This window comes from Ruminococcoides sp. (assembly GCF_057037865.1).
In genome coordinates this window covers 3,514-61,184 of record NZ_DBLZMS010000010.1, presented here as the reverse complement: position 1 = coordinate 61,184, position 57,671 = coordinate 3,514, and the positions used below count along the sequence as shown (strand labels likewise).

The window sequence follows — 57,671 nt, the reverse complement described above, 5'->3', positions numbered from 1 at the left end:
AAAAATCACCGTTGCCGAGGTAAAGGACAGCAACAAGCTTTATGATGAACTCAAGGCAAACGGTCAGCTTCTTGTTGAGGAGGCAATCGTTCAGAGCGATGACCTCAACGAAATCAATCCGTGCGTTGTAAATTCATGGCGAGTTGTTACGCTCTATAAGGACGGCAAGGCGCATATAATAAATAATGCTCTCCGTATCAATCAGGATGAGTCGAATGTTATCGGCTGTACAAATGACCTCTACCTCAGCCTTGATGCAGACGGCAGAATCGACAGTAATGTAATTGACGACTACGGCAATGTTTATGACAAACACCCGATGACAGGCAAAAAGTTCTCCGAGGTTAAGATTGCAGGCGTTCGAGAGGCTCTTGACATGGTTGTTGAGGCAGCGGAAAAGATTCCGCAGGTGAGATATATCGGATGGGATATCGCCTTTTCAAAGAATGGTCCCGTTATGGTTGAGGGCAACGAGTACCCGGGCTACGGACTTTTGCAGTTCTATAAACTAAAAGGCAAACGCACAGGCCACCTGAAAGAAATCGCCGATGTCCTTGGTGACGAGATGAATAACATTAAGCTTTGATTATTCAGCAAAAACTTTATAATAAAAACAAAAAACAGCACCGAAGTAATATCGGTGCTGTTGTGCGTTGTATTATAGGTTTTGCTGTGATAAAATGTTTAAAAAATAATCCAACGAAAGGGAGAACGTGAGATGAATTTATACCCAAAGAAAGAATCGTTGAAAGATGTTTTATCCGGTGAAAGAAAATATGTTGTTCCTGCATATCAAAGACCATATGAATGGGGTAAAGATGAGATAATCAATATGCTCGACAGTATACGAGAACACATAGATACAAACTGTGAAGAAAATCTGCTGTTTGGAACGCTTCAATTCAATGCCGATAAAATTATCATTGAAAATAATTTTTCAAAAGTATACGACGGTGAAATTAGTTGTGAAATAATTGACGGCCATCAGAGAATTACTACATTTTACATTTTGAGAAAATTTCTTGGAATAGAAAAACTTCCGAATATTTCAAACGAAATTAATCGCAAGTCGCTCGAAGAAAACTTGGAAAGTGCAAAATATGTTGAAAACAGAAAGTGTATTGAAAATTATTTTAAGAATGATGCGGTTTTGAAAGATAAATTTAAGAATTTTATAGATAATAAAATCATCTTCGTGTCAATATATGTTTCAAAAGTAAGCTCAATTGCAACAACGCTTAAAATATTTAATTCGATAAATACAACGGGATTGAGCCTTGATGTAAAGGATATTTTTAAAATCAACTTTTGTGATTACCTTTGCAAAGATAGCACCCTTGAAAGATCGGATGTTCTTAAAAAAATCAATCAGGCATATGAAAATATCACAAAATTTGACGGAGTATACAGTCTTGATGAAAATGCACTTCTTGATGTTTTTCGATTTCATATTATGAAAATTAATAATAATTTTACCCAAGAAAGACTCAGAGCAAGCAATAATATGTTTTTCATTGAAAAGGACGGTTTGTTCAACGGAAACAATAAATTAAAGTTATCAAAAAAAGAACAGCTTGATGTCTTTTGTGAAATTGCAGAGTGTATGAGCAAAACGCAAAAGTATTTAGAAAAACACGATAAAGGAAAAATCAATTTGGTAAAACATTGTGCCAAAGAATTGCTTAAAAACAGTGGATACGGCAAGCTGACAAATCTGTATTACTATTTTGTTTATGAACAGGATTGCAACGAAAAAATCATAACAGATGAAATTATTTCAAATACAGAAAATGCGGTTACCGCTATATGGAAGTACTGTTCAATCTTTGCGTCATCGTATTCCAGACAGATTTATGAGGTGTACAGGGAAATTGCCGATGTGTTAAACAGAGGAGAAACAAACAATATTGAAGAAATATTGCAGAAGAAACTCGGCGAACATACCAACAATGCAGATTTTAAAGATTTTAAAGCGATTTTTAAAAATGCGGTTTTTACAAACAGAATGAAACATCTTTTCGTTATGCTGAGTTATATAGATGATTGTGAAAATGAAGTTGACGCTATCTCGGTTAAAAATGATATGTTCTACAGACAAAAATGGAACCTTGATATAGAGCATATTATTTCACACAGATATTCAAATCCTGCATTGAATGAAGAAGATAAAATTGAAAATTCAATCGGCAATTTAATGTATCTTGACCGAAGCCTTAATCGAAAACTCGGTAAAATGACAGCGGGTTTTAACTTTGTTCAAGACGATTATAACAATAAAATTAAAAACTATAGTGAAAAAGTAACTTTGCAATGTGTGAGAGCATTTCTTGGAAATTATCAGAAGTACAACTCTCCGAATGATGCAATAGAAAAAAGAAGAGATGATAAAGTAAAGTTTTTAAAAAAACTTTATGACGGTTATGTTCAAAAAGTCTTGTCTGAATCTGATGATGACAATGCGTTGCTTATCAATAGTTAAGAAAATGCAAGAGGGTAATTAACATTCTCTTGCATTTTTGTTAATAGGAATTCAATTTTTCCTAATTTTATTAAACCTCAAAAATCCTCAATGGGATTTTCGTATGCGGATTTGATTTTTGCTATTCTGCCTTTGAGGAGGCAATTGTCAATGTCGATTTGATAGTTGTGGTAATCCCACGGGGCACGCTCCCCTCTGTGAGCGTAGATGAAGTCTCTTTTGCTGGTTTTGTCGATTTTTTTGATGAGGTCAAGCAAATCTTCTGCCGACATATCGTCAATAATTCCTCTGCCTGCTCCGTCAGAAACCTTTGGATAGGCTCGTCCGCTGCCTTTTGGCATTTCTTCATCAGAAAGCAAGGTTATTTCAAACTCCTGTTCCTCGCCAAAATCATAAATCATATGAATTTTATCGCCAATTTCAAGCTTTAAATTGCCGAGTTTCGTTTCTGACATAAGCTTTGGTTTTGCCTGAAATTCTTCATCGCCCAACTCGTAATTTGTACCTTTGTATGTCATCATGAACAGATGATAAGCACAGGTGCTGAATGACGAAAGCACGGCATAGCCCAACACAGCCATTGTCGAATTTGAGGAAATCTGAATATCTCGCCATATTTTGTTCTCGCATCCTATATAGACAATTTTGAATGTATAAACTCTTGCCATAATATGTACCGCCTTGTGCTAATTTGTTCAAATCCAATTATCCACAAAATCTCGGAGCATCCATTCGGGGGCTGACTCAATAATATCATATAGTGCAGATTGAGCCTCCGATTTTGTCATTTTTGAAATCCTATGATTTAGAATATCGCAGACAACCTCTCTGAAATCTTCGTCAAATTCATCATCTTCATCAAAATAATCATTGTCATAATCATCGTCAAACTCGGGTTCATCATAGCTTTTGAGACTTTTGTAATATTCCTCGGCTTTTTCTGGAAATGCAGAAAAATATATTGCAATTTTGTGCTTGCAGACCTTTTTGTTACCTTCCGCAAACGGACAATTACAAAATGATTTTTTTATATGAATAATATCAATGTGAACATCGTAAGGCTTTTTCGCAGATCCCGATACTTTGCCCTCATATTCATTTTCACTTGTCTGTTTAAAGGAAATCACATTCCCTCTTTTATAATAATCGTATCCACGCTCAATAGACGCATATCTCGCATTCTCAAGTAATCCCATTATGCACCCCTCATTGTTAATTCAAAGTATCTTCCCCCTCGTTATAGAGAGCCTCATTGATTTCTACAACGCTTTTGTTGTTATTCATATTTATGATTATAATGCTGTCACGCTTGATTTTTGGATAGAGAGGTGAGAGCCCTGCAATTTTAAGGACGCTGTTGGTTTCATTTACCGACAGACCCATTCCTATTGAAAGGCAAATTAGTTTATCTCTTTTCGGGGCAGTTTTCAAGCCTGAAAAAATCTGATAGGCATAGCCGTCGCTGAGTTCGGCTTTACGAATGACCTCCGCTTTTGTAAGATTCCTTTCGTTCAAAAGGTCGGTAAGGTATTCCGAGAGATTTTTGCTTATCATTGAATCCCTGTTTGCGTTTTCGTATTCTTCAAATGTGTTGAAATTTTCAAGTTCTTTTAAAAGTTGAGTTGTGGTTTTGCGTATCATAATCAAAAACTCCCTGAATTAAAGTTTTGTAAGTTTCCAAAACTATTTTAACATGATATAATAAGCACGGCAAGTACGATTAGACTTATAATTTTGCAAAGTGCTTATTATGTCAATTTATATTCCCCTCAAATTTTGCCCTGCAAAATTTTCGATGGGTGATTATATCATAACTCATTTCATGATTTATGATATAATAAGCAAGACAAGTATAATTAGACCTATAATTTTGCAAAGTGCTTATTATGTCAATTTATAAGCACAGCAAGTATTATTATACTAATATTTTTGTTATGTGCCTGTAAATATTGTGAGGAAATGTTATGGGAAATAATTGGATTGATACGGTGATTAATGAACAATATCAGTTTGTGCGATTGCTTAAACGAACAGATAAAACGGAAATCTGTGTTTTCAGGCATAAGGAACTCGGCAAACAGATTGTAAAACGCACATTAAAAGGTTCGGGAGAGGTTTACTTTGCACTTAGAACGCTTTCACACCCAAATATTGCAAATGTTTACGATGTTGTCAAAACCGAAATGGGAGTCACCGTTCTTGAAGAATATGTTGACGGTCAGACCGTGGCAGATTATCTGCAAACGGGATTGTATTCTCCGTCAGGCGTGAGAAAAGTTATTTCGTCTCTTTGTGACGCACTTGATTTGTTACATTCGCACCAAATTATACACAAGGATATTAAGCCTGAAAATGTGATGATTGACAGCAACGGTAATGTAAAGCTGATTGATTTTGATGCGGCAAGGCTGTACAAGCCCTATCAGTCGAAAGACACACAGGCTATTGGCACAATGGGATATGCCGCCCCCGAACAGTACGGAATAAATCAAACCGATGAACGGACTGACATTTACGCAATAGGTGTTTTGATGAATGTTATGCTCACAGGTCAGCCACCTGAAATTCGCCTTTATAACGGCAGGCTGAAAAGGGTGATTGTAAAATGCACCCAGACAATTCCCGACAACCGCTATCAAAATGTGAAAGAACTGAAAAGAAATCTTTAAAACAGAATAAAACTGTGCTGACAGCACAGGACAAAAATACCGTCTTTGATTATACTTTAATTAGAGTTTAATCAATGACGGTAATTATTTTGTGGATTTTTAACAAATTGTTTACAACTTGTCAATGTTATCGGCAAGAACTCTTACCGTGTTTAGAAATGTGGTTACTTTGGTTTTGTCGGTGTCTTTAAGCACGCTGTTAATTTCGTTAAGCATATGTTTGTTTTCGACCGAATCAAATACAAGCCAGTCAATGCTTGTGTCAAGTGCCTGAGAAATACGGAAAAGAACATCAACGGAAAGTATTCTTGTTCCACGCTCAATGTGACCGATGTGTGCCGCAGAAAGTTCGCACAATTCGCCGAGCTGTTCCTGCGTAAAACCCTTTTCAATCCGCTTATTTTTTATCCTTTTGCCGAGTGCCGTATAATCAATGTTTTTGTTCATAAGTAAAACCTCAGAATCCTATATATAGTTTATTTTAAACTTTTTGAACAAAAAAATAAATTTACTGTAAGCATTTATTATTGACTTGTAGCATTATTTGTGCTAAACTTATTTTACAACAGATGAAATTTTTATGAACTTTGACAGACATCATCTTTGCCGTCTGTAATAAATAAAATTTTAATTTAGGAGAGATGCTTTGTGGCAGTATGGGGAATGGGATCATTTTTTAATGGTGCTGATAATCAGTTTGATAATTTTATCAAGGAAAATTTTGTTTGTATGCTCTGGGATGAAAATGATGTACCAGAATTTTATGCAATGATGAAAGAAATCCAACTTGGTGATATTATTTATCTCAAGTCATTTAAACGAGGCTCAGATGAGATGCATGTAAATGCAGTAGGAATTGTGACAGAAACATTTAAAAACAAAAATTATCATAGCGGATATGAAACCTGCAATAATCAAATCGGAGTTGAATGGATTAATACAAACTCAAACGAAGTTATTAAGGTGAATAACATATATAAACAAAGGAAAACAACCCTTTGTAAAGAATATGATAAAAGAGTAGTTAAGGAAATGGTTAAGTTAATTCAAAACAAGAAGAAATAAATTGAAGTAATTTTTTCATACAAAAGGAATGATCGTTGTGGATAATAACTCAAAATGTCCGTTATGCGGTGGAAAAATAGTTTTTGATCCTGCTTCACAAAAGAACTTATGTAAAACATGCAATAGCTATTTTATTATTAATGAGTATAATAATTTTGATGATTTTCAAAAAGACAAAACTAAATCTAAATGTCCGAATTGTGGTGCACAGCTTATATTTCATGAGAACACATATTCAGCAGAATGTAAATATTGCAATAGCAAATTCAGTATTTTGACTCTAAATCCCGGAAAGGCAACACCTGAAAAAATAATACCTTTTACTGTGCCATTGGAAGAGTTTAAAAAATCAGTAATAAAATATCTTACAGAGGGTGAATATATTCCGGCAGATATTTTTGACCAGGTTGAATTTATAAGTACAAAGGGAGTATATATCCCTTTGTACTATTTCGATACAAGTTATGCCGTAAAATATGTTGCTGAGATAGGTTATAATCGAACAGAAACTTATTTGGACTACGGATTTGGAAGTGAGCGTAACAAATTGGTAAAAAAAACGAGGTTTGTTACCGATTGGAGTCCGTATAGCGATACTTTGGAGGGTTCTTGTTCTACTTATGCTATCGGTACATCAATGTTCGACAAATTCAATGTAATAACAGAAAAAAATAAAAAATACACAAATAAAGTTGATGAAATAATTAGTTTTTGCGAGGAAAGCGTTGATAATTTAAAACCTTATAACGAAAAATACCTTGCAGGTTTTGAAGTGATTCCATACGAATTGTCTCCTGACGAAGCGTATGAACAAACAGCAAAACCGAAAATTAAACAGTTAATTGAGAACCGTGTAACAAGTATTGTACCCGGAGATCAATACAGAAATATGCAGTGGAACGGTAAAGAGAAAAAAGAAAAAATAATTCCATTTTTAAAGCCATTTTGGATAACAAAGTTTTCTTATAAAAACGAAGGTTACATATTTATTATGGATGGAACTGATAAGGATAAAGTAACAGGAACAAAACCGTTTGATAAAGATTCTCGAAAGGCAGTGAGCAAACACTATTTGCCGGTTAAACTTTCTTTGTGCCTTATTCCTCTTATGATTTGGTTTCTTATTGCCTTTCCGGAAAACTTTGTGATAATTCTCTCTCTGTTTTTTGCCATTTTTTCTTTTTCAATGGCTTATGCAACAAACAAGAAAAATAAAATTACAAAGCAAGGTTTATCAGAAAAACTTGCTTCTGCAAATAAATATCTTGAAAATCCTGATTTGCTTTTTTCTAAAAATCTAAGCACAAAGAAGAGGATTTATCTTATGGAAGTGTAGATGATAACTGGAAAGACAAAAACGTTGACTAAAGTTGTTCGACAGTTAAAAATTCAGAAACAGCCGAAACAGTCAGCCTGAATGAACCAAAAGACGGGCAAAAAAAAAGCTGAAAAAGCAATGGAAAATTGCAGGCATAGTATTTGGAGCTTTTGTACTTGTGTTTGCAGGAATACTTGCGTTGGTTTTGTTCCCTTTAAATAACAGCAGTCATTCCGATATCAAAACCAACACAAAATTGGAAAGTAGTTTGACTGAACCCACAACGGTTGAAAAAAGCATTTTACCGCTAAACAAAAGCGATGTTGAAGCAGAAATTTGCACTCTTTCGGGCAACTACGGATTTGGAGATTCGGTAAAATACTTTGCACTTTCATATTAAGCATAACAAAATTAAATGGAAACAAGAAAATCTAATTTTAGCTAAAAAGTTTAAAAGATAATTAAGGTATTATTGACTTGTAACATTATTTGTGCTAAATTTATTTTACAGCAGATGAAATTTTTATGAACTTTAACAAACAGCATCTTTGCCGTCTGTAATAAATAAAATTTTTAGGAGAAAAAACTATGTCAGTTTATGGAATGGGTTCATTATTCGGTGCAACAGAAGAACAACTGGGCAATTTTGTCAGTGAAGGCTTTGCGTGTATCGGTTGGAAGAAAAAGGAAAAGCCTGAGTTGTATGAGATTTTAAACAGTATAAAAATCGGTGATATAATTTATATCAAGGCTCTTCCGTTCAATTCTAAATCCATGAAAATCAAAGCGGTCGGAATTGTGACGGCTGAACCTAAAAACACAAACACACATCACGGTTACGAAGAATGTGAAAATGAAATCGGTGTAAAATGGCTTAATTCAGACATAAACAAGTTGATTGATGTTGATGACGGTAATCTGAACGCAAGAAAAGGAAGTGTTTTCGTTGAAACAAATTCAGAGTATATAAAAAAGATTATCAGCCTTATTTGATGAGTAGTTTATGAATGATTAAGGAGGGGATTTTATGCCGTATTGTGAAAAATGCGGTTCACAGATAAGTGAAAATGCGAGTTTTTGCCATTCATGCGGTGCAAGAGTGATTGGTGAGGTCGAGATTAACGATGCCTGTGTATCTGACGAAAACACATATCAGGAAGATGAAATACCAAGCCGTAAAATCGGAGAGGTTTATAAATACAATGTTGCGGCAATCGGCGGAATATTGACTGCATGCACAACTTTGTATATATCTATTGATGTTATTATTAAGCAAATTAATGCCTCGCAACATAAATATTGGTATCCCAGAGAGGGAACATACACTACTCCGGGTTACAATCCGGGTACGATTACATTTAATGTAATATTATCAATCATTGCGGTGATTATACTTGTTATTTCGATAAAAAAGCTCCGCACTAAATGTAGATATGTCGAATGTCCTTATTGCCAAAAAACAACAGTGATTCCATGTGACGCACAGAGTTGCGATTGTGATGTCTGCGGTCAGAAAATATTGATAACCAACGGTAAACCTGAGCGTTTTCATTATAAAGAAAAGGAGTGAAATTTATGAAAAAATCGCTTGTTGCATTAACTGTGATTTTATTGATATCAACAGTATTAAGCGGATGTTCGAAACAACCGAGTTCTGAATCTTCAGCCACACAAACTAATTTTGATTCAACTACGGTTGAAGAGACGACAGTTGAAGAAACTACAGAAGAAAATAATGAATATGAGGATGATGTTGTAGATATATTAAATTCGACAAGTTTTATGGACTCAATTGATCCATCATATGTTCAAAACGGATTATGTTCAGATATAACTTTTGGGCAATTAGTGGCTTCAATGTTTGAAAATCCTCAACTTGATATCACTCCGACAAAAACACGAGACACGGGAACTTTGTTGGGGTATCAGGTAACCATTTCCGGAAATTATAGAAATACTCCTGATGGATATTATAATAACAGCGGTAACGCATACATAGTTATAAATTTGACAAATGACACTTGTACTCTTACAGGTGACCATGATTATAAATCAGCTGCTGAATACTATGCTTTTGAAGTTACAGGATTTTATTAAAATTAGCATTGTAAATATAACATAACTGAATAACAGCAACTTTGATAAAATAGGTGATTATTCAAGTGATAAGGAGGATTAAAAATGAGGCGTTGCCCAAAATGTGGATTCCCACTTAATGAAAAAGATAAATACTGCGAGAATTGCGGAGAAGATTGCTCGGCTGTTGAAGATTACGAAACAGCCGAAACAGTCAGCCTGAATGAACCAAAAGACGAGCAAAAAGAAAAGCTGAAAAAGCAATGGAAAATTGCAGGCATAGTGTTCGGTGCTTTTGTACTTGTGTTTGCAGGAATACTTGCGTTGGTTTTGTTCCCTTTAAATAACAGCAGTCATTCCGATACCAAAACCAAATCGGAAAGCAGTTTGACCGAACCGACAACTGTTGAAGAGGGCATTGTACCGCTAAACGAAAGCGTTGTTGAAGAATCATCAAATGATACGGGTGCAAGAGTTAAATATGATTTCTACGGCTTTTGGAAAAAGTATAAAAGTATTTGTGTATCACGGTTGTCATCATCAGAAAGCGACAGCAATAAATATGATAATGTTGAACAGGCGGTCGATATATTATCCGATGTATCAAATTACGATATTGATAACGTTAATCAGGAACGAACCAATACAGCTACGAAACTTTATACTCCGAAAGATTTATCAAGGATGAACATTGTGATAGGTACCGAGCAATACAGCGGAAAAATTATGAATGTATCAGCAATATTGTCGGATACTTCATTAAAGACTAACGCTACACTTTGCATTGCAATTATGTGTAATGTTTCGTTAGAAGATGCGGCCAATTTACTTAATGAATCACTCAATAAAGTTGCAAATGATCAAAATACATTGTCTGTATATAACAACATATGTTTTAGTTATAAAACACCTGGAGATATATTAACGCTTTACTTATTAGCCGCTTCTGATAAATTTATTAATGAGATGTCTGAAAAATCCAATATAGTTTATTTGGATACAAATTATTCTGCAGCCGAACCCACAACTGCAAAATCCGACAAGTCAGACAGTTCGTATGATGATTATAATGATTACGATGATTATTATGACAAAGATTACATATTGCCTGACAGTGGCACACGAAAGCTTACAAATTCCGATTTGGCAGGACTTGATGCAGATGAGCTTGAACTCGCACGAAATGAAATTTATGCTCGAGCAGGACGAAGATTCAATACGGACTACATACAAGATTATTTTGACGATAAATTGTGGTATGTGGGAACGATTGAACCCGAAGATTTCACCGAGGATATGCTCAATGATGTTGAAAAGTATAATGTTAATTTCATTAGAAATTATGAGGAAAAATATGTTGAGTAGCATATAAAATGAAATTTGCAACGCAGTGTGTATTGCATTGCGTTGCTTTTTGCTTTAAAATGTAGAAGAGGTGAGACTAAATGGATAATAAGAATAAAACGAGATTTTGCGAAAAATGCGGAAATCAGATTAAAAACGGCGACAGGTTTTGCGAACATTGCGGTGCAGAGATAAAGCCTTTGCCGATGACCTCGGTTAATGAAAAATCGACTGATATAAAGTTGGATAAAAAGTCAAAGAAAAAATTAGTCGTCATAATTTCTGTTGTATCGGCAATTGCGATTGTGTTGGCTGTATGCGCAATTGTTTTATTGCCGAAAATGTTAGGCAATAATAATGCCGAGCAAACTGTTAAAGCAACCACCCAACAGGTTACAACGGAAATTCCGACAACCGCAGAACCTACAACTGTTGAACCGACTACAAATGTTCCAACAACGGCAAAGTCTACTACAATTGAGCCTACAACAGCCAAGCCAACCGAGCCCGAAACATCGAAAGATTATGGCGAAAGTAACTCAAATGGTGGCGGAAGATGCTATTTTAACGGCTTTTCAATTGAAGTCCCCGAGGATTATACATATGAGATTGATGGTGATAAGGTTACTTTTTATGAATCGTATAATCACGAACATCCTGAAACAGGCTCGGACGGATTTTTATTCGCTATTGACTGGACATATGACGGAACGGTCAGCATAGATTCACGCAGACTCGGAAGTAAGGACGGTAAGTATTTTATGTACATTCATCCAACAGGCTTCGGAATGTTGGAGGACGAATACGCAAATCAGCGAATGGTTGATGCCAGAGCTGAAACGGATGATGTACTTTCATCGTTCAGAGTTGAATAACCGAAAACAACGCAGTGCGTATTGCATTGCGTTGCTTTTTGTTTTAAAATATATAAAAGAGGTGAGGCGTTATGGGTAAGGATACGAAGTTTTGCAGGAATTGCGGTAAGGAACTTCCGATTGAATCAACATTTTGTCCGTACTGTATGACAAAGCTGATTGATGTTACAACAGGCGGAGAAATTAAGGTAAAAAAGAAAAAGCCGATTATTATTTCCGTTTCAGCGGCAATAGTTTTGCTCGTTGTAATTGCGGTGATTATAATTTTGAACAGCACGATTTTTGGCGGCAAATCGGATAATGTTACCACACATGCAACAACTGTTCCGACAGCTGCGGTCACGACAACGGCTGAAAATAAAACCTCGGATTATTCAAAATATGTCGGAATATGGTGCGATAAAGACAGCGATATTTCAACCGCAACTCAAAACGGCGGCAATATTCTTGAGATAATTTCCGTCAAAGACGATGTTGTGAGATTTACTTTTACAAAGACTTCGTCTGCACCGCAAAACCGAATTGCGAGAATAAGCAATGTGACAACAAAGGTGATTGACGGAATAGGAACTTTTTCGTTTGATGATGACGGCTGGCAGAACAGCGGTACGGGTAAAATCAAGTTTTCCGACGGCGAAATCTATATTGAAAACACGGTCACAAATCAGAACAGCGAATCAATGTGGGATATAGGCGGAAAGTTTTATCTTAAAAAGTCCGAAAGTTCAATGCTTGATGTTGAGAGCAATAATTTTTTGAACGCTGATTTTGACGATGTAAAAAATGCCTTTGGCGAAGAAATTTCAGATCCGTTTTTAGCGTCGGATAAGTGGTATATTTATTACTACAGCGGTATGAATGTTATGGTCACCGCCGAAACAAATAAAATTTACAGCATTACGGTTGATTACTCATCAGGCAACCTTGCCAATTCAAACATCGGTTTTGGCGAAATCAACGGCAACAGCACCTATGACGATGTCTATGCCGAACTCGGCGAGCCAATGTACAATAACATAACCCACGGCGATGTTACCTATAAGCGGAAAGACGGATATGTAACTTTCACCTTTGACGATAATATGGACCTCACAAACTTTGTGTACTGCATTGAAGATACGCATTAAAAAATAATAAGTAATAAAAAAATCAGCCTGAGCGTCAAGTAACAATGCTCAGGCCGGTGTGTTATGGAGATAATAAAAATTTCAGAAGTATCAGAAATAAAAATAAGCACTAACCATTATGGTTAGTGCTTATTGAATGGTTGCGGGAGCCGGATTTGAACCGACGACCTTCGGGTTATGAGCCCGACGAGCTACCGAGCTGCTCTATCCCGCGATATACAACTCTGCTGTTTTTTACAGCTTTATTATTATAGCATTATGTAAAGGTTGTGTCAATAGTTTTTTGTATATTTTTTTATTTTATGCTTTGCCCGGCTTTTTTGACTGAATTTATTTACATTTTATTCTTAGTTTTTTAAGGGTATGTACACAATTGTATGGCGGAACAGATGTGACTAAAAGATTTAAATGCCTGTTGAAACAAAAGTGAGATTGTGCAAAATAATGATTTATATGTGTTTTGCACGGTGAATTTGATATATTGATTGCGGATTGCTTTTGTGATACAATTACCGTGTGAATTTGCGGAATTTTTAAATTGCGACAAATACAGATGAGAGGAAATTATGGGAAAGAACAAAACACGCAGTAAATCTGCACTTAAACAAAACAGTGTCACAGCTGAAAACAAAAGGCTTGGCGATGACAGAAACATTAATTTTACTTTTAAAATTTTGTCGGCAATCGGCATTATTATCATAGTTTCGGGGCATTGCTACAACGGCGGTGTGTCGCTGATGTATGATTGGTTTCCAAAGTATTCGTACAATCTTGCCTTGTTCGTTTTCATTTCGGGATATTTTTACAAGGAAAAGCACGAGGAACATATTTTCAAATATATATGGGGACGGACAAAACGCTTGTTGATTCCTGCTTATCTATGGAACATTGTTTACGGAATAATCGCATTCGCACTTACTCAGGTCGGCTATACGATTGCTCAGGGCAAATTTGATCTGTACAACCTTTTTGTTATGCCGTTTATTGACGGCGAAAGTTTTGCCTACAACCTCGGTTCGTGGTTTGTATATCCGCTGTTCTGCGTTTATGTTTTTAACATACTGTTCCGTAAACTGCTCAAAAAGGTTCACAGGGGCAACGAGTATGTCATTCTTGCCGTGTATCTTGCAATCGGAATTTTCGGTGTGCAATACTGCATTTGGAATCCTGCCCCAAAGGGTGCGTTGCTGTTGTTGTTCAGGTCAATGTTTTTTCTGCCGTGTTTTGAGTTTGGCAGATTTTATCACGAAAAGCTTGAAAAACACGATAATCTCAACAGCGTTGCATATTTTGCAATCGTTCTCGGAGTTCAGCTTCTTCTCCTCACATTCTGTGAAAATCTTGAATACACCCCATCAAAGTGTGTGAAGTTTGACAACGGCTGCGTCATTCCTTATGTAACCGCAATCACGGGCATTGCGTTCTGGCTGAGGGTTGCAAAGCTGATTACTCCGATTATCAAGAACAAAAAGCTTGTCAGGATGATTTCGGACAATACCTACAGCATAATGATTCACCACATTTTTGCCTTTATGATTGTAAAATGGGCATTTTGGGGATTGAGCGTAATTACACCGCTGTTCAAAGATTTCGATATTTTAAAACTCAAGTCAACAATCTGGTACATTTATCGTCCGAACGGATTAAATTTTTACTGCATAATCTACCTTGCCGCAGGAATATTCATTCCGATTCTTATAGGAACGGTTACGCACAGGATATTTGAATTTATGAAAGAGCATACCTTGAAGAGTATGCAAAAAAAGCAGTCGGACAAGTAAAGTAAACAAAATTGAAAAAGTCGTAAAATAATGCTTTTTTTACAGGCTTTAAAATGAATAAAAAATAAGCTGTATGTGCATTGTTACAAAATAACACGGCTTGTATTGTGCAATATTTGCCTTTAAAGCTGTGCGACTGAACAACTTGCACTAAAAGGTAAAATAATATTTATTCATTTCGCCGTAGCAAAAAACATTAATTTGTGTTACAATATTTCATTATAGTATTTAGCGGAGCAGATATGCCGATATACAGAATAGCTGATTTGAATGTTGAAGTTAATCCAAAATTTAAAATATGCAGGAAACGGCTTGAAAGCTATGCCGTTAAGTCGAATGAATCGGGAAAGACCGACATTGAGATATCGGTTTCGGATGACGAAATCCGTGAGCATCTCAGGCTTTCTGACAACCTCAGCGAACAAGGTGCGGAGGATGTTCTGATACTCTCAAAATTCTGCAACGCCGTGCTTGACGGATTTGACGGATTCTTTTTTCATTCGTCCTGTCTTGAGCTTGACGGCGAGGGCTATGTTTTTTCGGCAGTCAGCGGAACGGGCAAGTCTACCCACACGGCTCTGTGGCGAAGGCATTTTGGCAACAGGGTGACGATGATTAACGATGACAAGCCGGTTATACGAAAATGTGACGGAAAATTTTATGCTTACGGAACTCCGTGGATGGGGAAAGCTGACATAGGAACAAATACAAAAGCACCTGTTAAGGCTGTGTATATTCTTCAGAGAGCAGAAGAGAACACGGCAGTCAGGGTGTTACCGTCACAGGTTATGAAACAGTTGCTTGAGGCAACGGTTATTGATGTTGAGCGGAGCAGAATGGAAAAGCTGCTTGAATTGCTTGATGAGTTCTTTAAGGAAACACCGTTGTTTTTGCTCGGTTGTAATATGGATGAAAGTGCTGTTATGACGGCTTACAATGCCGCAAACGGCGGATAAGGCTATGGAAATTTCAGAAAGCGGAGGAATATAAGATGGAATTTGTTCAGGTCGTTTCGGTTGAAAATATGAGAAAAAGCGACGCAAGGACGATTGCGGAGCATACTCCTTCGGCGGAGCTTATGTACAGAGCCGCACAGGGGATTTTTAATTCGGCAAAGTTTGTGGGCAGGGTTGCCATAGTTTGCGGTAAGGGCAACAACGGCGGCGACGGTTATGCGCTCGCCTGTGTTTTATGCAAAAACGGCTTTACACCGACAATTTTCAGAGCAAGCGACGGCTTTTCAAAGGATGGCCTTTACTATTATAAAACCGCAATGTCGCTCGGTGCCGAGGAGATGCCGATGTCACAGGCGGCGGCTTTCACGGGATTTGACATTGTAGTTGACTGTCTGCTCGGAACAGGCTTTTCGGGTGAATTAAAGGGTGAAATGCTTGAAGCGGTTGAGCAGATTAATATGACAAATGCCTATGTTATAAGTGCAGACATCAACAGCGGAATCAACGGTGACACGGGTGTGTGCAGTACGGCGGTAAACTCGGATCTTACCGTTTCAATCGGTTCGTTCAAGACAGGCTTGTTCCTCAATGACGCACCGTATTACATCGGTTCAGTCACAAACTGCGATATCGGAATCAGCCTTATTGAAGATGAATACAAGCTGATTGACTATTCTCTTTTGCATATGTTTGAGGGCTACGGCTCGCTTGTTATGACTGCGGAAGAATTTTTTGAAAAGTACGGCTACGAGCCTTCAAGGTGCAATGTTGCACGCTGTGTTGAGGAAATCAGCAAAAAAGAACGCAGAACAGTTGTAGTAAAAACAGACCATTCTGCGGTAATTGCGGATCTTAAATATATTTATTTTTGCGCTGACTATGTTATTAACAATTGATTGATTTTAATTGAGTTAAGGGTGAAACCATGAAGTACAAGAAGGTGTTGTTACCGCCCGAGCCGTATTACAGCGGCAGGGTTACAAGATATCCGGACAGAAAAGTTGCCTTTGAATCGGGACTCAGGTGGCATGGTTCATATGAAATTTCCTATATAAAAAAAGGTAAGGTAAGGCTTAACAAGCTTGACTGTGAAATTATTCTCAATGCGGGCGATGTCTATGTTCTTAACAGTCAGGAGGTTCATTCCTATGAGGACATCGGTGAGGATACTCAGGCTGTTATGCTCAATATCATTCCAAAGGCAATTGCACCGTATGTTGACGATCCGCATATTGTGCCGAGTTTCAAACAACCCGAGGGCGAAGCTCTTGAGTTTATCAGAAAAGCAATGGACATATTCCACGGATATGAAGAGTACGAGAGCAAGCTTATCAGCATGAAGGTAAGAGCGGTGATGTACAGCGTTGCGTACTATCTCATCCGTGATTGCATTGACAACGATATACAATATGTTCACGGTTCTCAGGCTGATGATTTTGACTGCGCCAAAAGTGCTATCAGATATATGCACGATAATTACAAACACGAAATCACGCTCAATGAAATTGCCAATTATGTAGGCATGACGCCTGCTCATTTTTCAAAATATTTTAAGGATAAAACAGAGGAAACATTTTCAAAGTATCTTCGCCGTGTTCGTCTTGAACACGCTATTGATGATTTGAGAAACAAAAAAATCACCGTCAGACAGGCGGCGATTGAAAACGGTTTTCCAAATGTAAATTCGTTTATCCTGTTCTGCAAGTCCGAATACGGCAGAACTCCTGCGGAACTTAGGAATTACAGTGAGAAGAACTGACGGCGAGCCACCGTTCTCGGTTCGTGAAAACAGTCGCTTCAAGGCGAGAGCTTTTTAAATTGAAAATTGAAAATGGAAAATTGAAAATTGCGGTCGGCGGTGTGCCACCGCAATCTATTCGAGAAGATACTCGGATAAAAGAATTGCATCAGATGCCCGAATACGGCATTGATGCAATTTTTGCTTTTTATGAAAATAAATGTATACTTGTAGGGGAGAACCGATGTTATACAACCGTCACAACACCTATTTCAACTTGATTATTGATTCTGGGGATGAATACGGTGTTGCTCAGACCTGCGCAGACAATCATTTTTGTGCCGTCAAGGTCAAATTCGCCTTTGTCATATTTCGGAAAAAGTCCCTGATTCGGAGCGATTACTCCGCCGATGAACGGCAATTGAATCTGTCCTCCGTGGGTGTGACCGCAGACGATTAAGTCTATGTCGGTTTTCTTTGCGTCCTCGGCAATGTATTCGGGCTGGTGGTGCAGAAGAATTGTGAAATTGTTCTTTGCTTTTTCGGCAAATTCTTCCCACAGCGTTCTTGACGGAACATCGTCATCGGGAGTGTAGAACTCATAATAAGGGTAGTCGCTCATTCCGCCGATAAGCACACTCTTGCCGTTTTTGGTGAATTTTATGTATTCATTATCGAGCAATACAGTGCCTGTTGAATTTGTTTCGCTTTTAAAATCCGTTCCGAATTTGGCGGCATTGTCACGCTCATGGTTGCCGAGACAGCAGTATGTGGGTGCAATTTTTGAAAGCTTTTCAAGCACATCTTTCATCTTCGTTGTGTCGGGATCGCCACGGTTGACCATATCTCCGCAAACTGCAATAAAATCGGGATTTTGTTCCTTTACAAGCTCTGCAAGGTCTGCGTTCTTTTCTCCGTATTCCTTGTTGTGCAAATCCGTGATGACAACAAATTTCAGCTTTGCATCGTTCTTAGTATTGTTTACACAGTAATTTGTGATTGCAATTGTGTTGTCACAGTAAACGCCCCATATTACGAGAGTCACAAACAGCACAAGTATTATTGCTCCGAGGATTATCGAAAATTTTTTCATTCAATTCACCGCTCATATTAAGTATGGTATTATTTTAGGCTCGTTTTGTGCGGTTGTCAACAAATGTGTGTCGAACAAGTCTGATTATTACTGTTCCTTGTGCTTTGATTGTCGGATTTTAAGTTGATTTAGGAATTGCTTTGTTTGACATTCCTTTTGCACTGTTGTATAATAAATCATAATTGTATTTATATGTTACTCGGGAAATTTACACAAAGTTAAACAGAAGAGGTATGGGTTATGAAGAAGATTAATTTGCGTAAGATGTTTCTGGCTCTCGCAGATGTGTTTATTATCGTTGTCAGCGGTATTCTTGCAAATTATATTCTCTCACTTGTCGGTTACATAGGTACTGCTTCAAGCAAAGGCTTGTTGAGCTATATTGTTATTGATCTTGTCATGTGTCTGTTTACGCTTTATATAAGCGGAACATATTCAAAATTGTGGCGATACTTTAACGCAAAGGACTATATTGTGTGCGGAATTGCCATCTTTTCGGGGTTTACGCTCGGCTTTGTAATCTCGTTGTTTTTGCAGATTCCGCAGAGAAAGATTTTTTGTATAGTACATTTCGCAATAGCCCTTGTCGGAATTCTTGCATTCCGTTTTGTTTTCAGAAGGGCTTTTCTTGACCTTACCGAGGCAGGAAGGGCAGAGGGCGGAGAGCGCACCCTTATTGTGGGCGCAGGCAATGCCGGCAGAATGATTGTTCGTGAAATTCACAATGCGAAAGAGCAGGGTGATGTTAATAATCCTTCAAAAAGCATCATTCCGGTATGCTTTGTCGATGATGATTTGAAAAAGCTGAATCAGAAAATCGAAGGAATCCCCGTTGTCGGAACCTGTCCCGAAATTGTTAAAATATGTGATGAATACCGCATAGACAATATTATTGTTGCAGTTCCGTCATGTGAGGAAGATGAGAAGAGGAAGATTCTTGACTACTGTTCCGCAACAGAGTGCAAAATCAAGATTATCCCTTATCTCGGTGAGCTTTTGTTTGATGACGGGCATACACAGCTTATTTCACAGGCAAAGGAAATCAAGATTGAGGATCTTCTCGGCAGAAAACCCATTGAGTTTGACCGAAAGGAGATTCATGACCTTATCAACGGAAAGGTTTGTCTTGTTACAGGCGGCGGCGGTTCAATCGGCAGTGAGCTTGTAAGACAGATTGCAAAGAATGATCCGAAACAAATCATCATTGTTGATATCTACGAAAACAACGCATATGACATTCAGCAGGAGCTTGTGCTTGAATACGGCACAAAGCTTAACCTTGTAACGCTTATTTCATCGGTTCGTGATTACGACAAAATGGAGCTTATCTTCAAGACATATCGCCCCGAACTCGTATTCCACGCTGCCGCTCACAAGCATGTTCCGCTTATGGAAACCGTTCCCGAGGAGGCTGTAAAGAACAACATCTTCGGCACATTCAATGTTGCAACCCTTGCAGAAAAGTACAAGGCAAAGAAGTTTGTTATGATTTCAACCGACAAGGCTGTTAATCCGACAAATGTTATGGGCGCAACAAAGCGTGCGTGCGAGATGATTATTCAGTACAAGGCGCAGCACAGCACCAATACCGAATTTGTAACAACAAGATTCGGTAATGTTCTCGGCTCAAACGGCTCGGTTATTCCGCTGTTTCGCCGTGAGATTGAAAACGGTGCTCCCGTTACTGTAACACATCCCGATATTATCAGATATTTTATGACTATTCCCGAGGCTGTTTCGCTTGTTCTTGAGGCAGGTGCAATGGCAAAGGGCGGTGAGATTTTTGTTCTTGATATGGGTGCTCCCGTCAAGATTACAACCCTTGCCGAGAACCTTATCAGAATGTACGGTAAGGTTCCGTACAAAGATGTTCCGATTATTTTCACGGGACTTCGTCCGGGTGAAAAGCTTTTTGAGGAGCTTCTTATGGACGAAGAAGGTCTTAAGTCAACACAGAACAAGAAAATTTTCATAGGAAATCAAATTAAAATAGACGAAACAGATATGCTGTCAAAGCTTGAGGTTCTCAAAAAAACCGCAGAAAACAATGACAGTGAAAAGACAGTTGAACTTTTGGCAGAACTTGTACCTACTTTTTGCCACAAGGTCAATGATTAACCGAAAAGGAGAAATTTTATGTGCGGTATTGTAGGTTATGTAGGACCTAAGGATTGCAGTGAGGTGCTTGTTAATGCTCTCACAAAGCTTGAATACAGAGGCTATGACTCGGCAGGTATTGCGGTTTTTGATAACGGAGAAATCAAGACCGTAAAGACCAAGGGTAAGCTTCAGGACTTAAAGGATAAGCTTGCAGAGGTCGGCACTCCGAAAGGTCATGTCGGCATAGGTCACACCCGTTGGGCAACCCACGGCGAGCCTTCGGATGTAAACTCACATCCACACAGCGGTACAAGGGTTACAATCGTTCACAACGGTATTATTGAAAACTATATGGAGCTTAAAGACTTCCTCATCTCAAAGGGAAGAACTTTTTTAAGCGACACAGATACAGAGGTTGTTGCTCAGCTCCTCGACTATAAATACAACGGAAATCCTCTTGAAACAATTGACAGTGTAATGGCTGAGCTTAAGGGTTCGTTCGCACTCGGAATTATGTTCAAGGATTTCCCCGACAGAGTTTTTGCGGTTCGCCGTGAAAGTCCTCTTATCGTAGGTGTTGCAGAGGGTGAGTGCTTTATTGCGTCCGATGTTCCCGCAATTCTTCAGTACACAAGGGATTATTATCTTCTTGCCCATGATGAAATCGTAACACTTTCATCTGACGGTGTTTCGTTCGTTGACGAACACCTTGATCCGATTGAAAAGGAGCTTCAGACAGCCGACTGGGATATGGAGGCTGCCGAAAAGGGCGGTTATCCGCACTTTATGATTAAGGAAATCAACGAACAGCCCGAGGCTATCAGAACAACGATTATGCCGAGAATCAAAGAGGGACTTCCGTTTCTTGAGGAATGCGGCATAACAACGGAAACAATCAAGAATTTCAAAAATATCACAATCGTTGCCTGCGGTACTGCTATGCATGCAGGTATGGTCGGCAAGTATGTTATTGAGGATATCGCAAGAGTTCCCGTAAATGTTGACATTGCGTCTGAGTTCCGTTACAGAAATCCGATTGTAGGCGAGGGCGACCTTGTAATCATCATTTCACAGTCGGGCGAAACAGCTGACAGCCTTGCCGCAATGCGTCTTGCAAAGCAGAAGGGTGCAAAAACTCTTGCAATCGTAAACGCAAAGGGCAGTTCAATTGCCCGTGAGGCGGATATGCTCATCTACACACTCGCAGGTCCCGAAATTTCCGTTCCGTCAACAAAGGCATACATCACACAGCTTTCCGTTATGTATCTCTTTGCCTTTGAGCTTGCTCTTGCAAAGGAAACAATCAGCACAGCCGAGTGCAAGCGACTTGTTTCGGCTCTTACAAAAATGCCCGAGGCAGTTCAGTATGTAATCGACAACTGCGAGGATACCTGCAAGTTCGTTGCCACAAAGCTGGTTGCAACCGACAGCTTGCTTTACATAGGCAGAGGTCTTGATTATGCCCTTTCAATGGAGGGTTCGCTCAAGCTCAAAGAGGTTTCGTACATTCACTCAGAAAGCTACGCCGCAGGCGAGTTAAAGCACGGCACAATTTCGCTTATTGACGAGGATGTTCCCGTTATCGCCGTTGCAACTCAGACAGGTATTATCCCCAAGACAATCAGCAATGTTGTTGAGGTTAAGTCAAGAGGAGCGAAGGTTATTCTTGTTTGTACAGATGCCTGTGCAAGAGAACTCAAGGACGGTGTTGCGGATTATGTTATCGAAATTCCGCATACAGACGAGCTTCTTATGCCGATTACAGCGGTTGTTCCGCTCCAGATTCTTGCTTATTACACATCAATCAACAGAGGTATTGATCCCGATAAGCCAAAGAACCTTGCTAAGTCGGTTACTGTAGAATAAACGGCAGTCTTGTTTTTAATTGAAAATTGAAAATTGAAAATTGAAAATTGAAAATGTAAAATTATGGTCGGGAAGGCAGTTTGCAAGATGCAAATCATTGTCGCCCGACCATTTTTTATTTATATGAAAGTATATGCTTAATTGTAAGAGCGTCCAATGAACGCTCCTACATAACTTACTCTTGTTTTCAAATTTCAGCGGTAAAAACCTTGTATTTTTTTGACAGATTATGTATAATTAATTAGATATACATTCTAAAAAGCAGTATTGATGAATCTAATTTAGTTTCGGGGGAATATACGGACATGATGAAAACTGTTTTTAAAAGAGCTGTAACGCTTGCAATTTGTGCCGTAACGGTATTTTGCGGTATTTTTGCCTGTTCAGGCGCAACAAAAGATTACGAGATTCCGCAGATTGACGATATGACGCTTTCAATGCCTGACGGTATGAGCGCTGTTACAAGGGACAGTAAAAGCACAGATAAATATTTTTCCGTTTTCGGTCTTGATTATGACACAACAATGAAAACCTTTCAGAACGGAAATATCTATCTTCAGGGTATGGATAATATGTCATCGGTTATTCTGACCGTGACAATGACAAAAAATGAGAGCAGCGAGAATGTCGGCAACTATGCTCAGCTTTCTTCAAGCGAGCTTTCAAATATACGCAACAATTTTCTTAATTCCGACGAGTATCTGAGCTGTACTCCCGACCAAAAAGAAAAAGCTGTGTGGCTTGTGTTTGACGCAACTGCTCAGAGCAGTAAGGGCGATGTGAAAACCTTTGTTGCCAACACGGTTTATGACGGTATGAACATTAATATCACAATGCAGAGAACAGAGGGTGATGTTACAACCGTTGACTACGATACTTTTTCCAAAATTGTATCTTCGGTAAAATTCAGCGACCTGCCGTTTTCAAAGGGATTTATTCCGTACATAATCATCGGCGGCGGTGTTATTATCCTTATTTTGATTGTTCTCATCATAATTTTTGCCGTGAGAATCAGAAAGCATAAAAAGGCTAAGAAGAATAACGCTATTCTTGAGGAGCTTGCAGTCAAGTATAAACTCGGTGAAAAGGGTACGGACTACGACATTGACAATTTTGACGATTCTCCCGAAAAGCCCGATAAACGCTCAAAAAAAAAGCAGAAATATGCGGAAGAAGTTGAAGAAGAACCGGCTTCGCCGGGCAGAAGATATGCTCCCGAGCCGATAATCGAAAACATGGAAGAACCGGAAGAAATTACAAGTGAGTATTCAAACTTTGGTTATGACACGGATGATGCCAAGGAAAAAGAAATTGACGAGATAATCAACTCCGCAAAGGCTTACAAGAGTGAGCTTGAGCGTGAGGCATATAAAAACAACTACGGTTACGAGGAAAACAGCACGGAGGACGAAAAAAAAAAGGAGCCTACCGCAGCAGATACCTCAGAGACTGAACCCGAAAAAATTGACGAAAACAAAAAAGATAACGCAGAAACACCTGAAAAACACGAGGACATAAGCTCTTCGTCAGGTCCTACACTCGTTATTCCCGAACCCGAACACGATCTTTTTGAAACAAGCGAGCCTGACGATATCGACCGTGAGGACGATGCCGATGTTGAAGAAACCGAGGAGGTTTCCGAACAAAAGCATCCGCTTGAAAAAAAGGTTGACAAGTACGCAAACATCATTTTCGGCAGTGACGATCCCGAGGAGAAAACCGGGGAAGAGGTTGATGATGAGGAGCTTGTAAGGGCAAAGGCTAAGAAAAACAAGTTTGACAGCGGTTATGACTTTTTTGACGAAGCTCCTAAAAAGTCAATGGGGGTTATCAAAAGCTCAGACCTCAGAGATGCCGAGGATTTTGATGTTATCGGCGAGGTTGAAAGAAAAGCAGAAACCGTAAAGCAGAACGCTCTTGAAAAAGAGAATAATAAAGAAACCGAGGGTGAACCGAATGATAAACGGTCAACGGAAGAGGTTCTTGCCAATGTAGGCAAAAACATCGGTAACGCTCTCAGGGGCTTTGCAGGCGGAGTTAAGAATTTTGGCATTCACTGCGGATATTTCTGCAAGAATGTTTCAATAATGATAAAGCGTAAGCGTGCGATTGCCAAACGCAAAAAGGCAGAGGAAGAGAGAAGAGAGAGAGAAAGACAAAAGGCAGAGCGTGCAAGAATGCGTGCCGAAAGAGGCGAGAGTGACGGACTTGTTCAGGTTCACAGCAGAACCGACCGCCGCCCACAGCAGAATCGCCGCCCTGCAAACAGAAACAAGAGAAGATAATTTCTTTTCTTAACGGAGGAAAAACATGGAAATGCTAATTAAAAACGCAGTGGTTGTTTCCCCTGCCGACAAGCTTAACGAAAAAACAGATATTCTCATAAAGGACGGTGTGATTGCCGAAATCGGCAGCGGCATTACATCAGACGGAGAGATTATTGACGCAGACGGTCTTTGTGCCGTTCCGGGATTTGTTGATATGCATGTGCATCTTCGTGATCCCGGTCAGACTCACAAAGAGGATATTATCACGGGATGCAAGGCGGCTGCCGCAGGCGGTGTTACAAGCCTGCTTGCAATGCCTAACACCAACCCGACAACCGACAGCCCCGAAATTGTAAAGTATATTCTTGACAAAGCTAAAGACGCCGACAGCCGTGTTTATGTTGCGGCAAGCGTTACCAAGGGGCTTAAAAGCGAAGAACCCACAGACATTGACGCTGTGAAGAGTGCAGGTGCAATAGCACTTACCGATGACGGCAGACCTGTTGAAAACACAAAGTATTTGAGTGACGCAATGAAAAAAGCTCCAAAGCTCGGCATGACAATTGTCGCACATTGCGAGGACTTGTTTCTTGCCGACGGCGGTAAAATTAACGAGGGCGAGGTTTCGGAAAAGCTCGGTGTCAAGGGAATCCCTGCCGGTGCCGAGGACTGCGGAACTGCAAGAGAAATTGCACTTGCCGCCGCTCTTAACGAGCCTATTCATATCTGCCATGTCAGCACCAAAACAAGCGTTGCGCTTATCCGTGATGCCAAAAAGAGAGGTGTTAAGGTGACCGCCGAAACCGCTCCTCATTATGTTTCGCTCACGGACAGGGAGCTTTTAAGAGGTGACGCTGATTACAGAATGAATCCGCCTCTCAGAACTCAGGCTGATGTTGACGAGATTATCAACGGGCTTTGTGACGGCACACTTGATGCCATAGCAACCGACCACGCACCGCACACACCCGAGGAAAAGGCTGATTTTGTAAAAGCCCCCAACGGTTCAATCGGCATGGAAACCTCGTTTGCGGTCTGCAACACATACCTGGTTAAGACAGGCAGAATGACGCTTTCACAGCTTGTTGAGAAGATGAGTGTTAATCCTGCAAGGATTTTGAAAATCAACGCAGGCACTCTTTCAGTCGGTGCAAATGCCGATGTTGTTCTTATAAATCCCGATGAAGAATGGACAGTTGATGCTGGTAAACTTCACGGCAAAAGCAAAAACACCCCGTTTAAAGGCAGAACCCTCACAGGTAAGGTCAAAAAGACAATCCTCGGCGGTAAGGTAGTTTTTGAAGATTGAGCAAATAAAACCCGTAGGGGCGGATATTATCCGCCCGCAAGTAATAGTGCGAAATTGTTGTTAAAACAAATTATATAAATGAAACAAAGATAATGATATACTGTAGCGGCGAACCGTGTTCGCCAATCGGTTAAAATGGCAGTCAATGACTGTCGGTAAATAAACAGAAAATTTATTTAACATAAAGGAGTAAAATTATGGCACAGAAGGGTGACCTCCTGTCGGTAAGACAGGACATCAGAGTAGTAGACGCAACAATCCGTGACGGCGGTCTTTGTAACGATTTCAGATTTGACGACAAATTTATCAAGGCTCTTTACAATGCAAATGTTAAAGCCGGTGTTGATTATATGGAATTCGGCTACAAGGCATCAAAGGAAATCTTTAACGAAGAAGATTTCGGTAAGTGGAAATTCTGTAACGATGCAGATATCAGAAAAATTGTAGGAGACAACAAGACTCCTCTTAAAATCGCTGTTATGGCTGATGTCGGCAGAACAGATTTTAAGAAGGATATTATCGCAAAGAAGGACAGCCCGATTGACCTTATCAGAGTTGCAACATACATCAACGCAATTCCTGCGGCTGTTGAAATGATTGAGGACGCTGCAAAGAAGGGCTACGAAACAACAATCAATATTATGGCTGTTTCAAAGGCAAGAACCGAGGATATTACAGCGGCTCTTGAAACTCTCGGCAAAACTCCAGTAAACGCTTTCTACATTGTTGACAGCTACGGTGCACTCTATCCCGAGGAGTCAAGACGACTTGCAGACCTTTACTGCTCAATTGCCGACAAGTACGGCAAGTCGGTCGGTATTCACGCTCACAACAACCAGCAGCTTGCTTTTGCCAACACAATTGAGGCTATGACTCAGGGTGTCAGCTACCTTGACGCAACCGTTGACGGCATGGGCAGAGGCGCAGGCAACTGTGCGCTTGAACTTCTCCTCGGTTTCCTCAAGAACCCGAAGTATCAGGTTGCTCCTATTCTCAAAATCATTGAGGAGTACACCCACAAGTTTAAGGCTGAGGGCGTTAAGTGGGGTTACGATATTCCGTACCTTCTCACAGGTCAGTACAACACACATCCCCGTCCTGCAATTCAGTTCGTAAAAGAGGACAGACAGGATTATTACAAGTTCTCAAATGAACTTTATGATATTATCAACAGCTAATTAAATTTGTAGCGGCGTTCATTGAACGCCAATCAAACCGATTGCAAAATCGGTTCGACCATACAAATGATTTGAATTAAAGTAATTAACCACGATATAACAATACATTTGTTGTTTATTCGTTTTGGTTTCACAACCAAAACGATTGGCGGTCATTGACCGCCGCTACGGTTAAGCAATGACATTGTTTAAATCAAAATATGAACGAACAAATTGTTTTTACATTACAAAAAATGAGGAGAATCACTATGGCATTTGACAGACTTATCGAAAATATTGTAAAAATGCAGAATCCTACGGTTGCAGGTCTTGACCCTAAGCTTGACTATGTTCCCGAATCAATCAAAACAAAATGCTTTGAAAAGTATGGCAAGACGCTTGAGGGTGCGGCTGCTGCACTTTTTGAATTCAACAAGGCGCTTATTGACGCACTTTATGATATTGTTCCTGCCGTAAAGCCACAGGCTGCATATTATGAAATGTACGGCTGGCAGGGTGTTAAGGCTCTTTGCGACACAATCGCTTATGCAAAGTCAAAGGGTATGTTCGTTATCACAGACGGCAAGCGTAACGATATCGGCACAACTATGGAGGCATATGCTACGGCACACCTCGGTCATACAGATGTTGCAGGCGAAAGTATTGACGCATTCGGTGCAGACGCACTCACGGTAAACGGCTACCTCGGAACAGACGGTATCAAGCCGCTTGCAAAAATTTGCGATTCGGATGACAAGGGCATTTTTGTTCTTGTAAAAACTTCAAACCCAAGCTCGGGCGAACTTCAGGATATGAAGCTTGAAACAAATGAGAGCGTTTATGAGCATATGGGCAAGATGTGCGAAGGCTGGGGCGAAGACCTTATGGGTAAGCACGGCTATTCGGCAGTAGGTGCAGTTGTGGGTGCAACATATCCCGAACAGCTCGGTGAAATGAGAGCAAAACTTCCGCACACATTCTTTCTTGTTCCCGGTTACGGTGCTCAGGGCGGCGGTGCCGATGATGTTAAAAACGCATTTGACGAAAACGGTCTTGGTGCAATCATCAACTCAAGCCGCGGCATTATGTGCGCAGGGAAAAAGCAGGGGCTTACAGAAGATGATTTTGCCGTTGCCGCTCGTAAAGAGGCTGAGCGTATGAGAGATGAAATCGTTGGTTGCATCGGCAAAATTAAGCTTGGCTGATTCATTTGCACAACAGAATCACGAAATTTTTCGTTTTTTATGCTTTAGTGCTATGAATTTATTGACTTTAGCGTGCTAAAAGCGTATAATTTAAATGTATTTATTTTTACAACTATATTTTTAAATTTTCTTTAAAAAGGGAGATATCAGAAATGGCAAGAGTATATAATTTTTCGGCAGGTCCTTCAATGCTGCCTGAGTCTGTGCTTAAAAAAGCAGCGGCAGAAATGCTCGACTACGAAGGCAGTGGTCAGAGCGTTATGGAAATGTCACACCGCTCAAAAATTTACGGTACAATCATTGAGGGTGCCGAGGCTCTTTTGAGAGAGGTTATGAACATTCCTGACAACTACAAGGTTCTTTTCCTTCAGGGCGGTGCGTCAACACAGTTTGCGGCTATCCCTATGAACCTTATGACAAAGAGCGGTAAGGCTGATTATGTTATCACAGGTCAGTGGGCTAAAAAGGCTCATGCAGAGGCTGCCCGTTACGGTCAGGCTAATGTTGTTGCTTCATCGGCTGACAAGACCTTCACATACATTCCAAAGCTTGATCCTTCAACATTCACAAAGGACGCCGACTATTTCTACATCTGCATGAACAACACAATTTACGGTACTGTTTATCACGAGCTTCCCGACACAGGCGATGTTCCGCTCGTTGCAGATATTTCTTCCTGTATTCTTTCAAGACCGATTGATGTTTCAAAATTCGGCGTTCTCTATGCAGGCGCACAGAAGAACATGGCTCCGGCAGGTCTTACGGTTGTTATCGTTCGTGAGGATCTTATCGGCAACGCTATGGATATCACTCCTACAATGCTTAACTGGAAAACTCACGCTGACAACGGTTCAATGTTCAACACACCGCCTTGCTACACAATTTACATTGCAAAGCTTGTTCTTGAGTGGATTAAGAACGAGGTTGGCGGTCTTGATAAGATGTATGAAATCAACAAGAAGAAGGCTGACCTTCTCTACGGTTTCCTCGATTCTTCAGAGCTTTTCAAGGGTACTGTTGTTCCCGAGGATCGTTCGCTTATGAATGTTCCGTTCGTTACAGGTGACGCTGACCTTGACGCTAAATTCGTTAAAGAGGCTACTGAAAACGGTCTTGTTAATATCAAGGGTCATCGCACAGTCGGCGGTATGAGAGCTTCAATTTACAACGCTATGCCTTATGAGGGCGTTGAAAAACTCGTTGAGTTTATGAAGAAGTTCGAGGCTGAAAACAAGTAATTATTGAATATTATGATATAACGGGCGAACGCTGTTCGCCTGTTATTGTAAATTCTTAAAATAAAAAATTAAAAAGGATTGATTTTGATGTATAACATTCTTACATTAAACAAAATCGCCGCTATCGGCACAAGCCGTCTCGGTGATAACTATAAATACGGTGACGATGTTCAGAACCCTGACGCAGTTCTTGTAAGAAGTGCCGCAATGCACGATATGGAATTTGCCGATAACCTCCTTGCAATTGCACGAGCAGGTGCAGGCACAAACAACATTCCGAAGGATAAGTGCAGCGAGCAGGGCATTGTTGTTTTCAATACACCGGGTGCTAACGCAAACGCTGTTAAGGAGCTTGTTATCGCAGGACTTCTTATTTCAAACCGTAAGGTTATTGAGGGTTATGAATGGGCAAAGACTCTCAAGGGCAACGGTGCAGCTGTTGGTAAGATGGTTGAAAAGGGCAAGAGTCAGTTCGTCGGTCCCGAAATCAAGGGTAAGACCCTCGGTGTTATCGGTCTTGGAGCAATCGGTATTCTTGTTGCAAATGCCGCTGTTGCTCTCGGTATGAATGTAATCGGCTTTGACCCGTTTATGTCTGTTGGCAACGCTCTCAAGCTTGCTCCTACAGTTAAGCTCATGAAGAGCGCAGAAGATGTTATGGTAAATTGCGACTACCTCACAATCCATGTTCCGCTTACTGACGACACAAGAGATATGGTTGATGCCGATATGATTGCCAAGATGAAAGACGGTGTTCGTATTCTCAATTTCAGCCGTGACGGTCTTGTTAATTCAACAGCTGTTCTTGAGGCTGTTAAGAGCGGCAAGGTTGCCAAGTATGTTACAGACTTCGGAACAGACGATATCCTCGGTGAAGAGAATATTATCTGCCTCCCGCACCTCGGTGCATCAACTCCCGAAAGTGAAGAAAATTGTGCTGTTATGGCTTGTGATCAGGTTAAGGAGTATCTCGAGAACGGTAACATCATCAACTCCGTAAACTATCCTGCAATTTCACTTGCAAGAACAAATGCTGACGATACCCGTTTCTGCGTTGCTCACAAGAATGTTCCCGAGCTTCTCAAAAAGGTTCTCACACAGATCAGCGGCAATGTTGAAAATATGCTTTCAAAAAGCCGTGGCGACTATGCTTACACAATTATTGATGTTGCAGGCGCCGGTGCAGATGACCTTGCAAAAATCGCAGCAGTTGACGGCGTAATCAGAGTTCGTGCAATCTGATTTTAATTAAAATTTAATCGTTGAAAATTTAATCTATGAAAAAAGTCCGAACACGCAAAATGTTCGGACTTTTTGTTTGTGTGAATCTAAATATGTAGCGGCGTTCAGTGAACGCCAATCGAAACGATTGCAAAATCGGTTCGACCGTATTTCAAAATATTGGTGTATGGTTGATTTGGCTTTGCAGCCAAATCAAATGGCGATCACTGATCGCCGCTACGTATCGCTATATATTAAACTTTTACCAGATGGTATTTTTTTGCATTGGCAATTATAAATGTTACGGAAATTGCAACGGCACACAATTCTGCAACGGGCAATGCCGACCATACACCGTTTATGCCTATAAACATCGGCAAAATCAGCATTGCGGCACACTCGAAAACAAGCGTTCTTGCAACTGAAATTACGGCTGAAATCTTGCCGTTGTTGAGTGCGGTGAAAAGTCCCGATGCGAAAATATTCATTCCGCACAACAGATAATTTATTGCAAAAATTCTGAATCCGCTGAGTGCAATCTGCTGAATTTTTTCGTCGCCTGCCGAGAAAATTCCGACAAGCGGTTCTGCAAAAAATTCAGATGCCGTAATCATTGCAACCGAAATTATCAGCGTGATTTTTATGCATAATTTGAACAGCTTTTGCAGTTTTTCGTGGTTTTGTGCGCCGTAGTTAAAGCTGATGACGGGTGAAACTCCCGAAGTGAATCCAAACGAAACCGCAGTGAAAATAAAGTGAATGTACAAAATAGCACTTATAGCCGCAACGCCTTTTGCGCCTGCAAAGTGCATCATCTGAATGTTGAACAGCGCTGTTGTCACGGCTGTTGAAAGATTTGTCACAGCCTCTGACGAGCCGTTTGCCATTGCAAAGAGGATTTCACTGACCTTGAATTCAGGCTTGCCAAAGTGCAGAGTCTGCTTTTTGTTGAAAAAGAGCAAAAGCGGAATTGCACCCACAGCCATTCCGATGATTGTGCCGAGTCCTGCGCCGATTATTCCAAAATCCCACACTGCCATAAAAAGAATGTCAAGCACAATGTTTGTGCAACCCGACAGTATCGAGAAAACAAGCATGATATGTGGCTTGTCCGCTGTTACAAGGTACGATTGGTTGAGCATCTGCCAGCACATTACAAAGCCGTACGGAATCATAACGCTGCCGTAGTCAATGCAGTAGGGGAGAATTTTTTCGTTTGAGCCGAACATCATGTACATAGGTTCGGCAAAAATTGTGAACAGCACAGCAATGATAACAGAAATGACCGTTGCCGTGATTGCAACACCGGACATAAGTCGGTTTGCTTCCTCCTGTTTGCCTTCTCCCATTTTCTTTGCGATTATGGCATTTGAGCCTGTTGAAAACATTAAGCCCACAGCCATAAATACGAGCGTGAACGGATATACAATATTGATTGCGGACAATGCGTCACTTCCGACACAGTTTGCAACAACGATTCCGTCAACAACCGTGTAAAGTGACATAAAAACCATCATAAGAACGGTTGGCAAAGTGAATTTCAGAATCGTTTTTGCCTTAATAGGTTTTGCATAAATTGATGTTGCCATAAAACTTCCTTACCCTCAAATTTATATTTTTCACAGACCATTCAAACGATTGTATCATAACTTTGTCGCAATTACAACCGATTTGTCTTTTTTTGTAAAATATGCTATTATATACAGACTTAAAAGCGAAAAAAGGGGCGGTTTTATGTTTAAGGGCGCAGTTTTTGATATGGACGGGCTTATGATTGACAGTGAAAGGCTTGTTTATTCAATCTGGCAGGAAATGCTTGGTGAGGACGGCAAAGAGTTTAATCTTGACATTTTCAAAAAGACAATCGGACTTCGCAGTGAGGATTCCTACGAATATTACAAGTCGGTTTACGGCGATGATTTTGACTATCCCGCTTACAAGGCGGAGTCGAGAATCCGCTATTTTAAGCGTATCGAAAAGAACGGTGTGCCTGTAAAAAAAGGCTTGTACGAAATTTTTGATTATTTAAAATCAGTCGGTTGTAAAATTTCGCTTGCAACTTCAACCTCGTCACAAACGGCTTTGAAGATTATGAAGAAAATCAATCTCTATGATAAATTTGACGCATTCGTGTGCGGTGATGATGTTAAAAACGGCAAGCCCGATCCCGAGGTTTTTTTGATTGCCGCAAAGAAGCTCGGGCTTGAGCCGGTGGACTGCGTTGCGTTTGAGGACAGCATTAACGGCATAAAATCTGCACATGCCGCAGGTATGACCACGGTTATGGTTCCCGATTTGTCAGAGCCGACAGCCGAAATTAAACCGATGATAGATTTTTTGTGTACGGATTTAAGCGAAGCGATAGAACGAATTTCAAATTGAAAATGGAAAATTGAAAATTAATGTCGGGCAGACAGTTTGTAATGTAAAAAACATATTATGCCCGAGCGTAACATTGCAACCGTTCGTACAAATCTTTAGGGGCGGATATTATCCGCCACAGGCGGCGGTCGCAAGGCTACCCCTACGAGTTTACGGTTCCGGCATATTGTTGGCTCAATTATCCGAGAAAATTACAAATAATTACAAATGGTTACAATTTACAAAAATACAATTGAGCAGGGCTAATTATTATACACATTTTCCACATAGTTTTCAACAATTGTTAAAAAAGAACGGCAATGCCTGTTGAGCGTTGCTACGGTTACTGCGGAAAAGGGTAAAATTAAAAATAATCATTGAATAACAGCACGATAATATGTTATACTTTGGTAAACAACAATCTTTACGGAGGACAAAATGAAGAAAATTATAAATAAAAAATCACTCAAGGGTACGCTTGCTGTTATGTTGTGTGCCGTTATGGCGTTTTCTGTCTGTGCCTGTGACTTTGACTCTGGCACAGAACCAACCAAAACGGATGCACAAATTCAGTTTGATAAATATTGTGACGATTTGTTTTCGGAAGAACTTGAGGATGACGCTCTTACTGCACATTTTGACATTTCAAATCCGTCGGACTACGGTTTGAAATATGACGAGGAGGACTATACCCTCGGTCATGTGTCCGATGAAGAAACAAAAGAATCCTTTGATGAACTGAAAAAGGCAAAAACGGATTTGGAGGAGTTTGACCGTTCGGGACTTACTTCTTCTCAAAAGCAGACATATGACACCCTTGAAAGCTACTTTGGAATTCAGCTTTCATATGATGGTACAACAGAATTGCAGAGTATATTTGCACCGCAGTCGGGAATTGTTGCAAACCTCTTTACCACCCTGTCCGAATTCACTTTCTATGAAAAGGATGATACCGACCTTTACCTTGCTGTTTTGAAGGACACAAAACGCTATATGGACGAGTGCATTGAGTTCACAAGGAAACAGGCTGAGGACGGTTACTTTATGGCTGAAGATATCGCACAGCAGTCAATTGACGAGTGCGAAAAGCATATTAAGAATGACAAGTCCGTGCTTGTTGACGAGTTTGAGTCGAGAATAAAGTCACTCGGTCTTAGCGATTCCGAGAAAAAGACTGTTGTCGAAACCAATAAAAAGTATTTTGAAGAATACTACATTCCTGCTTTGAAATCAGCAAATTCAGCACTTGAAAGTCTCAAAAAATCAGGCAAAAACGAAGAAGGTCTTTGCGGTTACGGCAAAATCGGCAAAAAGTATTATTCGGCAATTGTCAAAGACAAAACAAGCAGCAGTATGACTCCCGAGGAGCTTAAGTCATACCTTACAAACAGCTTTACAAAGGTTGGAATGAGCATGAGCAATGTTTCACAGGATGACTTGAGCAAATTTCAGGACTACAAACCCGACTTTAAGGACGCCGATGAGGTGCTTGAATTTTTGATTAAGAATATCGAGGAGGACTTTCCGACTCCCGTTACAACCTCTTACACGGCAGATTATATGAGCGATTCCGCAAAGAGCGACAATGTGGGAGCGTACTATGTTCAGGGACGAATTGACGATACAAGCGTTAATATCATCAAAATCAACCCCGACTTTGCAAATAAGGGTATGACTCAGATGTACACAACTCTTGCCCATGAAGGCTATCCCGGTCATCTTTATCAGTTTACCGCATCAAATGCAAACAAGGATATCCCGAATGTCCGCAAGATTTTAAGCTTTATCGGCGCAACCGAGGGTTGGGCGCAGTATGCCTCGAAATGTACGCTTGATTACCTTGATACAAGCGAAGGCATTAAGAAGCTTATCTACGCAAATGATATTCTCGGCTATATTCTCTATTCCATGGTCGATGTCGGTGTGAACTACAACGGCTGGGATTATGAAAAAGTCAAGGAGTATATGTCAACGGCACTCGGTTCGGCTGACAGCGAGAGCGTTACAGCCGCAACAAAAGAGGCGTATGACCTTGCCCGTTCAAATCCGGGTTATTTTCTCCCCTATACCGTAGGCTACCTCAAGATGATTGATATGCGTGAAACAGCCGAAAGCGAGCTTGGCTCAAGCTTTGACGCAAAGGAATATCACACATTTATTATGAATCTCGGAATCACAAGCATTGATGTCTATGAAAAAGCCCTTGATATGTGGCTTGAAAGCAAAAAGTAAATTTTTGGTGATAATCTTGAATATTTTTTACAGGTATGATATACTTAACTCATTGATATGATAAATCTAAATTGGTATGGATTTTTCTAAGATGTGATTCTTATTTTCGCCATACACTCATTATGGGTGTATGGCGATTTTTATTTTACGCAAGGGGTGTTAATATGGGCGTTAAAACGGAAAACAAAATGGCTTATGAACCTGTCAACAAACTTATAATTCAAATGTCGGCACCGCCGCTGATTTCAATGTTTTTTCAGTATTCATACAACCTTGTTGACAGTATGTTTGTTGCGGGTATAAATGAACAGGCGCTTGCGGCAGTATCGCTTGCATTCCCGATTACAACGCTTATGAATGCGTTGTCCGTGTGGATAGGTGTGGGTGTTAATGTTTTGATTGCAGGTTATTTGGGACAGAAAAATCAGCAAAAGGCAAATTCTGCAGCGGCTCTCGGAGTGGTAATTTCGGTAGTTGTCGGAGTGCTGATAAATTTTCTTTCGCTTTTCATAATAAATCCCTATTATTCGGCTTTTACGCAAAACAAAGAGATTTTTGAATACGGAATTGCGTATATGAGCGTCTGCGTTTTTATGCAGATACCAAATATGGTGCATATTGTAATTCAAAAAATACTTCAGGCAACAGGCAATATGATTGCTCCGATGTGGTTTCAAATTGCAGGTGTTGTATTCAATTTCGTGTTTGACCCTTTGCTCATTTTCGGCATAGGTCCGTTTCCGAAAATGGGTGTGGTCGGAGCTGCAGTTGCCACGGTTTTAGGCTATGTTGTTTCAACAATCATTGCGTTGATACAGCTGTTTTTTACAAAACAAAAGGTTAAGCCGGTGTTTAAAAACTGCCTTGAACCGCAGATGATAAAGCTGATATTTTCCTACGGATTGCCCTCGTTTGTTATGAATGCGTTGGGAGCATTCACCGTGAATTTTGCAAATATGTTTTTGGTGCGATATTCGGACACGGCGGTTGCATTTTTCGGAGCATATTTCAAGGTTCAGCAGTTGATTTTTATGACGGTGAACGGACTGATTCAAGGCTGTTTGCCTATAATGCGGTTTAATTACAGAGCAAAAGAGTACGGTCGCCTTAAACAAGCAAATAAGAGCGGAACAATTATCGCGACTGTTATGATGATTGTCGGTATGCTCTTGGTGCTGATTTTCCCGAAAGAGATATTGTTTTTGTTTTCGGCATCGGAAGAAATGTGTGCTTTTGGAGTGCCGGCAATGAGAATTATGTCACTCGGATTTGTGTTCAGCGGCTTTTCCGCAATGATTGCAACCTATGAACAGGCAACAGACAGTATTATGCCCGGCGTTGTAGTTCAACTGTTGCGACAGGGCGTGCTGTTAGTCCCCGTAATTTGGCTTTTAAACAGCGCTGTTCAAATGACAGGCATATGGCTTGCGTTCCCAATTACAGAATTTGTCACATTTCTTGTTGCTGTTGTATTTGCAAAAATTAAAAATCATTGAATAAATAAAAATAACAACCGCCAAAACCCGATATAATGGATTTTGGCGGTTGTTTGTTATTTAAAATATGTTTAATTTTAAATTGTTTTTGCAAAAACATTACCAGATGATTTTGCTCTGAAAATTGTTTTTACGAGCAAGAATGTTATGTAAACATAAAGTGCGGTGTAGATGATTGCCGTAAATTTAAGGCTAATAAGCTCGTATGAGAACAGATAGTAGCAATAGCCTCTCAGGCTTATAAGCGTTGACACAATCGGAATCCACAAATGCTTTGCACTTACCGCCGCATAGACAATTAAAATAATGTCAAGCAGATAACCGTAGCGTTCGTGCATTGACGAAAGAAACATGATACAGGTGAACACAGTCCACGCTGTTGTCAGAAGAAAAGTTTCAAGGCTTTTCAAATCAACCTTTTTATAGATGATAATGCACATCATAATTCCGAGTACGGCAATTGTCAGAAAGACCGAAAACTGCTTGAACAGATAATAATATGTCATATCGTTTCCGTCACATATTAGTGCATAAAAGTTCGGACAGTTCATCTGAATAAGCTTTCCGTAGTCGGTCTGTTCAGCGTAGATTGTGATAATATCGATAAACGGTCTACCCATAATAATTGCAGGCAGGCACATTATCACATCAACCGCAGGAATTATAAAGAAATGCAGAATCGAAATTTTCTTTGTCGAAATCCAGTAATAAAGCAGAACGGGAATGATGAATACGGTCTGCAACTTGAATGCAAACGCAACGCCGATGAACACAAACGATGCAATCGGCTTGTCTTTGTGCAAAAACAGTATTGCAAGGATTATAAACGAGGTGTAAATTGAATCGCATTGCGCCCAAAACGATGAGTTAAAAATCACCGTTGCCGAAAGAAGTACGGCTGAGTAGGTGAGTATCGCTTTGAGCCGTCGGTTATTCTTTGCAAACGAATAAACAAGCATTGCGGTTGAAATTGCAAGTACAAAGTCAAAGATTATTGATACGATTTTGTACGCATACAGAGCATTTAGCGGCAAAAGAGTCATAAGATAGATTATGACTTGATACGGAATGTTGTAGTTACCCACCTGAGTTGCAAGCCCCGTAAAATCATTCAGCTTGATTATGCTCCACCACGAATTTAAAAAGCTGTTGAAATCATCGCTTTGAAAATCTATTCCGCAGGCTCTTATGACAATCGCAATTATACTCACTGCCCCGAGTAAAAACAGAAGAATGTTTTTCTTTATAAAGTTAATCGCTTTACTTTCGATTTTTGTCATGGCAGAGTTCCTTTTTAATTAGATAAACCCGATTTTCTTCATAACCTTGCCCATTGTGCGGCTGCTGATTTTAAGGGCAATTTCATCGGCTTTTCTGTAACAGCTTTCAAGATATGCCTTGTCTGCAACAAGCTTTTCGTAGCGTTCACGAATCGGACGAAGTTCTTCAACAACTGCCTCGCCTACAGCTGTCTTGAAGTCGCCGTAGCCCTTGCCGTCAAAATCCTTTTCAATCTGCTCGTATGAAAGACCTGTAACTGCGCTGTAAATTGCCATAAGGTTATTTACGCCGTCTTTGCCCTCCGCATAGCGAACCTTTGCCTCGCTGTCCGTAACGGCTCTCTTGAACTTCTTCATTATAACCTCGGGTGCATCAAGAAGATGTACACAGCCGTTGACATTTTCATCGGACTTGCTCATCTTTCTTGTCGGGTCCTGAAGACTCATAACCCTTGCACCGTTCTTTGGGATGAAACCGTCCGGAATCTTGAACACATTGCCGTAAATACCGTTAAAACGCTCTGCAATGTTTCTTGTAATTTCAATGTGCTGTTTCTGGTCTGCACCGACAGGCACTTTGTCAGCCTGATAGAGAAGAATGTCGGCAGCCATGAGTACGGGATAAGTGAAAAGACCTGCGTTGATGTTGTCGGCATGCTTTGCAGACTTGTCCTTGAACTGCGTCATTCTTGAAAGCTCGCCGAACTGTGTGTAACAGCTGAGCGCCCACGCAAGCTCTGCGTGAGTGTGAACATGACTCTGAATGAAGAAAAGACTTTTTTCAACATCAATACCGCAAGCCATAATTGAAGCATAAGCATCAATTATATTCTTACGCATAACGGCAGGAGTCTGTCTTACCGTGATTGTGTGCAAATCTGCAAGAGCGTAAATGCAGTCGTATTCGTTCTGCATTGTAACCCAGTTGCGAACCGCACCGAGATAGTTTCCGAGTGTAATTGTTCCGCTGGGCTGTATTGCGCTGAATACAACCTCTTTTTTTGTCTGATTTTCCATTATTCCCCTCCGTGATTAAAGACTGTTTGCATACTCGCCGAGGATTTTGATTCCTCTTTCAAGCTGTTCGTCAGTCGGTGTTGAAAAGTTTATTCTGAAACTGTGACAGGTTTCGTTTTCGTCAGTTAAAAATGCGTTGCCCGGAACTACGCAAACCTTTTTGAGAACGAGTTCTTTGCAGAAATTCGGCATATCAATATCCTCGGGCAAGTCACACCAAATGAAAAGACCGCCGTCAATTTTATGATATGTGATTTTTGGTGCGCAGTATTTGTCAAGAAGCTCCATGCAGAAGTTCGCTTTCTTTGTGTAGATTTCACGAAGCTTTGCAAGATGAGCGTTAAAGTCATACTTTGTGATGAATTCATCGCATACATATTGTGCCCAGATATTTGTATGTACATCGTTGCCCTGTTTGCACACAACAAGCTTTTGAAAAATCGGCTTTGGTGCAATTGTGTAAGCAACACGCATACCCGGTGAAATTACCTTTGAGAATGAACCGGCATAGATTACAATTCCGTCCGTATCAAAGCTTTTTATGTTCGGAACATATTCACCGCTGTAACGCAGGTCGCCGTACGGGTTGTCCTCAATGATGAGAACACCGTATTTTTTGGCAAGCTCATAAACTTTCTTACGCTTTTCAAGGCTCATTGTAACACCCGAAGGATTTTGAAAATTCGGAATTGTGTAAATGAGCTTTGCGTTCGGATTGGCTTTTAAAGCCTCTTCAAGCTTTTCTGTGCTCATACCGTCAGGCTCAACGGGAACACCTGCAAGCTTTGCGTTGTAGCTTCTGAATGTGTTGAGCGAGCCGATGAATGACGGTGCCTCGCAGATTACAACATCGCCCTCGTTTACAAGAGCCTTTGAGCATAAATCCATAATCTGCTGTGCGCCTGTTGTGATGAGAATGTCGTCATTGTCAGAGCCTGTGTTATGCTCCTTTTTCATATATTCCGTAAGGTGCTTTCTCAGCGGAGTGTAACCCTCCGAAACGCTGTACTGTAAAACCGAAATCGGATCTTCTGCAAAAACCTTTGCCGAGATTTCCGCAATCTCCTTTGAGGGAAATGCATCGGGCGACGGGTTTCCTGCCGAAAGCGACACAACGCTCGGATCGGCGGCATATTTGAAAATTTCTCTGATAGCACTCGGCTTCAGGTTTGAAACCCTGTCGGAAAACCTGTATTCCATAAAAATATCTCCTTTTAAGATGATAAGGATTTTTTAAAATTCCATACCCTGTAATTCTATCACGAATTGCATATATGTTCAAGAAATTTGACTGTTTTTACTGCGATTTTATTCAAAAAATGTGTAATTTATTATTTTGCATTTGTAAATGTTAATTCACGGAAATTGTATTTTTTGTGCTTTTTGTATTGTTTTTGATGAGTTTCTGTTGTATAATCTAAGTGATAATGTCCTTACGGTCAGAGCAAGGCTTGCTTTGATTCAAACAGGAGTACACTGCGCGTAATTAATACACTTATATAATTCATTGAATTCAAATTGAATTTAAAAATCTTCGGTTTGGGAGAGTAACACTATGAGCAGAAGAAACGATTACGATTATTTTGATCTTGATAATTTCGATGACAGCATTGATTCCCGTGAATATCGTCGCAGACAGCAACAGCGCCGTTCTGCAAGCTATGCCGCAAGACCGTCATCACAGCGTCCAGTCAGAAGACCTGTAAAAAGAAGAAACAAAAGAAGAACCAGAAACAGAATTATTATCGTTGTGAGCGCATTGGTAATTCTGTTTGTTATTATTTTTATTATAACTTCAATTTTTAAGGGTTGTTCAAAGGAAGATGCCCTTGCAAGCGTTCCCACGGGAACAGTGGGTACAACGGCATCTCCCGACGAAACCGCAAAATCTTCGACAGCTAACAAAGCAGACGAGCTTTCTCCTACATACTTTATGACACCGAGCATAAAGGACGACAATACAAACGGAACTCTTTCGTACGGCATTTATGTGTGGAACAAAATAGGCTACGAATTGTTCGGCAGTGATGATGCAAGAGCGCAGAACTACGCTCAGACAATCAACGGCTTTGCAGACAAGTTCGGCAGTTCCGTAAAGGTTTATGATATGATTGTTCCTAACCATACCGAAATGGGACTTCCGCAAAGACTCAAAGACAGCGACGCTCCGTCAACCTCACAGGCTGACAACATCAAGGCGGCTTATGCGGCTCTTTCCGATAAGGTAACTCCGATTAACTGCTACAACCGTCTTGCAGAACATAATACAGATTACATCTACTTTAAGAGCGACCACCATTGGACAGGCCTCGGCGCTTACTATGCTTACACAGCATTTGCCGATACAAACGATTTGCCCGTTCTTTCGCTTGATGATTGCAAGGAACAGAAAATTGACGGCTTTACAGGCTCGTTTACCAACTCGGCAGACGGTCTTGACAGCGATACGGTAAGTTATTGGAAGTTCCCTTATAATGTAACAATGGATATCACACAGGCAGACGGTTCTTCCGCAAGCTATGACAGTCCCTACTATGAAGCCGCAGAGGGCGGTTCAAACACCTACGGTGTGTTTATTATGGGTGATAATGCCCTCACGGTTCTGAAATCAGCTTCGAAAAATGCGGCGGCAGGCAAGAAGATTGCTGTTGTAAAGGAAAGCTACGGCAACGCTTTTGTTCCGTATCTCACCAATAACTACGAAGAAGTTCATGTTATCGATTTCAGATATTTCAAACATAATCTTGTTGATTACTGCAAAACCAACGGAATTGACGAGGTGCTTTTTATGAACGGTGTAATGAGTGCCAACACTCAGGTTCAGCTTGACAGTATGAGCGGACTTTTTAACTGATATCATATCGGGTAAATTCTTGTAAGGAGGTGTATGCCGATGATAGCAGACAGCGTGAAGGTGAGCGTGTTCGGAAAAATAAGCGATAAGCTGTATTCGGCACAAATTACCTCCGTTTCAGGACGCTGTAAAAGTGCGTATGTGATTTCGCACAAACCCGTAACAGAATATTTTGAGGGCGTTGTGGTTGCCGTTGCCGAATTTGACGGCCTTGACGGCGAGCGTCCGATAATCTCACAATACGGTGAGGTGTTTTATGAGCCCGAACTGCGACAGGTGCTTTCAAAACTGAAAAATATTAAGCTGAAAAGCATTGTGTGCCTTTACGAAAAGTCGTGCGGTGCGGTTATCTTCTACAAAAGCAGACAGAACACGAAAATTCTGCTTGTAAAGAACAGCAACGGCAGATATTGGAGCTTTCCGAAGGGGCATATTGAAGACGGTGAAAACGAACATCAGACAGCAATCCGTGAAATTAAAGAGGAAACAGGTCTTGATGTCGTGATTGAAAAGGGCTTTCGTGAAATCAGCGAATACTGTCCTTTCGGTAAAATTCGCAAACGGGTTGTCTTTTTCCTTGCACAGGCATTTACGGATAATGTCAAAATTCAGGAGGAGGAAATTGACAGTTATATTTGGGTTGATTTGCAACAGGCACGAAAAATGTGCTCCTATGATAATGATTTGAGGATTATTGAGAAAGCTGAAACGGCGATTCATCTTCTCAGAAACTAAAAGCCGACAATTTAACACGAAATTTACAGGTACACGGCGGTGTGCCTGTTTTTTTGATTTTATAAAACATTTTCTGTAAATTAAAAATGTTGAAAAAAAGCAAAAAATACCACTTGACATGTGGATTATACAGAATGTAATCTAATTTCCCCGTTACAATCCTGTATCCAAAAATGTGGAAAACCTATTTTTTTAATGTTAAAAGTTACAACTTTGTAAATTTCGTGTAGTATCGGGATTTTTTAACATCACTTTTAACACTTTCAACATAGTTTTCCACATTGATGTTTAAAATGTTGAGTTATACAGAATGTATAAGTGCAAATTTAGAAAAATAAATCGCAAATTTGTGATTCAAAAAAACATTTTTTTCTGCGATTCAAATTGTGGCAAGGTAATATATGACAATCTATACTCATAAAATACATCGGCGAGGTGTGTTTTATGAAAAAGGAAACCGTGAAAATGAGGCGTTGGGGGCTTGTCATTGTTCCGCTGATGATAATTGTGTTCAAAAATCTTTATTCGCTGACAAACGGTGCGTTGCTCGGCATATTTTTCGGTGCTGTAAACGGCAGTATGTGGGAGCAGACCAAGGTTGTTATGCTTTCCTACCTTGTGTGGAGTCTTGTTGAGGCAATCGGAAAACGCTCGGGATTCCATCGCTTTGCCGTGTCAAGAATAATTTCGCTGTGGTTTGTCGGAATATTCTGTCTTGCGTCATATCTGCTAATCTATGCACTCGGTGTTGAAAGTGCAGGTCTGCCAAGGTTCATTTGTGCAATTGCCGTGTGTTTTTCTGCGTTTGCACTCAGCGCAAGGCTTGAATACGGCGAAAGAAAAATTGAACAGCTTTTTTTGCCCTGCGTGTTTATGATGTTACTTTTGATTGCCGTGTACTGCAGTTTTACAGTGTTCCCTCCGCACATGATACTTTTTGAGGACATACAAACGGGAATGTACGGCATAATTCCCGAATACATCGACTCCGGAGCGATTGCTCTTGATACATTGTACAGAGTTTGAGTTTTTAAAAACAAATGGCTTAAAAGTATTTAATAATTTGAATTGTTATGTTATAATAGATAGCAAAATGAAGCGGTGTGTCCCATGCAGACACAAAAAATAAAAAGGAAACCGAATAAGGCTGATTATGATGAAAAACGAAAGATTTGAAAATACAGAACAAAAGCCTGATGTGATTGCAGGGCGAAATCCTGTAAGCGAGGCTGTTCGCAGTAATCGCCCAATTGACAAAATTCTTGTTGCAAAGGGTGAAAAGAGCGGTGCGATTGTGGGAATCCTCGCAAAAGCCCGTGACAAGAAAATTCCCGTTAAGGAGGTTGACCGCACAAAGCTTGATTATGTAAGCGGCGGCGCAACTCATCAGGGTATTGTCGCATTTGCGGCGGCAAAGGATTATTCAACGGTTGACGATATCCTCAATTATGCCGAAAGTAGGGGCGAAGCTCCGTTTGTTGTTGTGCTTGATGAGGTTGAAGATCCGCATAATCTCGGTGCAATAATCAGAACCGCAGAATGTGCCGGAGTTCACGGAATTATTATTCCGAAACGCAGAAGTGCCGGTTTAAGCTACACGGTTGCCAAAGCGTCTGCAGGCGCAATTGAATATATGCGTGTTGCAAGGGTGACCAATATTGCGGTTACACTTGATGAGCTCAAAGAAAAAGGCGTGTGGGTTTACGGCGCAGACATGGACGGCACGGATTATGACGAGTGTGATTTTTCGGGTGCGTGTGCAATTGTTATCGGCAACGAAGGTAAGGGCATTTCAAGACTTGTCCGTGAAAAGTGCGATGTAATAGCGTCATTGCCCATGAAAGGTCAGATAAATTCCCTTAATGCGTCGGTTGCCGCAGGAATTTTGATGTACAAAGCGATGAAAAACCGCTGATGTCAAATTGAAAATTGAAAATGTAAAATGTAAAATTTATGAAAGTACATGTATGTAGGGGTAGCCTTGCGACCGCCGCCGGTGGCGGAAAAAGGGAGCAAAGCGCTGTCTGAAATAACGAGCAAAAGGCAGTGCATTTATGCACAACGCATTGCAACTATATTTCAGACGGGAGGATATCATCCGCCCGCCTTGATGAAATTTGATGTTTAAATAAAATCATTTGATGTTATCAAAGTTGTGTGTTTAAATGTCAATGACTGTAAAAACAGAGAGTACCGCTCGGGTGGCATAGTTTCCGATAAATCTAACTATCTGCCCGAGAGTAAATAAAAAGGAGTGAATGCTTTGGCTGATATGGACAAGGACAGGCTTAAAGAGCTTGAAATCGAGAGCATACTCGAAGAAACCCACTATCTTGCCGATCAGGAACGAATGGAGCAGACGGCACAGAAATACCGTGCAAAGCCGAAGATTGAAGAAATTTTCAGCAATGCCGATAAAAAGCCGAGGTTAAAAAATACAAATCCGCTTGATGAATCCGAACCTGATACTTCAAACTCAATAGTCGGGGATAAGACTGCCGCCACAATGCAGGCAGAGCTTATAATGGACGGAAATGACGATGACCTTGTAACTCCCGAACAGCTTAAAGCAGAGGCTGAAAAAAAGGCTGCGGAAAAAGCCGAAAAAGCCAAGCGTGAGTATGAGGAGGCAAAGAAAAAAGCCGCCGAGGAAGAAAATAAGATAGTTACCCTCACACCTGAGTATGATGAAAATACAGAATTTTCGGGCGAAGTGCTCGGAGAGGTTGACCAGTTTCGTGACGAGGCTGAAATTAAAAGCTACCATACCATAGATATCGACATTCCCGAGGATAAGCCAAAGGAAAAGACCGAAACCAAAGAAAAGAAAGAGGCTTCGCAGACTCCCGTTCATCAGTTTCCGAATACAGAAAAACCGCCTCGCAAGGTGGTTGCAAAAGTTCCCGTGTATCGTCCCGATGAACCGAGAAATATTCTCAATGTCAAGGCAGGCAGATTTTCCGAGGCTGTAGCGAATGAGTATGAGGAGTATGTGCGTTCAAAGAATCCTTCTGTAATCGCTCATGTGCTTCGTCCCGAACCGACAATCGTTGATGAGGAGATTGCCCCGACCGAGGAAAAGCATAAGGATAACCGCCCTATAGGCGAAAAGGTTATTTCTGCCCTTGTCGGAATCTTTTCAAAGGATGAATCCGACGATAACGATACCGTAAAAGAGGAAAATTCAAAGCCTGTTGAGGATTATACAGGCGAGGAGGACGAAAAAAGTATTCTCTATGAGCTGAATCATAATATAAGAAAGCTCTTTATGAGAAGTCTGTTGTCGGGAATAATTGCAGCAGTTGTGGTCGTTCTCACAATCGTTACAAGAATTTTTCCGAATGCAATATGTTCGGCAGTTCCTTTTGCACCGGCGGCATACGCAATTTTGCTGTTTATTCTTATGGCGGCGTCGCTTGTGCTGAACCGTGTGGCAATGCTCAGCGGACTTTCGCCGCTTGTGCATATCAAAGGTAATTCCGATACAGCCGTTGCCGTTGCAGGTGCGGCAGGAATGGTTCAGATAATTGTGTCATTCTTCTGCCTTGGCGATTTGAACGGATTTCATGTGAACTACTACACGGTAATTCCTATGCTTGCGTTCTTTGCAAATAATGTGGGAAAGCTTTATATGGTTCTTCGTGTAAAGGACAATTTTAAGTTTGTTTCGTCAAAGGGACAGAAATATGCGTCAAAGATTTACAACAACGAGTCTGTTGCAATGCAGATGATGAGCGGTACTGCCGCCGACCGTCCGATAATTGCCTATCAGCATAAGACCAAATTTCCGTCAAACTTTCTCAAAATATCTTATGCACCCGATCCGAGCGAGGATTTGGCGTCAAAGCTTGCCCCGATAACAACAATTGCATCAATAATCATTGCGGTAATGTACGGTGTTGTTAAGCTGTCATTTGCAGACGCTTTAAATGCATTTGCACTTATTACGGCGGTGTCTGTGCCTGTGGCAACACTTCTTTCTGTTAATGCCCCCGTGAGAAAGCTCTGCAAAACTCTGCTTTCCTACGGCTCAATGCTTTCGGGTTATCCGTCGGTAAAGCAGTTCTGCGACAGTACGGCTATAATGATAGATGCAAATGAATTGTTCCCTGCCGAGTCAATCTCGCTTGAGGGCATCAAAACCTTTGAGGATTACGGCATTGATGAATCTCTTCTCTGCGGAATTGCAATTCTTAAAGAGGCTCAGAATCCGATTGCAAATGCTTTTGATTCGGTAGTTGCAGAAACCGAGGAAACACTTCCCGAGGTTGAAAGCGTTCTTTATGAGGATGAAATCGGACTTGTGGGATGGATTAAGAGCGAAAGAATCCTTGTGGGTTCACGCACGCTTATGGAAAAGTACAGCGTGGAAGTTCCGAATATGGAATATGAGGAGAAATATACTTCTCAGGGCAGACAGGTCACATATCTGTCAAGAGCAGGCAGACTTGTTGCAATGTTTGTTACAAGATACACTCCCGACGCTCAGCTCAAGGCTGAAATGCAGAGAGCCGAAACCAACGGAATAAGCTTTCTCATCAGAACAACCGATTATAATGTTACAAATGACCTTGTTGCAAAACTCTACGATTTGTTCTACCGCAGTATCAAGGTGCTTCCGACAGGACTCGGAAATGTTCTCAGGGAGGCTGAGGATACGGTTGAGGAAACCTCCCGTTCATATCTCATTACAAACGGCAAAGCCGCATCGCTTGCCCGTGCAGTTACGGGTTGCGTAAAAATCAAGCACAATATTTCGCTTTCAATCATAATTCAGCTGATTGCCGTAATTTTCGGATTGCTCGTTGCGTCAACACTTTCGCTTTATGCCGGTGTACAGGTTATGGGTTCGCTTGAAGTGCTGATTTATGCGTTGTTCTGGGGCGCCGCCGCTGTTTTTGCTCCGGCTGTCCAAAAACCGTAGGAAAGGATGTAAAATATGAAAATAGCTCCGTCACTTTTGTCTTGTGACTTTTCAAAAATGGGTGAAGAAATTGAAAGAATGGATCTGGCGGGCGCCGATTGGATGCATCTTGATGTTATGGACGGTCACTTTGTTCCGAACATAACCTTTGGCGCTCCCGTAATCAAGGCGGTAAGAAAGTTCTCAAACCGCCCGTTTGATGTTCACCTTATGATAAGCGATCCGCTTAAATATATTGACGATTTTGCCGATGCAGGTGCGGATATCATCACCTTCCATGTTGAATGCGACTCTGACATTGATGATACAATTGCGAAAATCAAGTCAAGAGGAATCAAACCCGGACTTGTTCTAAAGCCAAACACTCCTGCTTGGACAGTATTTCCGTATCTTGAAAAGCTTGACCTTGTACTTGTTATGACGGTTGAACCGGGCTTTGGCGGACAGAGCTTTATGCCCGAGATGATGCCGAAGGTTAAGGAAATCAAGAGGGAATGCCAACGCAGAGGTCTGAACAATATCCTTATTGAGGCTGACGGCGGAATCAGCAGAGATACCATTGAGCAGGCGTCAGAGGCAGGCGTTGATGTGTGCGTTGCGGGAACAGCCGTTTTCAGAGCCGCAGATCCCGCAAAAGCAATTGAGCTTTTTAAATCATTCTGATAAATTCTGATAATAAGCAAGCCCGAATCCGATATTTCTCGAATTCGGGCTTTTGTTTTTTATATGAAATGAACAGGCGTAAAACACTGAAAATTCTTATATTGTAATTGTCAATATATGTAAAAACGGTCGATAAAAAGGCAATATACACAATAATAAGCACGAAAATTTGTACAAAGCAACAATTTCACCGTTATTTTGCACAGATTTTTAGCTAAAACATTTCCGTTAAAAGAATAACAGATTCATTGCCCGAACAACTTAAATGTGCTATAATTTAGTTGTCCTCGGGAATTTTGTACTGTTAAAGTTTCCGAAGCTTAGAAGTATTGCCACAAAACTGTGGCGAACGGTAATTTTATTTTATTAAAGGAGCAGCAAGTATGAAAAAAATTCAGAAAAAGCTTTCTGTGGTTCTTGCGGTAATGATGGTGCTGTGCATGTTCACAGCTCTGCCTTTCTCAGCAAGTGCTGCCGAAACAAGCGAAGAAACAAGTGCAGGCAACAAGATCAATGTTACATCAAATGTGGCAGATCCTGTTTCGTATGATTACAATGCACAGACAAAGCAGGTTGTTGTCACTTACCTTCTCAAGGCAGATCACATGATCGTTAATGCACAGAGCAGTCTTACATACGACAGCAAGGTTCTCAAGCTTGCATCAACAAATACAAGGGAAAAGGTTTTCCCTGTATTCCAGAGAAGCATCGTTTGGAATCCAAGCCTTACAAATAAGGTTCTCTTCACCTGCTCAAGCCTTGATCTTTTCAACTTCAAGTCAGAGAATGTTTATTGCACATTTACATTTGATGTTGTAGGCAGCGGTGACACAACAGTAAATCTCAATGTTGATTATCTTACAGGTACAGAGGCTGATACACGTGATGAGCTCTTCGAAAGCGAAAAGAAGGACATCGGTTATATTGACAATAGTGCTAACAAAGTAGCAGGTGCTGCATTTACTGCAAAGGCAGTTCTCGTTCAGGGCGAAGAGCCAACAACAGCTCCTCAGCCTACAACAGCAACACAGCCAACAACAGCAACACAGCCAACAACAGCAACACAGCCCACAACAGCAACACAGCCGGCAACACAGCCGACAACAGTTGCTCCTTCGGATGTTCCTACAGACGGCTACTATGTATACGGCGACAACATCAAGCTCAAGCTTACATCAATCGGTACAGATAAAGTAGGCGGAAAAATCGCTCTTCAGAAGGGTACATACACATTCAAGATTGATAACTATGGCACACTTCTCGGTTACTCTAAGACATTTACAGACACAACAAAGGGTCTTACATTCAACAAGAAGTTCAAGAGCAGCACAACACTCGTTGCAACAGGCGGTACATACACATTCCAGTTTAACACAAAGACAAACACACTCGTTGTTAAGTATGACAAAAACCTCCCGAATGATTACCTCATCGGTGACCTCAACACAATTCTTTCGCCTGTAAAAGGCAGAACTATCGCAGTTGGTTCAACATATCTTGCAGCAGGCACATACAAGTTCAAGCTTTCTGCAGATAATGTGGTTTACGGTTACAGCAAAGTAATCAACAACACAACAAACGGAAATTCACTTTCACTCAACAGCAAGTATTCAAGCTACCTAACACTCAACGCAACAGGCGGTACATACACATTCACACTCAACACAAAAACAAAGAAACTCGTTGTAGGTTATGTTCCTACAAAGGATGAGAAAGCTGATGATGTTCATGTATCGGGCGACATCAACCTCGTACTTGATGACAAGGGCGGCGAGAGCAATGTTGCAAAGGGTACAGTAAAGCTTAGTGAGGGTACATACTCATTCAAGGTTTATAACTACGGTACAGCATACACAATCGGTTCAAAGATTGTTGACAGCGGTACAAAGAACCTCAAGAGCTCTTACACATCTAATGTAACACTTATCGCATCAGGCGGTACATATACATTCAGCTTCAACAAGACAACAGGAGCACTTAAAGTAACTAAAAAATAATCATTGATTATAATTTAGCGGTGTTCGTCACTTGTTCGTAAGCGAATAATAAGACATAACTGAAATTATTAAAAAATGCATCAGATCCCGAAAAAGGTCTGATGCATTTTTGTTTTGTATAAAACCCGTACGGCGACTTGCCGTCGGCAAATCAAATTATATTATATACAATATAAATTCGTATCCCATGCCGGAATGTATGGGTGGTGGCGGAGAAAGATTTTGTAGTCGGGATTCACGCTGTGAATGTATAGTGCAAGGCGGAAAATATCCTCAAATCTGTGGTATGCCGAAAAATTCAGCTTTGGTTTGCAGTTTTCCATTGTTTTCTGCATACCGATGAGGGTTTCCATATCCGCCCCCTCAACATCGGCTTTAATGTAGCCTGCCGCCATTCCGCAGAGAATCGTATCGACTGTCGCAACCTTTGTTGCAACGCCCTTGTCGGCAATTGCGCTGTTGCGACCGGCCTTGTTGTTGAATATAAGCTCCGTGTTTTTACTGTATGAGCCGAGTTGCCAAAGCGACACATTCGCCATGCCCTTACAATGAAGCTTCAGCTTTTCAAAATTCTTTGCGTTAGGTTCAAATGCGATTATACGCTTGTAACTGCCGTTTGTGTAGTGCAGAAATTCGTCAATCGTGTCGCCGTTGTATGCGCCGAGGTCAACATAGCTTTCGTTTTCACTGAGATTCAGAATATTGCCAAAAGCCTCGTCCTTGTCGGTTGTGACAGGGGGAAGGAGGTTAATTCTGCCTGTGTAGTAGAATTTCAGAATGTTTTCGTAAACCTTTTTTGAAAGGTCATCGGCAAGCAGACTGTATGCACTTTCAATTTGCTCTTTATTTTCGGTAATAAAATCATCGTCAAAAAGTTTGTTCCCAAAAACGGGAACGGAGGGGACAAGCGTTTCGTGCTTTTCGGAAATTTTCGTTATGTGTTCCATAACATCGGGTAGCTGGCTTGCAAAGCAGAGGGCGATTATAATGTCGCCGAATTCGGTTTCAACATCGGAAAGCTTCTTCACCGTGAAATCGTGGAATTTCTGCCCACGCACAAAATCATCACTTGCAATAACGGCAGACGCTTTGATTCCGTATCGGTCAAATGCGGCAAGAACCTTGTCCGCACCGTCACCCATTCCGTAAAGCACAACAGGCTTTCCGCAATTTTTCAGTCGTTCCCATACAGATATTTCGTTTTTTAAAAGTTCGGTTATATTAAACATATAGATACTCCAATTAGTGTATATGGCATTGTAATTGTTGTCGCAATTCTGTAGGGGCGTTCATTGGACGCCCGTCTTGATGAAATTTTATGTTCACACACATATGTTTTGATGTGAAGAAAGCGGTGTATTGTTTTGTAGCGGCGAACCTCGTTCTCCCGTCTGAAATATAGTCGCAATGCGTTGCACATAAATGTGCTTCCTTTTGCTCGTTATTTCAAACAGCGCTCTGCTCCCTTTATCCGCCACAGGCGGCGGTCGCAAGGCTACCAATCGTTTTGGTTGCAAAACCAAAACGAATAAATACAAATTATATGTTTCAACCGATTATAATACCGAATTGAAATTATCATTTAGTCAATTCTTGTTTGCACACGAATTGATTGGCGATCACTGATCGCCGCTACAGTAGAACAATATCTTTGTGACATTTATATAATTTGTCCTTATCGCAAATATTGTGCCGTTACTTGGCGGGCGTCCAATGAACGCCCCTACGGGTTTGCAAAGCAAAAAAAGTATAAAAAAACGCCCACCCTACTGGGTGGACACTTTATATGTTGGCATCTCCCTATTTTTCCGGGCCGTCACCAGCCAAGTATCTTCGGCACCACTGAGCTTAACTTCTGTGTTCGGTATGGGAACAGGTGGACCCTCAGCGTCATCAACACCAACTTATTAACTTTTGTCTCTCTCTTGAGAACAGTATTGATTATACTACGGGCTGCACCAAATGTCAACACTTTTTTTAAAAAAATTTAAAAATTCTTTTAAAACCTTGAAAAGCCCGTATTTATCCCGATTTATCGCCGTTTTAACCGTCATTGAACCCAATATATACTTGATGCGGTGAAAAATTATACATATTTTGGCTTGTTAAAGCGTAAAAAATAGGATGCCGTTGTTTGCCGTAAATTATTGACTAAACGGATAAAAATGTGTACAATTAAATAGATTAGAACAGATTGGGATGTTTAGAATGAATAATGTAAATAAGTGTAAAATGCTTTTGTCGTCACTCTCTGTATTCAGAGGTATAATGAACAGAAGCGTTCCGAAAGCCTTTTATGAACTTTTGCTTTCGCTCGACAAAAAGCCTGAGGAATTTCTCGGTGCATACGGCAAGCTTTGCTCAATGCTTTGCGAAAGAGGCTGTGCGGATAAGTTCGCATTTGCAATCAGCGAAACGGCTCTTTTTGACGACAACTGTTTTGCCCGTGCCGCAACAGCCGGCAGACAGGGCGAGTTACCCGAAAATGTTGTTTCTGCCGTTAAGACAGACTGCGACGCTATTTTAACAGCCGCAAAGCTTACTTCCGATGAAGTGCTTGAGGCATATACCTATGCCGATGAAATCAAGGAGCTTATTCCGATTCTTCCAAAGTGGCAGACAGGCAAGTGCGCTCCGTGCTTTGACGGATTTGACGGTTCACTTGACAAGCTTTCTGCCTATTATAAGGAAAACGGTTGCGGAATGTTTGCCCGTTACAAGGCATTCATCTGGCGTGACGGTGACATTCAGCCTGTTGAGCATCCGGACAAGATTGATATGGATACATTTACGGGATATGAGCGTCAGAGAAGTCAGGTTGTAAACAACACACTTTCATTTATTCAGGGCAAGAGCTGTAACAACTGCCTGCTTTACGGTGATAAGGGTACAGGTAAAAGCTCAACAGTCAAGGCGATTGCAAACGAGTTCCGCAAGGACGGACTCCGCATTGTTGAAATGCCTAAGGACAGGCTCATTGACTTTCCGCTTCTTGTTGACAAGATTGCCGCTCTTCCGCTTAAATTCATTATATTTATTGATGATCTTTCGTTCCAGCATCAGGATCAGAGCTATACAACCCTTAAAGCCGTGCTTGAGGGCGGACTTGCGGCTCGTCCCGATAATGCGTTGATTTATGCAACATCAAATCGCAGACACCTTGTTAAGGAAAGCATTTCCGACAGAACGCATACTGTTGATGATATCAATGTTCGTGACAATATGCAGGAAAGTCTTTCGCTTTCGGACCGTTTCGGTCTTGCAGTCTGCTACACAATTCCTTCAAAGAATGATTTTCTTGAAATTGTATATTCTCTTGCAGAGCAGAGAGGCGTCAAGATGACTCACGAAGAGCTTGCACTCGGCGCTGAGCAGTTTGCACTTTCAAGAGGCGGTCGTTCGCCAAGATGTGCAAGACAGTATGTTGAATCGCTGTTTTGCTGATTAATCGGAGGTCAGTTATGAAAACAAAAATAATTTCAATTGCTCTTGCAGTTGTGACAATGCTTTCGGCAGTTGCGCTTTTCAGCGGTTGTTCTGACGGAGAATATCCTGTTGAGGTGGCAAACATCACGATAGAAAGTCAGCCAAAGAACATAGTTGTTCTTGATGCGCCGACAGCCGATATCCTCATCGCAACAGGCTATGACAGATATATTGTGGGCAGAAGTGATGAGGTTGACCAGCAGTCAATCGCAGTTGCCCCGAGCGTCGGTTCATATGAAAATCCCGATACCGACAAAATTATCAATTCCGGCACAAACCTTGTGTTTGCAGGTCAGTCAATAAATGAGGACGCAAAGAAGAAGCTTCAGGACAAGGGTATTCAGGTTGTTACAATGTCACACGGTGACACTCCCAAGCAGGTTGAAACAAACTATGTGACAATCGGCAAAATTTGCGGCGGCACAAAAACGGGCGCAAAGAAGGGTGAAGATACCTACAATGAATTGCTTGATAAGATGAACAACTACAAACAGCAGGTTAATAACAGAAATTCCGGCATTCTTGATACGGTTTGTTATCTCTATACAGAAGACGACAGACTCAAGATGATGACAAGCGGAACATACGGTGATATGCTCCTGGGCTATACGGGGGCGGTTAATGCCGCAGTAAACATCAGCGACAACAATGTTGATGTTGCAACTCTCAAGATTGCAAATCCGAACTTTATCTTCTATGCAGACAAAGCTACTCTTGATAAAATTAAGGGCGATACAACACTAGCAAGTCTTGGCGCAGTTAAGACAGGCAAAATTCTTGAGGTTTCGCTTGAAGAAATGTCAAGACCCGGCAATACTGCTTTGGAAGCACTTGAAAAAATGGTTTACTTTATGTATCCCGACCTCAAGCCAAAGTCCGCAACAGACACAACAAAGGCTCAGGATGCGACAGCGTCAAAGACTGACGCAACAACCGCAAGCGATTCAAAGTCGGTTGCCGATAAGTATAAGCTTACCATTACATCAGACCTTTCACTCAAGCAGGAAGATGAAAATGACACGGTAAAGGCTATGCAGCTCCGCCTGTATAACATCGGTTACATTGCCGACAAGGACAATGTGACAGGCTACTACGGCGAAGTAACAGCCGAGGCTGTTAAGAAATTCCAGAAAAACAACGGTCTTAAAGAAACAGGTACAGCCGATAACGCAACTCTTGTATTGCTTTTTGACAGTTCAGCGAAAAAGGCGAAATAAATCAGAAAATTGAAAATGTAAAATTATAGTCGGGAAGACAGTTTGCAAAATGCAAAACATTGTCTTCCCGACTGTTTTTTTATATGTGATTTACCGATATACCGTAGCGGCGATCAGCGATCGCCATTTGATTTGGTTGTAAAACCAAATCAATAATAGATGCCGCAATAAAATTGTGATAATGCACGGTCGAACCGATTTTGCAATCGTTTCGATTGGCGGTCACTGACCGCCGCTACAATTAAACCTTAACATTACGGTGACACACCGTTAAAACAGTTCCGGGTGCATTCGGCTGTAGTGAAAAATGTACTGCTGGGCGATGCCTGCGTACTGACCGAAATCGTCACCGTTCATATTCGGGAACAGCTTTTCCATTGCCCGTTTCATCCACACATCAATCGGAAAAGCCTCAATTCTGTGCATACCGAAAAGAAGTGTGCAGTCGGCAACCTTTTTGCCGACGCCCGTAATTTTCATAAGCTCCGCTCTTGCGTCTTCATAGCCAAGCGTGAAACAGCTGTCAAGATTCACCTCACCGTTTGCAACCTTTTGTGCCGCATCAATAATGTAACGGTTGCGAAATCCTGCCCTCAGCGGTGCAAGGCCATCGGGCGAAAGTTTTGCAAGTGTTTCGGCTGTCGGGAACGCAAATTCTCCGTCACCAAGCGATGTGCCGAAGTTCTCGCACAAACGCTCAACAATGCCCTTGATTCGCTTTATATTGTTGTTCTGCGAAATGATGAATGTGCAGAGTGCCTCAAAAGGCTCTTGTCTTAAAATCCTTATGCCCGGGGCGTACTTTGCCGCCTCGTTCAGAACGGGATGTATTGTGCTGATTTCTTCACGGATTTTCCCGTAATCAAGCGAAAAGTCAAAGTAGCTGTACCAGATGTTTTTGAAGTCGTCAGCCGTTGCATTTTCAATGTACATATCCGTTTTGTCAAGGCTGACGGTTACGCTTTTGCCGTAGGCAACACCGTGAAAAGAACCGTCGTCCTGCGACTTCCAACGAAAGCTCTGACCGCAGTCGAGAGTCTGCGCAAGGTCAAGGTCATGCACATCGGTTATTTTGATTTTGTTGTCGAGTTCAATACATTCCATGATTTTCACCGCCGAAATATTCTTAATAAAGTATATCACATTCGGGAAAATTATGATATACTTTATTTAAAATGAAAAATGGAAAATTGAAAATGGAAAATGAATGTCGGGAAGATAGTTTGTTTGTAAAACAGATTTCAGTCCCGACTGTATTTCAGACAGGAACTCATTGAACGCAAGCCTTGATGAAATATTTTGTTTAAACACATATGTTTTGATATGATGAAAACGGTGTGTTATAACCACCACATTAACTCAAAAGGAGAATTATTGTGAAAGAAACTATCTGCACAATTCCGATTAATGATATATTTATGCCGAAATGCGGTTGTCCGTTTTGCCGAATGGAGAGTATGCTTGAGGAGCAGTATGTAAAATTCATTACGGGCGATGCGATGATGGAGCCTAATATCAGGATTGAAACCAACAAAAAAGGCTTTTGTCACCGCCATTTTTCGCAGATGTTTGAAAAAGGACAAAAATTGCCGAATGCGCTTATTCTTGAAAGTCATCTTCAGGAAATTATTGATAACGATATACCGAAAAAGCTGAAGGGCAAGCCTGATAAGAAACAGCTTGAAGTTATTAAAAAGCGACTTGATTCGTGTTATGTATGCGACAGAATTGAGTGGGATATGCACCATTTTTGCGACACGATTTTTGTTGAGTGGGCAAAGGGAGAGGAGTTTTATAAGCTGTACAACGAACAGCCGTTTATCTGCTTTAAACACTACGATTTTATTATGAATGTTGCAACCCAAAAGAGCAAGCTGCCGTCAAAGCTTTTACCGCAGTTCTATGCCGAAACAGCAGGTCTTACAAAAAAATATCTGCTGTCGCTTAAAGAAGATATCACATATTTCTGCTCAATGTTTGATTACCGCAACCACGGCAAAGATTGGGGAAGCTCCAAGGATTCAATTGAGAGAAGTATTGAATTTTTGACAGGCGAAAAGCCGTAAACGGCGAGCCGATTTTTTATGTTCGTGAAGATAGTTTGTAAATATCAAAAAACATATTATGCCCGAGCGAAAGGTTTAATTAAATGTAAAATTGAAAATTGAAAATGGAAAATTAATGTCGGGAAGACAGTTTGCAAAATAAAATGCAATGTCTTCCCGACTGTTTTATTAATATGAAATTTACTGTTTATTTATATGGCGAACACGGTTCGCCGCTACAGATTATACACTGCTTTTATTGCATAAAAATCTGTATGTATAAACATATAAATTCATTAATGCAAGTCGACCTTCACCGTTCATGAAGATAGTTTGTGAATGTCAAAAAACATATTATGCCCGAGCGAAAGGTTTAATTAATGTAAAATTGAAAATTGAAAATGGAAAATTAATGTCGGGAAGACAGTTTGCAAAATAAAATGCAATGTCTTCCCGACTGTTTTATTAATATGAAATTTA

Annotated in this window: 48 protein-coding genes, 1 tRNA gene and 1 rRNA gene (1 of these 50 running past the window's edge); 37 read left to right on the top strand and 13 right to left on the bottom strand. The window is 40.7% G+C overall.

All coding sequences use genetic code 11. The features are described 5' to 3' along the window. Together AC2HW8_RS09230 and AC2HW8_RS09225 are read left to right on the top strand one after the other, a co-directional pair. Positions 1-586, top strand: partial view of a sugar-transfer associated ATP-grasp domain-containing protein gene (locus tag AC2HW8_RS09230; protein ID WP_101029791.1) — the 3' portion only. 443 nt of this gene lie to the left of the window's left edge; only the last 586 of its 1,029 coding nucleotides appear in the window; the start codon falls outside the window, past its left edge; its stop codon occupies positions 584-586. A gap of 132 nt (positions 587-718) precedes the next feature. Then, positions 719-2,479, top strand: coding sequence for a DUF262 domain-containing protein (locus tag AC2HW8_RS09225; RefSeq protein ID WP_484327462.1), 1,761 nt, complete (start codon positions 719-721; stop codon positions 2,477-2,479). Positions 2,480-2,556: 77 nt separating this feature from the next. Here the strand turns inward: AC2HW8_RS09225 and AC2HW8_RS09220 are convergent, their stop codons facing one another. From AC2HW8_RS09220 to AC2HW8_RS09210, 3 genes are read right to left on the bottom strand one after another with little or no spacing between them, the layout of a single operon-like run. Next, entirely contained in the window at positions 2,557-3,147 is a 591-nt protein-coding gene (locus AC2HW8_RS09220) for an IS1096 element passenger TnpR family protein (protein WP_484327461.1), read from the bottom strand. A 27-nt stretch (positions 3,148-3,174) separates the two neighbouring features. Then, on the bottom strand, positions 3,175-3,675 hold the full coding sequence (locus AC2HW8_RS09215; RefSeq protein ID WP_484327460.1) for an SWIM zinc finger family protein: 501 nt from the start codon (positions 3,673-3,675) through the stop codon (positions 3,175-3,177). Positions 3,676-3,691: 16 nt separating this feature from the next. Continuing rightward, positions 3,692-4,120 (bottom strand): hypothetical protein, encoded by a 429-nt coding sequence (locus AC2HW8_RS09210; protein WP_101070147.1) that lies wholly within the window; start codon positions 4,118-4,120, stop codon positions 3,692-3,694. Positions 4,121-4,443: 323 nt separating this feature from the next. Here AC2HW8_RS09210 and AC2HW8_RS09205 point away from each other — a divergent pair, with 323 nt between their 5' ends. Then, positions 4,444-5,148: a serine/threonine protein kinase gene (locus tag AC2HW8_RS09205; RefSeq protein ID WP_484327459.1), complete on the top strand. Its 705-nt coding sequence runs from the start codon at positions 4,444-4,446 to the stop codon at positions 5,146-5,148. Between the two features lie 111 nt (positions 5,149-5,259). Here AC2HW8_RS09205 and AC2HW8_RS09200 read toward each other — a convergent pair whose 3' ends face one another. Continuing rightward, complete coding sequence (locus AC2HW8_RS09200) at positions 5,260-5,595, bottom strand: helix-turn-helix domain-containing protein (RefSeq protein WP_101070149.1); 336 nt, start codon at positions 5,593-5,595, stop codon at positions 5,260-5,262. A 201-nt stretch (positions 5,596-5,796) separates the two neighbouring features. Here AC2HW8_RS09200 and AC2HW8_RS09195 point away from each other — a divergent pair, with 201 nt between their 5' ends. From AC2HW8_RS09195 to AC2HW8_RS09155, 9 genes are all read left to right on the top strand, one after another. Then, positions 5,797-6,213 carry a hypothetical protein gene (locus AC2HW8_RS09195; protein WP_412962935.1) on the top strand — a complete coding sequence of 139 codons (417 nt, stop codon included), beginning with the start codon at positions 5,797-5,799 and terminating at the stop codon, positions 6,211-6,213. A 37-nt stretch (positions 6,214-6,250) separates the two neighbouring features. Continuing rightward, positions 6,251-7,549, top strand: a complete 1,299-nt coding sequence (locus AC2HW8_RS09190) for a TFIIB-type zinc ribbon-containing protein (RefSeq protein ID WP_484327458.1) — start codon at positions 6,251-6,253, stop codon at positions 7,547-7,549. Between the two features lie 250 nt (positions 7,550-7,799). Then, entirely contained in the window at positions 7,800-7,931 is a 132-nt protein-coding gene (locus tag AC2HW8_RS09185; RefSeq protein WP_484327457.1) for a hypothetical protein, read from the top strand. A gap of 188 nt (positions 7,932-8,119) precedes the next feature. After that, positions 8,120-8,524 carry a hypothetical protein gene (locus tag AC2HW8_RS09180; RefSeq protein ID WP_118099884.1) on the top strand — a complete coding sequence of 135 codons (405 nt, stop codon included), beginning with the start codon at positions 8,120-8,122 and terminating at the stop codon, positions 8,522-8,524. A gap of 34 nt (positions 8,525-8,558) precedes the next feature. Then, on the top strand, positions 8,559-9,101 hold the full coding sequence (locus AC2HW8_RS09175; protein ID WP_412962930.1) for a zinc-ribbon domain-containing protein: 543 nt from the start codon (positions 8,559-8,561) through the stop codon (positions 9,099-9,101). Between the two features lie 5 nt (positions 9,102-9,106). After that, positions 9,107-9,628 (top strand): hypothetical protein, encoded by a 522-nt coding sequence (locus AC2HW8_RS09170; protein ID WP_101070152.1) that lies wholly within the window; start codon positions 9,107-9,109, stop codon positions 9,626-9,628. Between the two features lie 84 nt (positions 9,629-9,712). Further along, complete coding sequence (locus AC2HW8_RS09165; RefSeq protein WP_412962928.1) at positions 9,713-10,972, top strand: YARHG domain-containing protein; 1,260 nt, start codon at positions 9,713-9,715, stop codon at positions 10,970-10,972. An 80-nt stretch (positions 10,973-11,052) separates the two neighbouring features. After that, entirely contained in the window at positions 11,053-11,826 is a 774-nt protein-coding gene (locus tag AC2HW8_RS09160) for a zinc ribbon domain-containing protein (protein WP_484327456.1), read from the top strand. Positions 11,827-11,897: 71 nt separating this feature from the next. After that, positions 11,898-12,953 (top strand): zinc ribbon domain-containing protein, encoded by a 1,056-nt coding sequence (locus AC2HW8_RS09155; protein WP_484327455.1) that lies wholly within the window; start codon positions 11,898-11,900, stop codon positions 12,951-12,953. A 137-nt stretch (positions 12,954-13,090) separates the two neighbouring features. On the opposite strand, the gene AC2HW8_RS09150 is transcribed toward AC2HW8_RS09155, so the two are convergent. Beyond that, positions 13,091-13,167 (bottom strand) — tRNA-Met (locus AC2HW8_RS09150). Between the two features lie 352 nt (positions 13,168-13,519). On the opposite strand from AC2HW8_RS09150, the gene AC2HW8_RS09145 reads away from it, so the two are divergent. The 4 genes from AC2HW8_RS09145 to AC2HW8_RS09130 all read left to right on the top strand — a co-directional run bounded on the left by AC2HW8_RS09145 (position 13,520) and on the right by AC2HW8_RS09130 (position 17,449). Continuing rightward, on the top strand, positions 13,520-14,734 hold the full coding sequence (locus AC2HW8_RS09145) for an acyltransferase family protein (protein ID WP_117951317.1): 1,215 nt from the start codon (positions 13,520-13,522) through the stop codon (positions 14,732-14,734). A 242-nt stretch (positions 14,735-14,976) separates the two neighbouring features. After that, complete coding sequence (locus tag AC2HW8_RS09140; protein WP_046433731.1) at positions 14,977-15,690, top strand: hypothetical protein; 714 nt, start codon at positions 14,977-14,979, stop codon at positions 15,688-15,690. A gap of 35 nt (positions 15,691-15,725) precedes the next feature. Then, on the top strand, positions 15,726-16,586 hold the full coding sequence (locus tag AC2HW8_RS09135; RefSeq protein WP_117951318.1) for an NAD(P)H-hydrate epimerase: 861 nt from the start codon (positions 15,726-15,728) through the stop codon (positions 16,584-16,586). Positions 16,587-16,615: 29 nt separating this feature from the next. Then, entirely contained in the window at positions 16,616-17,449 is an 834-nt protein-coding gene (locus tag AC2HW8_RS09130) for an AraC family transcriptional regulator (RefSeq protein WP_021882875.1), read from the top strand. A 226-nt stretch (positions 17,450-17,675) separates the two neighbouring features. On the opposite strand, the gene AC2HW8_RS09125 is transcribed toward AC2HW8_RS09130, so the two are convergent. After that, entirely contained in the window at positions 17,676-18,521 is an 846-nt protein-coding gene (locus tag AC2HW8_RS09125; RefSeq protein WP_337566883.1) for a metallophosphoesterase, read from the bottom strand. A 240-nt stretch (positions 18,522-18,761) separates the two neighbouring features. Here AC2HW8_RS09125 and AC2HW8_RS09120 point away from each other — a divergent pair, with 240 nt between their 5' ends. From AC2HW8_RS09120 to AC2HW8_RS09085, 8 genes are all read left to right on the top strand, one after another. After that, a complete protein-coding gene (locus AC2HW8_RS09120) occupies positions 18,762-20,639 on the top strand; it encodes a polysaccharide biosynthesis protein (protein WP_337566885.1) in 1,878 nt (625 codons plus the stop codon). Positions 20,640-20,657: 18 nt separating this feature from the next. Then, entirely contained in the window at positions 20,658-22,487 is a 1,830-nt protein-coding gene (glmS, locus tag AC2HW8_RS09115; RefSeq protein ID WP_484327454.1) for a glutamine--fructose-6-phosphate transaminase (isomerizing), read from the top strand. 305 nt (positions 22,488-22,792) lie between these two features. Further along, on the top strand, positions 22,793-24,772 hold the full coding sequence (locus AC2HW8_RS09110) for a hypothetical protein (RefSeq protein ID WP_484327453.1): 1,980 nt from the start codon (positions 22,793-22,795) through the stop codon (positions 24,770-24,772). Between the two features lie 25 nt (positions 24,773-24,797). Then, a complete protein-coding gene (locus AC2HW8_RS09105) occupies positions 24,798-26,063 on the top strand; it encodes a dihydroorotase (protein WP_118102284.1) in 1,266 nt (421 codons plus the stop codon). A 197-nt stretch (positions 26,064-26,260) separates the two neighbouring features. Beyond that, a complete protein-coding gene (locus AC2HW8_RS09100; RefSeq protein WP_021882881.1) occupies positions 26,261-27,241 on the top strand; it encodes an aldolase catalytic domain-containing protein in 981 nt (326 codons plus the stop codon). A 248-nt stretch (positions 27,242-27,489) separates the two neighbouring features. Continuing rightward, complete coding sequence (gene pyrF / locus AC2HW8_RS09095) at positions 27,490-28,425, top strand: orotidine-5'-phosphate decarboxylase (RefSeq protein ID WP_484327452.1); 936 nt, start codon at positions 27,490-27,492, stop codon at positions 28,423-28,425. 152 nt (positions 28,426-28,577) lie between these two features. Then, complete coding sequence (gene serC, locus AC2HW8_RS09090; RefSeq protein WP_015522906.1) at positions 28,578-29,663, top strand: 3-phosphoserine/phosphohydroxythreonine transaminase; 1,086 nt, start codon at positions 28,578-28,580, stop codon at positions 29,661-29,663. Between the two features lie 87 nt (positions 29,664-29,750). Next, positions 29,751-30,905: a 3-phosphoglycerate dehydrogenase family protein gene (locus AC2HW8_RS09085; protein ID WP_101070164.1), complete on the top strand. Its 1,155-nt coding sequence runs from the start codon at positions 29,751-29,753 to the stop codon at positions 30,903-30,905. 233 nt (positions 30,906-31,138) lie between these two features. On the opposite strand, the gene AC2HW8_RS09080 is transcribed toward AC2HW8_RS09085, so the two are convergent. Continuing rightward, positions 31,139-32,473, bottom strand: coding sequence for an MATE family efflux transporter (locus AC2HW8_RS09080; protein ID WP_101070165.1), 1,335 nt, complete (start codon positions 32,471-32,473; stop codon positions 31,139-31,141). A 145-nt stretch (positions 32,474-32,618) separates the two neighbouring features. Between AC2HW8_RS09080 and AC2HW8_RS09075 the strand changes: the two genes are divergently transcribed. The 3 genes from AC2HW8_RS09075 to AC2HW8_RS09065 all read left to right on the top strand — a co-directional run bounded on the left by AC2HW8_RS09075 (position 32,619) and on the right by AC2HW8_RS09065 (position 36,973). Continuing rightward, positions 32,619-33,266, top strand: coding sequence for an HAD family hydrolase (locus AC2HW8_RS09075; RefSeq protein ID WP_303793113.1), 648 nt, complete (start codon positions 32,619-32,621; stop codon positions 33,264-33,266). A gap of 417 nt (positions 33,267-33,683) precedes the next feature. Continuing rightward, positions 33,684-35,477 carry a DUF885 domain-containing protein gene (locus AC2HW8_RS09070; protein WP_484311754.1) on the top strand — a complete coding sequence of 598 codons (1,794 nt, stop codon included), beginning with the start codon at positions 33,684-33,686 and terminating at the stop codon, positions 35,475-35,477. A 164-nt stretch (positions 35,478-35,641) separates the two neighbouring features. Continuing rightward, positions 35,642-36,973: an MATE family efflux transporter gene (locus AC2HW8_RS09065; protein ID WP_484311756.1), complete on the top strand. Its 1,332-nt coding sequence runs from the start codon at positions 35,642-35,644 to the stop codon at positions 36,971-36,973. 77 nt (positions 36,974-37,050) lie between these two features. On the opposite strand, the gene AC2HW8_RS09060 is transcribed toward AC2HW8_RS09065, so the two are convergent. From AC2HW8_RS09060 to AC2HW8_RS09050, 3 genes are read right to left on the bottom strand one after another with little or no spacing between them, the layout of a single operon-like run. Continuing rightward, positions 37,051-38,253: a hypothetical protein gene (locus AC2HW8_RS09060; RefSeq protein WP_303793110.1), complete on the bottom strand. Its 1,203-nt coding sequence runs from the start codon at positions 38,251-38,253 to the stop codon at positions 37,051-37,053. A gap of 18 nt (positions 38,254-38,271) precedes the next feature. Then, the gene (gene trpS, locus AC2HW8_RS09055) at positions 38,272-39,270 is read right to left on the bottom strand and encodes a tryptophan--tRNA ligase (protein WP_021882890.1); all 999 of its coding nucleotides are present in this window, start codon (positions 39,268-39,270) and stop codon (positions 38,272-38,274) included. A 15-nt stretch (positions 39,271-39,285) separates the two neighbouring features. Next, on the bottom strand, positions 39,286-40,470 hold the full coding sequence (locus AC2HW8_RS09050) for an aminotransferase-like domain-containing protein (protein WP_484327451.1): 1,185 nt from the start codon (positions 40,468-40,470) through the stop codon (positions 39,286-39,288). Positions 40,471-40,825: 355 nt separating this feature from the next. On the opposite strand from AC2HW8_RS09050, the gene AC2HW8_RS09045 reads away from it, so the two are divergent. The 7 genes from AC2HW8_RS09045 (at position 40,826) to AC2HW8_RS09015 (ending at position 50,443) form a co-directional block, all read left to right on the top strand. Beyond that, a complete protein-coding gene (locus AC2HW8_RS09045) occupies positions 40,826-42,124 on the top strand; it encodes a DHHW family protein (protein WP_484327450.1) in 1,299 nt (432 codons plus the stop codon). 33 nt (positions 42,125-42,157) lie between these two features. Then, positions 42,158-42,859 carry a bis(5'-nucleosyl)-tetraphosphatase gene (locus AC2HW8_RS09040; protein ID WP_242961763.1) on the top strand — a complete coding sequence of 234 codons (702 nt, stop codon included), beginning with the start codon at positions 42,158-42,160 and terminating at the stop codon, positions 42,857-42,859. A gap of 444 nt (positions 42,860-43,303) precedes the next feature. Further along, entirely contained in the window at positions 43,304-43,885 is a 582-nt protein-coding gene (locus AC2HW8_RS09035) for a DUF6512 family protein (protein WP_482594584.1), read from the top strand. A 130-nt stretch (positions 43,886-44,015) separates the two neighbouring features. Further along, on the top strand, positions 44,016-44,774 hold the full coding sequence (rlmB, locus tag AC2HW8_RS09030; RefSeq protein ID WP_484327465.1) for a 23S rRNA (guanosine(2251)-2'-O)-methyltransferase RlmB: 759 nt from the start codon (positions 44,016-44,018) through the stop codon (positions 44,772-44,774). Positions 44,775-45,122: 348 nt separating this feature from the next. Further along, complete coding sequence (locus AC2HW8_RS09025; protein WP_303829038.1) at positions 45,123-47,783, top strand: hypothetical protein; 2,661 nt, start codon at positions 45,123-45,125, stop codon at positions 47,781-47,783. Positions 47,784-47,798: 15 nt separating this feature from the next. Continuing rightward, on the top strand, positions 47,799-48,446 hold the full coding sequence (rpe, locus tag AC2HW8_RS09020) for a ribulose-phosphate 3-epimerase (protein WP_303670917.1): 648 nt from the start codon (positions 47,799-47,801) through the stop codon (positions 48,444-48,446). Between the two features lie 383 nt (positions 48,447-48,829). Then, positions 48,830-50,443 (top strand): hypothetical protein, encoded by a 1,614-nt coding sequence (locus AC2HW8_RS09015; RefSeq protein WP_304022820.1) that lies wholly within the window; start codon positions 48,830-48,832, stop codon positions 50,441-50,443. 161 nt (positions 50,444-50,604) lie between these two features. Here the strand turns inward: AC2HW8_RS09015 and AC2HW8_RS09010 are convergent, their stop codons facing one another. Then, positions 50,605-51,672, bottom strand: a complete 1,068-nt coding sequence (locus AC2HW8_RS09010; protein WP_484320176.1) for an FkbM family methyltransferase — start codon at positions 51,670-51,672, stop codon at positions 50,605-50,607. Between the two features lie 558 nt (positions 51,673-52,230). Further along, positions 52,231-52,347: ribosomal RNA gene (rrf, locus tag AC2HW8_RS09005) — 5S ribosomal RNA — on the bottom strand. A 304-nt stretch (positions 52,348-52,651) separates the two neighbouring features. Here rrf and AC2HW8_RS09000 point away from each other — a divergent pair. Continuing rightward, positions 52,652-53,887: an ATP-binding protein gene (locus tag AC2HW8_RS09000; RefSeq protein ID WP_117951336.1), complete on the top strand. Its 1,236-nt coding sequence runs from the start codon at positions 52,652-52,654 to the stop codon at positions 53,885-53,887. A 17-nt stretch (positions 53,888-53,904) separates the two neighbouring features. Continuing rightward, positions 53,905-55,146, top strand: coding sequence for a peptidoglycan-binding protein (locus tag AC2HW8_RS08995; RefSeq protein WP_484327449.1), 1,242 nt, complete (start codon positions 53,905-53,907; stop codon positions 55,144-55,146). 270 nt (positions 55,147-55,416) lie between these two features. Here the strand turns inward: AC2HW8_RS08995 and AC2HW8_RS08990 are convergent, their stop codons facing one another. Then, positions 55,417-56,250: a DNA-3-methyladenine glycosylase family protein gene (locus AC2HW8_RS08990; protein WP_484327448.1), complete on the bottom strand. Its 834-nt coding sequence runs from the start codon at positions 56,248-56,250 to the stop codon at positions 55,417-55,419. 272 nt (positions 56,251-56,522) lie between these two features. Here AC2HW8_RS08990 and AC2HW8_RS08985 point away from each other — a divergent pair, with 272 nt between their 5' ends. After that, positions 56,523-57,212: a DUF6062 family protein gene (locus tag AC2HW8_RS08985; protein ID WP_482603873.1), complete on the top strand. Its 690-nt coding sequence runs from the start codon at positions 56,523-56,525 to the stop codon at positions 57,210-57,212. Positions 57,213-57,671 lie beyond the last annotated feature (459 nt).

Coding starts and splice junctions, on each gene's coding strand:
- AC2HW8_RS09045 (WP_484327450.1), top strand. CDS start 40,826: ATGAGCAGAAGAAACGATTACGATTATTTTGATCTTGATAATTTCGAT.
- AC2HW8_RS09180 (WP_118099884.1), top strand. CDS start 8,120: ATGTCAGTTTATGGAATGGGTTCATTATTCGGTGCAACAGAAGAACAA.
- AC2HW8_RS09120 (WP_337566885.1), top strand. CDS start 18,762: ATGAAGAAGATTAATTTGCGTAAGATGTTTCTGGCTCTCGCAGATGTG.
- rlmB (WP_484327465.1), top strand. CDS start 44,016: ATGAAAAACGAAAGATTTGAAAATACAGAACAAAAGCCTGATGTGATT.
- AC2HW8_RS09145 (WP_117951317.1), top strand. CDS start 13,520: ATGGGAAAGAACAAAACACGCAGTAAATCTGCACTTAAACAAAACAGT.
- AC2HW8_RS09010 (WP_484320176.1), bottom strand. CDS start 51,672: ATGTTTAATATAACCGAACTTTTAAAAAACGAAATATCTGTATGGGAA.
- AC2HW8_RS09080 (WP_101070165.1), bottom strand. CDS start 32,473: ATGGCAACATCAATTTATGCAAAACCTATTAAGGCAAAAACGATTCTG.
- AC2HW8_RS09215 (WP_484327460.1), bottom strand. CDS start 3,675: ATGGGATTACTTGAGAATGCGAGATATGCGTCTATTGAGCGTGGATAC.
- AC2HW8_RS09165 (WP_412962928.1), top strand. CDS start 9,713: ATGAGGCGTTGCCCAAAATGTGGATTCCCACTTAATGAAAAAGATAAA.
- pyrF (WP_484327452.1), top strand. CDS start 27,490: ATGGCATTTGACAGACTTATCGAAAATATTGTAAAAATGCAGAATCCT.
- AC2HW8_RS09040 (WP_242961763.1), top strand. CDS start 42,158: ATGCCGATGATAGCAGACAGCGTGAAGGTGAGCGTGTTCGGAAAAATA.
- AC2HW8_RS09100 (WP_021882881.1), top strand. CDS start 26,261: ATGGCACAGAAGGGTGACCTCCTGTCGGTAAGACAGGACATCAGAGTA.
- AC2HW8_RS09015 (WP_304022820.1), top strand. CDS start 48,830: ATGAAAAAAATTCAGAAAAAGCTTTCTGTGGTTCTTGCGGTAATGATG.
- AC2HW8_RS08990 (WP_484327448.1), bottom strand. CDS start 56,250: ATGGAATGTATTGAACTCGACAACAAAATCAAAATAACCGATGTGCAT.
- trpS (WP_021882890.1), bottom strand. CDS start 39,270: ATGGAAAATCAGACAAAAAAAGAGGTTGTATTCAGCGCAATACAGCCC.
- AC2HW8_RS09085 (WP_101070164.1), top strand. CDS start 29,751: ATGTATAACATTCTTACATTAAACAAAATCGCCGCTATCGGCACAAGC.
- AC2HW8_RS09035 (WP_482594584.1), top strand. CDS start 43,304: ATGAAAAAGGAAACCGTGAAAATGAGGCGTTGGGGGCTTGTCATTGTT.
- AC2HW8_RS09160 (WP_484327456.1), top strand. CDS start 11,053: ATGGATAATAAGAATAAAACGAGATTTTGCGAAAAATGCGGAAATCAG.
- AC2HW8_RS09110 (WP_484327453.1), top strand. CDS start 22,793: ATGATGAAAACTGTTTTTAAAAGAGCTGTAACGCTTGCAATTTGTGCC.
- AC2HW8_RS09210 (WP_101070147.1), bottom strand. CDS start 4,120: ATGATACGCAAAACCACAACTCAACTTTTAAAAGAACTTGAAAATTTC.
- AC2HW8_RS09050 (WP_484327451.1), bottom strand. CDS start 40,470: ATGGAATACAGGTTTTCCGACAGGGTTTCAAACCTGAAGCCGAGTGCT.
- AC2HW8_RS09140 (WP_046433731.1), top strand. CDS start 14,977: ATGCCGATATACAGAATAGCTGATTTGAATGTTGAAGTTAATCCAAAA.
- AC2HW8_RS09065 (WP_484311756.1), top strand. CDS start 35,642: ATGGGCGTTAAAACGGAAAACAAAATGGCTTATGAACCTGTCAACAAA.
- AC2HW8_RS09175 (WP_412962930.1), top strand. CDS start 8,559: ATGCCGTATTGTGAAAAATGCGGTTCACAGATAAGTGAAAATGCGAGT.
- AC2HW8_RS09075 (WP_303793113.1), top strand. CDS start 32,619: ATGTTTAAGGGCGCAGTTTTTGATATGGACGGGCTTATGATTGACAGT.
- AC2HW8_RS09205 (WP_484327459.1), top strand. CDS start 4,444: ATGGGAAATAATTGGATTGATACGGTGATTAATGAACAATATCAGTTT.
- serC (WP_015522906.1), top strand. CDS start 28,578: ATGGCAAGAGTATATAATTTTTCGGCAGGTCCTTCAATGCTGCCTGAG.
- AC2HW8_RS09070 (WP_484311754.1), top strand. CDS start 33,684: ATGAAGAAAATTATAAATAAAAAATCACTCAAGGGTACGCTTGCTGTT.
- AC2HW8_RS09060 (WP_303793110.1), bottom strand. CDS start 38,253: ATGACAAAAATCGAAAGTAAAGCGATTAACTTTATAAAGAAAAACATT.
- AC2HW8_RS09000 (WP_117951336.1), top strand. CDS start 52,652: ATGAATAATGTAAATAAGTGTAAAATGCTTTTGTCGTCACTCTCTGTA.
- AC2HW8_RS09220 (WP_484327461.1), bottom strand. CDS start 3,147: ATGGCAAGAGTTTATACATTCAAAATTGTCTATATAGGATGCGAGAAC.
- AC2HW8_RS09105 (WP_118102284.1), top strand. CDS start 24,798: ATGGAAATGCTAATTAAAAACGCAGTGGTTGTTTCCCCTGCCGACAAG.
- AC2HW8_RS09200 (WP_101070149.1), bottom strand. CDS start 5,595: ATGAACAAAAACATTGATTATACGGCACTCGGCAAAAGGATAAAAAAT.
- AC2HW8_RS09125 (WP_337566883.1), bottom strand. CDS start 18,521: ATGAAAAAATTTTCGATAATCCTCGGAGCAATAATACTTGTGCTGTTT.
- AC2HW8_RS09225 (WP_484327462.1), top strand. CDS start 719: ATGAATTTATACCCAAAGAAAGAATCGTTGAAAGATGTTTTATCCGGT.
- AC2HW8_RS08995 (WP_484327449.1), top strand. CDS start 53,905: ATGAAAACAAAAATAATTTCAATTGCTCTTGCAGTTGTGACAATGCTT.
- AC2HW8_RS09130 (WP_021882875.1), top strand. CDS start 16,616: ATGAAGTACAAGAAGGTGTTGTTACCGCCCGAGCCGTATTACAGCGGC.
- AC2HW8_RS09170 (WP_101070152.1), top strand. CDS start 9,107: ATGAAAAAATCGCTTGTTGCATTAACTGTGATTTTATTGATATCAACA.
- AC2HW8_RS09155 (WP_484327455.1), top strand. CDS start 11,898: ATGGGTAAGGATACGAAGTTTTGCAGGAATTGCGGTAAGGAACTTCCG.
- rpe (WP_303670917.1), top strand. CDS start 47,799: ATGAAAATAGCTCCGTCACTTTTGTCTTGTGACTTTTCAAAAATGGGT.
- glmS (WP_484327454.1), top strand. CDS start 20,658: ATGTGCGGTATTGTAGGTTATGTAGGACCTAAGGATTGCAGTGAGGTG.
- AC2HW8_RS09135 (WP_117951318.1), top strand. CDS start 15,726: ATGGAATTTGTTCAGGTCGTTTCGGTTGAAAATATGAGAAAAAGCGAC.